Below are 56,159 nucleotides of genomic sequence, written 5' to 3' on the forward strand. Positions count from 1 at the left end.
TCAGGTACCATACCGACAATAACATGTATCGTACCGATAATCGGTGGAGCGGTGATGGTGAGCGGCACGAGCGAGGCGGCGTCGCGGACGGTGTCCGAGGCGGCGACGCCGGTGGCGTCCGAGGCGGCGTCCGGGGCCCTTGAGGGCTCGTCGGCGTCGGAAGCGCTTGGGATGCCGGTGGCGTCGGACGCGCTTGAGGTGATCGAGCGGCAGACTGCCGTCCTCGTGCGCAACTTCGAACTCCTGCACCGGCGCACCGACATCCACGACCGCCTCGACCGGGCCGGGTACCTGTTGCTGCGCACTCTGGCCGAGGGCGGCCCGATGGACATCAACACCCTCGCCGCCACCCTCGGCCTCGACCCCTCCACGGCCGGCCGCCAGGTCGCGGGCATGCGGGCGGCCGGACAGGTCGAGAGCGCGCCGGCCGCCGAGGACCGCAGGCGGTGCGTGGTCACGCCGACCGAGGAGGGGCTGCGGCAGATGGAGGCCGTGCGGCGGCGGCGCGCGCGGGACATCGGTGAGCTGCTCGCCGACTGGAGCGAGGACGAACTGCGCACGCTGGGCGCGGTGTTCGACAAGTACAACCGGGCGGTCGCCGCGCGCTACCTCACCGGCCCGGAAGCATCCGAGCCCCGGCGCCCCGCCTCGCGCCGCCGCTGAGCCGAATCATTTCCCCACGGACGTCTAACAGAATTCTGAGGTTCGCTGAGTACCCTCCGACACGTCATCTGGTCGGTGCCTGGCAGAGGAGGACTGTCGTGGTGGGGCGCGGGGCGTATGCGCTGGCTCGGGTCGCGGTGATGGTACGGACGGCCGCGCGGTGGCTGTGGTGGACCGGAGTGATCGCGGCGGTCGGCGGGGTCTTCGTGCCGGGGTTCACCGGGCGCCGGATCGGCCTGCTCGCCGGGGCGGCCGCCTTCCTGGTCGCCGCCGTCGTCGCGTTCGCCGTCCGCGCCCGGCGCTACACCGCGCTGGCCGACGCCTCCACCAAGGCCGCGAAGGCGGTCATCCTCCAGGACCGCAGGGTCACCGCGCGGGGCTGGATCCGGCGGTGGCGCTGGTGGCTGCTGCTCGCGCTGGTGCTGGCGGTCGGCTCGTCGGTGGCGCTGCCCGCCGCGGGCGGCCTGCTGATGGCCGGTGCGGGCGCCGGGCTGTGGGCGAAGTCGGTACGGATCGGCCGCTGGGAGCGGTCGCACGAGGCGCTGCTGTGGGTGCGCCCGGAGTGGACCCGGCGCGGGCCCGCCGGCAAGGCCGTCACCTCGTACCTGAGGACCGGGCCGGTGGCCGGGGACGCCCGCCCCGGCGGCGCCCGCCGCAGGCTCGCGCACGCCTGACCCGCGCTTCCCCGCAGGCGCTCACCGCAACGCGGCCAGCCCCTCGGCGTGGGCGGCGCCGCTCTCGGCCACGATCTCGGCGGCCGTCTGCCGTTCCCGCACGGTGACGAACCGCACCGAGCCGTCGTCCGCCACCAGGTAGCCGTGGACGGCCGGGCGGGGCAGCGCGTTGTAGTGGAAGTGCGTGGAGAAGTAGTACGCGCCGGTGTCGGGCAGCGCGACCAGGTCGCCCTCGTCGAGCGGCGGCAGCTCCCGCGCGCGGGCCAGCACGTCGCCCGCGAAGCAGCACGGTCCGGCCACGTCCTGCGGCACCGGATCGCCCTGTTTGGGCCGCCCTTCTGGACCGAGCGCCAGCACCCGCAGCGGCCAGGCGTCCGGCGCGAAGACGGTACGCGTCGCCACCTGCGCGCCCGCGTGCGTGACCGCGATCCGGCGTCCGCCCGCGCTCTTCGCGTACTCGACGCGGGCCAGGATCGTGCCGCTCTTGGCCAGCAGCGAGCGGCCGAACTCGGTGACGATGCCGTAGCGGCCGTCGAACAGCCCCGGGACCTCGCCGCGCAGCAGGTCCGCGTACTCCCGGTAGGTGGGCGCGACCTCGTCGGACGCGAAGTCGACCGGCAGGCCGCCGCCGATGTCGAGGGTGTCGACCTGGCGGCGGCCCACGGTCTCGTTGATCCGCTCCGCCAGCTCGTACGCCACCCGCACACCCTCGGCCATCAGCTTCAGCGGGCAGCCCTGCGAGCCGACGTGGGCGTGCAGCCGGGTCAGCCACGGCCGGGCGGCGAACGCGGCCACCACGCGCTCGGCGGCGCCCGGATCGCGCAGCGCCACGCCGAACTTGGAGGTGGCGGTCGCCGTGCTCATCGCGTCGATCGCGCCCGCGCCGACCTGCGGGTTGACGCGCAGCCCGACCGGGGAGGCGGACGGGCGCGAGGCTGGGGCGGAGGGGGACAGGTGCGGGGCCGGGGCGAAGCGGCGCTCGGCCATGAGGGCGTCCAGCCGGGTCAGCTCCTCCTCGTTGTCGGCGTTGACCGCGATGCCCAGCGCGAGCGCCTCGCGCAGTTCGGCGCGGGTCTTGGCGGGGGAGTCCAGCACGGTGCGCTCCGCGGGCACCCCGGCGGCGCGGGCCAGCGCGAGTTCGCCGGGGCTGGCGACCTCGCAGCCGATGCCCTCGTCGTCCAGCAGCCGCAGCACCGGCACCAGTGAGGCGGCCTTGACCGCGAAGGTGTGGGTCACCGGCACGCCGGGGGTGGCGAAGGCCTCGCGCAGCGCGCGGGCGCTGTCCCGGACACCGGTGACGTCGAGCAGTCCGGCCACCGGCTGCTCGTCGTCCAGCAACCCCGCCGCGACCGCGGCCCGCAGCGCGAGCGCCCGGCGCGCGGCGGCGTCGAGGCCAGCGGTGTCCGGGCCGCCCGGGCCGGTGCGGTGGCGCGGGGGCCCGGTGGCGTCGGCGGAGGCGTCGCAAGCCATGCGTCCACTTCACCACGCACCCGTGCGCCCGCGCATGCCGTGGCGGGGGCCCGCACCCTCGCCGCACCTGCGGCACCCTGGGGAAAACGGGACACATCGCGTCGAAAGGCGCGCGCCCGCGCGGCGGAACCGGCACGCGATCCGCCCGCCCACGCGGCGGAAACTGGCGCACACAACCTGTTGACTAACTCTATTCAGCCGGACAATATGTGAATGGCTCGATCCAAGCGGGGTCGGGCGACGACCCGCGAGGAGGCGACCCGCATGTCCGCATCGGCGGCGGCACGACCCGCAGCGCAGCCCGGTCCCCGCCCGGTCCGGGCACCCCGGGGCACCCGGCTGAGCGCGCCCGGCTGGCAGCAGGAGGCCGCGCTGCGGATGCTCCAGAACAACCTCGACCCCGAGGTCGCCGAGCACCCGGACAAGCTCGTCGTCTACGGCGGCACCGGCAAGGCCGCCCGCGACTGGCGCTCCTTCGAGGCGATGGTCCGCACGCTGGAGGGCCTCAAGCAGGACGAGACGATGCTCGTCCAGTCCGGCCGCCCGGTCGGCGTGATGCAGACCCACGAGTGGGCGCCGCGCGTGCTGATCGCCAACTCCAACCTGGTCGGCGACTGGGCCAACTGGGAGGAGTTCCGGCGCCTGGAGCAGCTCGGCCTGACCATGTACGGCCAGATGACCGCCGGTTCGTGGATCTACATCGGCACCCAGGGCATCCTCCAGGGCACCTACGAGACCTTCGCGGCCGTCGCCGCCAAGCGCTTCGGCGGCACGCTCGCCGGCACCATCACGCTCACCGCCGGCCTCGGCGGCATGGGCGGCGCCCAGCCGCTCGCCGTGACCATGAACGACGGCGTCGCCATCTGCGTCGACTGCGACCCGCGGGCCATCGACCGCCGCATCGAGCACCGCTACCTGGACGTCAAGGCGGACTCCCTCGACCACGCGCTGGAGCTGGCGGTGAAGGCCCGCGACGAGCGCAAGGCGCTGTCCATCGGCCTGCTCGGCAACGCCGCCGACCTGCTGCCGAAGATGCTCGCCATGGGCGCCCCCATCGACATCGTCACCGACCAGACCTCCGCCCACGACCCGCTGGCCTACCTGCCGACCGGTGTCGCGTTCGAGGACATGGCCGCGTACGCCAAGGACAAGCCCGCCGACTTCACCCAGCGGGCGCGCGAGTCGATGGCCCGCCACGTCGAGGCGATGGTCGGCTTCAAGGACGCGGGCGCCGAGGTCTTCGACTACGGCAACTCGATCCGCGGCGAGGCCCAACTCGCCGGGTACACCCGGGCCTTCGACTTCCCCGGCTTCGTGCCCGCCTACATCAGGCCGCTGTTCTGCGAGGGCAAGGGCCCGTTCCGCTGGGCGGCGCTGTCCGGCGACCCGAAGGACATCGCGGCCACCGACCGCGCGATCCTCGACCTGTTCCCGGAGAACGAGTCGCTGGCCCGCTGGATCAAGATGGCCGGTGAGCGCGTCCACTTCCAGGGCCTGCCCGCCCGCATCTGCTGGCTCGGCTACGGCGAGCGCGACAAGGCCGGCGAGCGTTTCAACGACATGGTCGCCTCCGGCGAGCTGTCCGCGCCGATCGTCATCGGCCGCGACCACCTCGACTGCGGCTCGGTCGCCTCGCCGTACCGGGAGACCGAGGCGATGCTCGACGGCTCCGACGCGATCGCCGACTGGCCGCTGCTGAACGCCATGGTCAACGTCGCCTCCGGCGCCTCCTGGGTCTCCATCCACCACGGCGGCGGCGTCGGCATGGGCCGCTCGATCCACGCCGGGCAGGTCACCGTCGCCGACGGCACGCCGCTGGCGGGCGAGAAGATCCGCCGGGTGCTCACCAACGACCCCGGCATGGGCGTCATCCGGCACGTGGACGCGGGCTACGACCGCGCCGACGAGGTCGCCGCCGAGCGCGGGGTGCGCGTCCCGATGCGCGAGGGTGGGACCGCGTGACCCACGACGCGGCCGGACGGACGGCGGCGCGCACCGCGCCGCCGTCCTCCGGGACCTTCCACGGCATGTGGAACGACCTGCTCCCGATAGGCCGGGACGCCGGCTCGCACGGCTACCGGCGCTACGCCTGGACCGGCGCCGACGCCGACTGCCGCGAGTGGTTCAAGGCGCAGGCCACCACGCGCGGGCTGTCCTACGAGGTCGACCGCAACGGCAACCAGTGGGCCTGGCTGGGCGACCCGGCCGCCGGTGACGCCGTGGTCACCGGGTCCCACCTCGACTCGGTCCCCGACGGCGGCGCCTTCGACGGGCCGCTGGGCGTGGTGTCCTCGTTCGCCGCCCTCGACGAACTGCGTGCCCGAGGGGCCGAGTTCACCCGGCCGCTGGCCATCGCCAACTTCGGCGACGAGGAGGGCGCCCGCTTCGGCCTGGCCTGCGTCGGCTCGCGGCTGACGGCGGGGCAGCTGACCGCCGCCAAGGCCCGCGAACTGCGCGACGCCGACGGCGTCACCCTCGCGCACGCCATGGAACGCGCCGGGTACGACCCGCAGGCCATCGGTCCCGACCCCGAACGCCTCGCCCGCATCGGCGCGTTCGTCGAACTCCACGTCGAACAGGGCCGCGCCCTGGACATCAGCGGCGACCCGGTCGGCGTCGCCTCCGCGATCTGGCCGCACGGCCGCTGGCGCTTCGACTTCCGCGGCGAGGCCAACCACGCGGGCACCACCCGCCTGGAGGACCGCCGCGACCCCATGATCGCCTACGCCGACACCGTGCTCGCCGCCCGCGAACAGGCCCGGCTGGCAGGCGCGTTGGCCACCTTCGGCAAGGTCGCCGTCGAGCCCAACGGCGTCAACGCCATCCCGTCGCTGGTGCGCGGCTGGCTGGACTCGCGCGCCGCCGACGAGGCCACCCTCGCCCGGGTCGTCGCCGGCGTCGAACGCGCCGCCCGCGACAGCGGCGAGCGCTCCGGCATCGGCATCGACGTCACCCGCGAGTCGTTCACGCCCGTCGTGGAGTTCGAACACGGGCTGCGCGACCGGCTCGCCGGGCTCCTCGCCGGCGACGACGGCCGCCCGGCGCCCGTCCTGCCGACCGGCGCGGGCCACGACGCGGGCATCCTGTCCGCCGCGATCCCGACCGCCATGCTGTTCGTGCGCAACCCCACCGGGATCTCGCACTCCCCGGCGGAGGCCGCGGACGAGGACGACTGCCTCGCCGGGGTCACCGCGCTCGCCGACGTACTGGAGGGCCTGGCGTGTCGCTGACGGCACCGACCTACTGGGCGCAGCACGCCTGGCTCGGCGACCGCGTCGAGCCGGGCACGCTGATCGAGACCGCCGCGGACGGCACGATCGCCGCCGTGCGCACCGGCGTCGCCGGCCCGCCGCCCGGCGCCGTCACCCTGCGCGGCCTGACCGTCCCCGGGCTCGCCAACGCCCATTCGCACGCCTTCCACCGGGCCCTGCGCGGCACCGTGCAGCGCGACCGCGGCACCTTCTGGACCTGGCGCGAGACGATGTACGAGGTGGCGGGCCGGCTCACCCCGGACAGCTACTTCGCCCTGGCCCGCGCCGTCTACGCCGAGATGGCGCTCGCCGGGATCACCTGCGTCGGCGAGTTCCACTACCTGCACCACCAGAGCGGCGGCACGCCCTACGCCGACCCCAACGCCATGGGGGAGGCGCTGATCGCCGCCGCGGCCGAAGCCGGCATCCGCATCACCCTCCTCGACACCGCCTACCTGCACGGCGGCCTGACCCGCGACGGCCACCGCCCGCTGGAGGGGCCGCAACTGCGCTTCGGCGACGGCACGGCCGGCGCCTGGTACGAGCGCTGGCGCGCGCTCAAGGGCGGCGGGCACGCCAGGATCGGCGCGGCGCTGCACTCGGTGCGCGCCTTCTCCGAGGCGGACGGCTACGGCGAGTTCGCCCGCTGGACCGAGGGCGTGCCCACCCACATCCACCTGTCCGAGCAGCCCGCCGAGAACGAGGCGTGCCTGGCCGTCCACGGGCGCACCCCGACCCGGCTGCTGGCCGACCACGGCTTCTGGCGGCCCACCACCTCCGCCGTGCACGCCACCCACCTCACGGACGAGGACATCGCGCTGCTGGGCGCGGCGTCCACGACGGTGTGCATGTGCCCCACCACCGAACGGGACCTGGCAGACGGCATCGGCCCCGCCGTCCAACTCGCCGAGGCGGGCTGCCCGTTGAGCCTGGGCAGCGACAGCCACGCGGTCATCGACCTGCTCGAGGAGGCCCGCGCGATGGAGCTGGACGAACGGCTGCGCACCCGGGTGCGGGGGCACTGGAGCGCCGCGCGGCTGCTCGACGCCGCGACCGGCGACGGTCACGCCTCGCTCGGCTGGCCCGAGGCGGGACGTCTCGCCCCCGGCGCGCTGGCCGACTTCAGCACCGTGGCGCTGGACACCGTGCGCACGGCGGGACCGCCCGCGCGACTGGCGGGCGAGACCGCGGTATTCGCGGCGACCGGGGCCGACATCCGGCACACCGTGGTGGCCGGCCGCCAGGTGGTGCGCGACGGGCAGCACCTGCTGGTGCCGGACGTGGCCGCCGCGCTGGCGGACTCCATCGGCGCGCTGCGCGACTGACGCCCGGCGGGAACGGCAAGCTGACGGCCATCAGGAACGGCAAGGAGAGCAGGACGATGACGCCCACGCCGAGGAGCGCGCCCACCGGCGCCACGACGACGGCCATCACCCACATCGGAAGCCTGGTCACCAACGATCCCTCCCTCGGTCAGGGGCCTCTCGGCCTGGTCCAGGACGCGGCAGTCGTGATCGAGGGCGACCGCGTCGTCTGGGTCGGCACTTCGAGTAAAGCACCGGCCACCGACAGTCACGTCGATGCCGAGGGCCGGGCGGTGATCCCCGGCTTCGTCGACTCCCACTCGCACCTGGTCTTCGCGGGCGACCGCACCGCCGAGTTCAACGCCCGCATGGAGGGCCGGGCCTACAGCGCGGGGGGCATCCGCACGACGGTCGCCGCCACCCGTGACGCCTCCGACGCCGAACTCGACGCCAACGTCGCCCGTTACGTCGCCGAGGCGCTGCGCCAGGGCACCACGACCATCGAGACCAAGTCCGGCTACGGGCTCACCACGGACGACGAGGAGCGCGCGCTGCGCGTCGCGGCCCGCCACACCGAGGAGGTCACCTTCCTCGGGGCGCACATCGTCGCGCCGGAGTACGCGGACGACCCGGCGAAGTACGTCGACCTGGTCACCGGCCCGATGCTGGACGCGTGCGCGCCGCACGCCCGCTGGGTCGACGTGTTCTGCGAACGCGGGGCGTTCGACGGCGACCAGGCCCGCGCGATCCTCACCGCCGGCGCGCGGCGCGGCCTGACCCCCCGCGTCCACGCCAACCAGCTGGGCCCGGGCCCCGGCGTCCAGCTCGCCGTGGAGCTCCAGGCGGCCTCCGCCGACCACTGCACCCACCTGACCGACGCCGACGTGGACGCGCTCGCGGCGAGCGGGGGCAGGACGGTGGCGACGCTGCTGCCCGGGGCGGAGTTCTCCACCCGGGCCACCTGGCCCGACGCCCGCCGCCTGCTGGACGCGGGCGTGGTCGTTGCGCTGTCCACCGACTGCAACCCCGGCTCGTCGTTCACCAGCTCCATGCCGTTCTGCGTGGCCCTGGCCGTACGGGACATGGGCATGACGCCGAACGAGGCCCTGTGGGCCGCCACGGCCGGCGGCGCGAGGGCGCTGCGCAGGTCGGACGTCGGCGGCATCGCGGTCGGCATGCGGGCGGACCTCGTCCTGCTGGACGCGCCCTCGCACGTGCACCTGGCGTACCGCCCGGGCGTCCCGCTGGTCAGGGCGGTCTGGCGCAAGGGCGCCCGCGCGCTCTAGGACGACCCTGGCGGCCCGCCGCCCCACGACGCTCACCCCGCCGCGCGCGGCTCGCGGAGCCCGGCGACCGCCCGGGCCCCGCCGCGGATCGCCTTCTGCGGCGGCTCGCTTCCTGAGCGGCGGCTTGTTCGAGCAGATCCTTGCCGGAGACAACGAGCTGACAAGCGTTCTCCGAACCGAGGTCCGGGCTGGGAGAGGACGGGGCGGACTGAGGCCTGGCCCGGCGCACGAGGCGGACCAGGGCCGGGTGCGGGCGCGGGTGCGGGCGGACCGAAAGGCTTCCAGGTCTGCCCCGCGGCTGGGTAACGGCCGAAGCCTCTGTGCCCACAGCCGGGAAACGGCCCCAGGACCTGGCCGGCCGGCGAGACGGCCGAGGCCCTGCCGTACCGCAGCCGCCGAGACGGCCGAAGGCCCTGCCGCACCGGCCACCGGGGTGCGCGTGCGGGAGGGCGCACACAGAGGCGGAGGGCGTCAGGGCCGCATCACCACCCCTGGCGTCCTCCGCCGTCACCGCGGCGCCGCCCCGCGAGGGGCGGGCCTCAGCTCTCCGTGAGCAGCCCCCTGCGCAGCCGCGTCAGCGTCCGCGACAGCAGGCGCGAGACGTGCATCTGGGAGATGCCCAGTTCCTCGCCGATCTCCGACTGGGTCAGGTTGCCCACGAACCGCAGCGAGAGGATCTTGCGGTCCCGCGCCGACAGGCTCGCGATCAGCGGCTTGAGGGACTCGACGTACTCGATGCCCTCGAGACCATGGTCCTCGTAGCCGATCCGGTCGGCGAGCGCGCCCTCGGAGTCGTCCTCCTCCGGCTGCGCGTCCAGCGAGCTGGCGGTGTAGGCGTTGCTGGCGGCCATGCCCTCGATGACCTCTTCGCGGGTCAGGTCGAGGCGGTCGGCGAGTTCGGCGACGGTCGGCGAGCGGTCCAGCTTCTGGGCCAGCTCGTCCCCGGCCTTGGCCAGGTCCAGCCGCAGTTCCTGAAGGCGGCGCGGCACCCGCACCGACCAGGAGGTGTCACGGAAGAAGCGCTTGATCTCGCCGATGATCGTCGGCATGGCGAACGTGGGGAACTCCACCCCGCGGCTCAGCTCGAACCGGTCGATCGCCTTGATCAGGCCGATCGTGCCGACCTGGATGATGTCCTCCATGGGTTCGCTGCGTGAGCGGAACCGGGAGGCCGCGAACTTCACCAGGGCGAGGTTCAGCTCGACCAGGGTGTTGCGCACGTAGGAGTACTCGTGCGTGCCCTCTTCGAGGGTCTCCAGGCGGCTGAAGAGCGTCTTGGACAGGGCCCTGGCGTCCACCGGTCCCACCTCGTCGAACGGTGGGATGTCCGGCAGGTCCGCCAGTCCCTCCAGATCCGCGAGGTCTTCCGTCTGCGCGTCGAGCCGGGGTGTCATGATCTCCTCCCTCGGGCTGACGTCGGGCACCACTGCCATCGTCCCACCATGGCAGTCGCCATCGCCGAACACATGATCACGCACTCTGCTGCGCGGCGCCTCCGGGCCAGCCGTTCACGGACATCTCCTGAACAGGCCTACCCGCTCTGACCCGCGGGCCGCAAGTTCGGGGTGAAGGAGTTGCGGAGGTCGTGACCGGCGTCACGTGCCGCCGGAGCCTGCTGAGGCCTTGCGGGACCGCGACTACCGCCAGGTCCGACGACGGCGTAGGGTTCAGTCGCGCAGCCGAACAACCAGGAGGAACGCGCATGGACCGCGGGATGGTCGGCACGACCGGCCGGGACCGTCTGACGGTGGCCGTGCGGCGAGAAGGCCGGTCCGCGATCTTCACGCCGGTTGGTGAGCTTGATCACCACACGGCGGAACTTCTGCGGGAGCCGATGGACAGCAGTGTGGAGGACGGGTACGCCAAGCTCGTCGTCGACTGCTCGCAGCTGGAGTTCTGTGACTCGACCGGGCTGAACGTGCTGCTCGGCGCCCGCCTGAAGGCGGAGGCCGAGGGTGGCGGGGTCCACCTCGTCGGGCTCCTGCCCACGGTCGCACGGGTGTTCGAGATCACGGGGGCTGAAGCGGTCTTCACCCTTCACGACACTCTGGCCGACGCGTTGAACGAGTGACGACGACCCGCCGGGGAGCGGGCCGCCGCGGGGCTGGCGACCGCCGGCCCGGCTCCCCTGACCGGCTCGCGGGAATCCATGGGTGTCGCCCGTGCTCCCCCGGGCAGGAGACTCCTCGAACTGTCGGACCATCGGTGAGGTGAAGCGCTGATGAGCACCACTCGGCCTGTCGTGCCGGGCGACCGTGGGCCGGACCACGGCGACCCCGGTGAACCGGCTGAGCCCGTGACCAGGCACCAGACGCGCCACCTCACGCTCAGCGACGCCAGCGGCGTCGTACCGCTCGCCCGTGACTTCACCCGGCAGGCGCTGTACGACTGGGGCTGGCTGCCCGCCTCCACAGCCGATCGCAAGGCGGCCGCCGAGGACATCCTGCTGGTCGTCTCCGAGCTGGTCACCAACGCCTGCCTGCACGGCGGCGGCCCGGACGAGCTGCGGTTGCACCGGGCCCCCCGGCTGCTGCGCCTGGAGGTGCTCGACGGCAGCGACGGTGATCCCGCGCCGCGCACCCCGCACCGCGCCGGGCGGCCCGGGGGGCACGGCATGTTCATCGTGCAGCGGCTCTGTCTGGACTGGGGGGTCGTACGGGCCTCCGACGGCCGGCAGGGCAAGACCGTGTGGGCGGAGCTGGCCTGGCCGGGCTGAGCCCGTTTTTCATCCGCGTGACACCGAGCCGCTTCCCGATCAGCGTGACACCGAGCCGCTTCCCGAAGGGGAGCGCAGCCGCGTGAGGCCGATCCGTGCCTGACGCGGCTTTTCGCCGTCCGGGCCCGCCTGCGGCCACGCGCGAGCGGCAACGCGAAGGGCCCGGGGCCGCCGAAGCGGCACCGGGCCCGGTCACGCGTGTCCACGCGGGTGCGTCAGTGGACGTCACCCATGAGGCTGATGACGCGCTTGCGGTAGAAGAGGAACGCGATGCCGGCCAGCGCCACCACGGCGCCCTGGATCGCGAAGCTCGCCTCCGACAGGAACGCGTTGCCCGCGACCAGCTGGATGATCGCCGCGGTGCAGTCGCCCGCGGTGACCGCGAGGAACCACAGACCCATCATCTGGCCCGCGTACTTCTCCGGCGCCAGCTTGGTGGTGACCGACAGGCCGACCGGCGACAGGCTCAGCTCGGCGACGGTCTGGATCAGGTAGACCACGGCCAGCCACAGCGGGGTGACCTTGGTGTCACCGCTCGCGGCGGCCTGCGCCAGCATCATCACGCCGAAGGACAGGCCGATGCCGATCAGGCCGTAGGCGAACTTCACGGTGGTGCTCGGGTTGCGGTCCTTCAGCTTCACCCACAGCATCGCGACGAAGGGGGCCAGCGCCATGATGTAGAGCGGGTTGAGCGACTGGAACCAGCTGCTCGGGAAGCCGAAGCCCCACAGCGTGCCCGCGGTGTTGTTCTGGGCGAAGACCGTCAGGGTGGAGCCGGACTGGTCGTAGATCATCCAGAACACCGCGGCCGCGATGAAGAACCAGATGTAGCCGGTGACCTTGGACTTCTCGTCCGCGGTGATGTCCCGGTCGCGGCGGATCTTCACGAAGTAGTACGCGGGCAGCGCCAGGCCGGCCAGCGACAGCGGCCACAGGGCCCAGTTGATCGTGAAGTGGCCGGTGGCGGTCACGACGCCGTAGAAGGCGACGGCGAGGACCAGCCAGAACATGGCCTTCTTCATGAGCTTGGCGCGCTCGGCGGCACCCAGCGGGGTCGGGACCTCGTTGCTCTTGGGCGCGAGGTGGCGGGTGCCCAGCAGGTACTGGGCCAGGCCCAGCGCCATGCCGACGCCGGCGAGGGCGAAGCCGAGGTGCCAGTTGACCTTCTGGCCGACCGTACCGATGACCAGCGGGGCGGCGAAGGCACCGAGGTTGATGCCCATGTAGAAGATCGTGAACGCGCCGTCCCGGCGGGAGTCGTTGCGGTCCGGGTACAGGTGGCCGACCATCGTGGAGATGTTGGCCTTCAGCAGACCCGAGCCGACCGCGATGAAGACCAGGCCGACGAAGAACGAGGCCTCGAACGGCACGGCCAGCAGGAAGTGGCCGGTCATGATGATCGCGCCGGCCACGGCCACCGTCTTGCGGGGGCCCCACAGCCGGTCGGCGATCCAGCCGCCGGGCATGGCCAGCAGGTAGACCGTCGCGTTGTAGACCGAGTAGATGGCCGCGCCGGTGGCCGCCTTGAAGGCGAGACCGCCCTGGGCGGTCGGGGCGACCAGGTAGAGCACGAGCAGGGCGCGCATGCCGTAGAAGCTGAAGCGCTCCCACATCTCGGTCATGAAGAGGGTGGCCAGTCCGCGGGGGTGGCCGAAGAAGGTCTTGCCGCCGGAAACAGGTGTCACCTGCTGGGCGGCGTCCTTCGTCAGGCTGGACGCCATGGTCGATCCTTGCGTTCCTGGGACGCGCGAAGAGCGGCGCGCGCCCGGGGTGAGGGGTCGGCCCCCGCGCGTCATCACGCGTGGGCTCGGCCGGAAGCACTTCCCGCGCCGGAAGAGGTCGTGCCAGCTTTCCGGCTACAGAAAGACCCTCGGCACCTCGTGTTCGGCCAAGGGTCACATTGGTCGTGCTACGGACGTCTGCTCACGGTAGGGCACAACTCGCGAAGATCGCACCGATTTGAGATGCACGTCACAGGGAGTGTTCGCAGGCCTATGGTGCCACCTCCAGCGACACACTCTGTCACCGTGATCCTTTGAGCCCCTGCCCACGGCCCCCTGGGCCATGTCGTGCGGACTACCATCAGCCCATGACCCGAGTACTGCTCGCCGAGGACGACGCCTCCATCTCGGAACCGCTGGCCCGCGCACTGCGCCGCGAAGGGTACGAGGTCGAGGTGCGCGAGGACGGCCCCACGGCGCTGGAGGCCGGCCTGCAGGGCGCGGTGGACCTGCTGGTGCTCGACCTCGGCCTGCCCGGCATGGACGGTCTCGAGGTGTGCCGCAGGCTGCGCACGGAGGGCCACGGTTTCCCGGTGCTCGTGCTCACCGCCCGCGCCGACGAGGTGGACACCGTGGTCGGTCTCGACGCCGGCGCCGACGACTACGTGACCAAGCCGTTCCGGCTCGCCGAACTGCTGGCCCGGGTGCGGGCGCTGCTGCGGCGCGGCAGCACCGAGGCGCAGCCCGCCACCCAGGGGGTGCGGATCGACGTCGAGTCGCACCGGGCCTGGATCGGCGACGACGAACTCTCCCTCACCGCCAAGGAGTTCGACCTGCTGCGGGTGCTGGTACGGGACGCCGGCCGGGTCGTCACGCGTGACCAGCTGATGCGCGAGGTGTGGGACACCACGTGGTGGTCGTCCACCAAGACGCTCGACATGCACATCTCCTGGCTGCGCAAGAAGCTCGGCGACGACGCCGCCAACCCCCGCTACATCTCCACCGTCCGAGGCGTGGGTTTCCGCTTCGAGAAGAACTGAGCCGCTGACCCGCGATGCGCCGCCGACTGATCAACTCCACGCTCGCCGTGGTGCTCGTGGTGATCGCCGTGTTCGGCGTCTCCCTGGTCATCGTGGAGAGCCGGACGATCGAGAGCAGCGCCAGGGAGTCGGTCCAGTCGGACGCGGTCCAGCTGGTCGGTGTGGTGGAGAACCGCATCGCGGCGGGCGAGAAGGTCTCCTCCGCCGCCCTGGCCCGGCAGATCGACCCCGATCGGTACGCGGTCGTCCGGGTCCCGGGGCAGGCGCCGATCACCCTGGGCCACCCGCCCAAGGGGGAGGTCATCCAGGCCCGGGACAGCGGGGCGCACGGCGAGAGCGCGGTCGTCGAGGAGTCACGCTCCGTGGTCAGCCGCGAGGTCGGCCGGACACTCCTGGTGATCCTGGCCGTCGCGCTGCTGGCCGTCGCCGCCGCCGTGGTGCTGGCGGTGCAGCAGGCGCGGCGGCTGGCGGCGCCGCTGATCGACCTCGCGGAGACCGCCGAGCGGCTGGGCTCCGGCGACCCCAGGCCCCGGCACCGCCGCTACGGGGTGCCCGAGCTGGACCGGGTCGCGGACGTGCTGGACTCCAGCGCCGAGCGCATCGCCAAGATGCTCACCGCGGAACGCAGACTGGCCGCCGACGCCTCCCACCAGCTGCGCACGCCGCTGACCGCGCTGTCGATGCGGCTGGAGGAGATCGTCGCCACCGACGACCACCGCACGGTCAAGGAGGAGGCGACCATCGCGCTGGGCCAGGTCGAGCGGCTCACGGACGTCGTGCAGCGGCTGCTGACCAACTCGCGCGATCCGAGGTCGGGGTCCGCGGTCGCCTTCGACCTGGACGAGGTCATCAAGCAGCAGATGGAGGAATGGCGGCCCGCCTACCGGGGCGAGGGGCGGCTGCTGTCGCGCTCGGGCACCCGCGGCCTGCGCGCGGTCGGCACCCCGGGCGCGGTCGCCCAGGTCCTGGCCACCCTCATCGAGAACGCGCTGATGCACGGCTCGGGCGCGGTCAGCATCCACACGAGGGTCACCGGCAACCAGGCGGTCGCCGAGGTGACCGACGAGGGCCAGGGCGTCCCGCCCGATCTCGGCTCCCGGGTCTTCGAGCGCACCGTCAGCGGGCGCAACTCCACCGGCCTCGGCCTCGCGGTCGCCCGCGACCTGGCCGAGGCGGACGGCGGCCGCCTGGAGCTGCTCCAGCAGCGTCCGCCGGTCTTCGCGCTGTTCCTGGCCCGGGAGGGCGCCGAGCGGGCCCAGGACGGCCGCAGGGGCCCCGATGACGACGGGACCCCTCCGGTGCGCTGACGGGCGCTGCCGCGGGCCGGCCTGGGCCGACCGGCGTCGACCGGCGTCGACGTGCGGCCGGCCCGCGCTGACGACCGCCGCCCGCGCCGGATGAGCCGGTACGGGCGGCGGAACGTGTTCAGTACTTGCGGGTGGCGTTGGCCCGGGCCGCGTGCTCCGCGTCGGTCAGCAGGATCGCCTCGGCCTGCTCGACCGCCTTGGCGGGCAGCGAGCGGAAGACCCAGGTGCGGTAGGACCAGAAGCGGAAGAGCGTCGCGACGCCGATGCCGAGGAACTTGAAGAAGTTGTTGGCGAGCGGGCCGTCCCAGCCCATGCCGTAGGTGGCCAGGAACAGCACGCCGTTCTCGATCAGCGCGCCGATCGCGCTGAAGAAGACGAACAGGCCGATCTCACGGCCCCGGCCGCTGCGGTCGGCGTCCCGGTAGGTGAAGTACCGGAAGCCGACGTAGTTGAAGGCGATGGAGACCGTGGTGGCGATGATGCTCGCGCGGACGGTCTGGAGGTGTGTCGTTTCGCGCAGCAGGTTGAACACGACGAGGTTGACGCCGATGCCGGCGATGCCCACGACACCGAACTTGGCGATCTCGCGGTAGAGGAGCCTCAGTCGAGTGTTCAGCGCGCTCAGTCGACTCATGATGTCGCTAGACCCTGTCTGTCGGTGGTCCGTGTCGGTGTCCGATCGAGTGCGATCGGCTCGATGTCTGATCGGTTCGGTGCCGACCGGTCGATCCGTCGACCGGTGGGCGACCGGTGGCATCCGATCGCTCCGCCGACGACTCGGCGCTCATGTCCCGCCTGCCCACTGCGGGCTGTTCGACCGCATCCCCGGTCCTCATGCTAACGGTCGGTGCTGAACGGCCGCCTGCCGAAGGGTGGCGAACCGGCCGGAACACGCGCCGGGAGGGGACGGCAGTCCCCTCCACCACATAGGACGATCGCGCCCCGGACGCGGTTCTGCGCCCCAACCTTAAATTCCGCTTACATTCCTGTGGGCGTTTCCGTGACTTCTGTGGCTTCCGACAATCAACGTCGCTCGTTGTCGTATTTTCATACGAAGATCATCCGGGTGGGGTGTCGATCGGCCGATACCCTTGCAGGGTGACATTCCCCGTAGTCGGCATGGTCGGGGGCGGCCAGCTCGCCCGTATGACGCACGAAGCGGGCATCCCGCTCGGCGTCCGTTTCAAACTGCTCAGCGACGGTCCGCAGGACTCCGCGGCCCAGGTCGTCGGGGACGTCGTGGTCGGCGACTACCGCGACCTGGAGACGCTGCGCGCCTTCGCCCGCGGCTGCGACGTGGTCACCTTCGACCACGAGCACGTCCCCACCGAGCACCTGCGCGCGCTCCAGGCCGAGGGCGTGGTCGTACGGCCGGGGCCCGACGCGCTCGTGCACGCCCAGGACAAGGGCGTCATGCGCGAGCGGCTGACGGCGATCGGGGTGCCCTGCCCGCGGCACCGCATCGTGAAGGACCCGCAGGACGTGGCCGCTTTCGCGGCGGAGGGAATCGGCCCTGCGGCGCGGAGCGCCTCCGTCGAGAGTGGTGGCGGGTTCCCCGTCGTCCTCAAGACCGTGCGCGGCGGGTACGACGGCAAGGGCGTGTGGGTGGTGCGTGACGTCGAGGGCGCCGCCGAGCCGTTCCGGGCGGGTGTGCCCGTGCTGGCCGAGGAGAAGGTCGACTTCGTCCGGGAACTGGCCGCCAACGTCGTGCGCTCCCCGCACGGCCAGGCCGTCGCCTACCCGGTGGTGGAGTCGGTCCAGGTGGACGGCGTGTGCGACACGGTGATCGCGCCCGCTCCGGAGCTGTCGGACGAACTCGCCGCGCACGCCCAGCAGCTGGCGCTCACCATCGCCAAGGAACTCGACGTCGTCGGCCATCTCGCCGTCGAGCTGTTCGAGACCGCCGACGGCCGGGTGCTGGTCAACGAACTGGCGATGCGCCCGCACAACAGCGGTCACTGGACCCAGGACGGCGCCGCCACCTCGCAGTTCGAGAACCACCTGCGCGCCGTGCTCGACCTGCCGCTCGGCGACCCGCGCCCGCGCGCCCGCTGGACGGTGATGTCCAACGTCCTGGGCGGCGACTACACCGACATGTACTTCGCGTACCTGCACTGCATGGCGCGCGACCCCGCCCTGCGCATCCACATGTACGGGAAGGACGTGAAGCCGGGCCGTAAGGTCGGACACGTCAACACCTACGGCGACGACCTGGCCGACGTGCGCGAGCGGGCCCGGCACGCCGCCGACTACCTGCGAGGGACGATCCAAGAGTGACCGAAGCACACCGCGACGGGCGGTCCGCGCCGCTCGTCGGCATCGTCATGGGCTCCGACTCCGACTGGCCGGTCATGGAGGCCGCCGCGAAGGCGCTGGAGGAGTTCGAGGTCCCCTACGAGGTCGACGTCGTCTCGGCGCACCGCATGCCGCGCGAGATGATCGCGTACGGCGAGCAGGCCGCCGGGCGCGGGCTGAAGGCGGTCATCGCGGGCGCGGGCGGGGCGGCCCACCTGCCCGGCATGCTCGCCTCGGTCACCACGCTGCCGGTCATCGGGGTGCCGGTGCCGCTGAAGTACCTCGACGGGATGGACTCGCTGCTGTCCATCGTGCAGATGCCGGCCGGGGTGCCGGTCGCCACCGTCTCGGTCGCCGGGGCGCGCAACGCGGGACTGCTCGCGGTGCGGATGCTCGGCGCCTACGATCCCGAACTCGCCACGCGCATGCGGCACTTCCAGGAGGACCTCAACGCGCAGGCCACCGAGAAGGGGCGGCGGCTGCGCGCCAGGACGGGCGGCGCGGGAGAGGGGTTCGGGTTCGGTGGCTGAGACGACGGCGTCGGCGACGTGGGACGAGCGGGTGGCGCGGGCGCGTGAGCTGCTAGCCGCGCACCCGGTGGTGGACGGGCACAACGACCTGCCGTGGGCACTGCGCGAGCAGGTGCGCTACGACCTCGACAAGCTGGACGTGGGCCGCGACCAGAGCGCGTCGCTGCACACCGACATCCCCAGGATGCGGGCGGGCGGGCTCGGCGCGCAGTTCTGGTCGGTGTACGTGCGCACCGACCTCGCCGGGGACGACGCGGTCAGCGCGACCCTCGAACAGATCGACGTCGTACGGCAGTTGACCGAGCGGTACCCGGAAGACCTGCGTCTCGCGCTGACCGCGGACGACATGGAGACCGCGCGGGCCGAGGGGCGGATCGCCTCCCTGATGGGCGCCGAGGGCGGGCACTCCATCAACTGCTCGCTCGCCACGCTGCGCGCCTTCCACGCGCTCGGCGTGCGCTACATGACGCTCACGCACAACGACAACACCCCGTGGGCGGACTCCGCGACCGACGAGCCGAAGGCGAACGGGCTGACGCGCTTCGGCGAGGAGGTCGTGCGCGAGATGAACCGGCTGGGCATGCTGGTGGACCTCAGCCACGTCTCCGCCGACACCATGCGCGACGCGCTGCGGGTCACCGAGGCGCCGGTGCTCTTCTCGCACTCCTCCTCGCGGGCCGTCTGCGACCACCCGCGCAACGTCCCGGACGACGTGCTGGAGAGGCTGCCGGGCAACGGCGGCGTGGCGATGGCGACGTTCGTGCCGAAGTTCATCCTGCCCGCCGCCATCGAGTGGACGAAGGCGGCGGACGAGAACATGCGGGAGCACGGCCTGCACCCGCTGGACACCACGGCGGCGGGGATGGCGGTGCAGCGGGAGTTCGAACGGGCCAGGCCCCGGCCGGTCGCGACCGCCGCGACGGTCGCCGACCACCTCGACCACATGCGCGAGGTCGCCGGGATCGACCACGTCGGCATCGGCGGCGACTTCGACGGCACGGCGTTCACCCCGGCCGGGCTGGACGACGTCTCGGGCTATCCGAACCTGATCGCGGAACTGCTGGGCCGCGGCTGGTCGGACGCGGACCTGGCGAAGCTGACGTGGCGCAACGCGGTACGGGTTCTTCGGGACGCGGAGGACGCTGCTGCGGGGATTCGTTCCTCGCGGGGGCCCTCCAACGCGACGCTTTCGTCCCTGGACGCGTAAGTCCTTTTCCCCCGCCCACCCATTTGCCGTCATACGGACCTTCCCCAACGGGTGGGCGGGGCCCGTCGTCCTACCGCTCCCCGTCCACCGGAAGCGTCGACGTGTCGATCGTGAAGGGCAGGTCCCCCGGGACGTCCGCCTTCTCCCCGTACGGCACCATCTGCCGGTACGCGTACTGCCCGTCGATCGGCCTGTGGTGCACGACGAGCCGGGCGTCGTAAGGGTCGGCGATCACGTAGAGCGGAATGCCCGCCCGCGCGTAGGCGCCGACCTTGAGCCCGTAGTCGCGTTCACGCGTGGTGGGCGAGACGACCTCGAAGGCGGCGTGAATGCCCTCGACGGGGTAGACCGCGAGGTTCTTCGCGCATGCCTTTTTGTCCAGGAGCACGATGTCCGGGCACAATTCGGAATCCTCGCGCGGGAAGGGCGTGATGGTGTCGCCCGTGTAGTCGATGTCGCTGGGAAGCTGCGGAGCGAGCTACATGCACAGCTGGACGATCGTCTTGAGGTGAAAGGCGCGCAACGGCGACGAGATGATCTCCCCATGAACGATCTCGGCCTTCATGCCCTCCGGGGCTTCGAAAAGCTCCAGAGAGCTGTGTACGCGTTCGAGCTCGATGGGCACACCGCCCTCCTCGGAGCTGTGGTCGCTCTGCGTGTAATCAGGCTAGCCGATGGTAAGGAGTGCCGAATCGTTCAGCTGTCGCCTCAACCCTACGCGTTCGGCCTGCCCATCGCCCTGAACGTCCAGCCCGCCTCGCGCCACCGTTCCGGGTCCAGCGTGTTGCGGCCGTCCAGGACGACCCGCTCCGCGGCCACCCGCGCCAGCTGAGCGGGATCGAGTTCGCGGAACTGCTTCCACTCCGTCAGGTGCAGCACCGCGTGCGCGCCGCGGACCGCGTCCAGCGCGGTGGGGGCGTAGGCCAGCGTCGGGAAGAGCCTGGCCGCGTTCTCCATGCCCTTCGGGTCGAAGACGGTGACCTGCGCGCCCTGGAGGTGTATCTGGCCCGCGACGTTCAGCGCGGGCGAGTCGCGTACGTCGTCGGAGTCGGGCTTGAACGTCGCGCCCAGCACCGCGACCCGCTTGCCGAGGAACGCGCCGCCGCACGCCTCCCGGGTCAGCTCGACCATGTGCGACCTGCGGCGCATGTTGATCGAGTCGACCTCGCGCAGGAAGGTCAGCGCCTGGTCCGCGCCCAGCTCGCCCGCGCGGGCCATGAAGGCGCGGATGTCCTTGGGCAGGCAGCCGCCGCCGAAGCCGATCCCGGCGCGCAGGAACTTGCGGCCGATGCGGTCGTCGTGGCCGATCGCCTCGGCGAGCTTCACCACGTCGCCGCCGGCCGCCTCGCAGACCTCGGCCATCGCGTTGATGAACGAGATCTTGGTGGACAGGAAGGAGTTCGCCGCGTTCTTCACCAGTTCGGCGGTGGCGTAGTCGGCGACGACGAACGGCGTGCCGTCGCCCACCGGCTTGGCGTAGACCTCGCGCAGCACCTTCTCCGCCGTACCGCCGCGCACGCCCACCACGATGCGGTCCGGGCGCAGGGTGTCCTCCACGGCGAAGCCCTCGCGCAGGAACTCCGGGTTCCACGCCAGCTCGACCGCGTCCCCGGCCGGGGCCAGTTCGGCGACGCGCGCCGCGAGCCGGGCCGCGGAGCCGACCGGGACGGTGGACTTGCCGACGACCAGCGCGGGGCGGGTCAGCAGCGGCGCCAGCGTGTCGATCGCGCTGTCGACGTAGCTCATGTCGCAGGCATACTCGCCGTGCTTCTGGGGGGTGTTGACGCAGACGAAGTGCACGTCGCCGAAGCCGGCCACCTCCTGCCAGGAGGTGGTGAAGCGCAGCCGCCCGGTCGAGCCCTCGATGCCCTCGACGTGCCGGGCCAGCAGCTCGTCGAGCCCGGGCTCGTACATCGGCACCCGTCCGGCCCGCAGCGTCTCGATCTTGGCGGGGTCGACGTCCAGACCCAGCACCTCGAAGCCCAGCTCCGCCATCGCGGCGGCGTGCGTCGCGCCGAGGTAGCCGGTGCCGATCACGGTGAGCTTCAGCGTCACGGAGTTCTCGCCCTTCGCAGTGCGCCGTCGAATGCGTCAGCCGAGCATAGTCGGGGTGAATGAGGGGTGCCGAGCACGCCGGGGCGCGCCTGGGCGGCGACCGGGGCGCGCCTGGGCCCCTGAAACCCGGGGCGCTGTCGGCAAACTCACGTATCGCGGCTCAGGGCGGCGGCCGTAGAATTAGGTTACTTAACGGTAGTTAGCAGAGCTTGGGAGTGAGAGACCTTGGCGGGTTCGACTGATTTCGACCTCTACCGGCCCTCCGAGGAGCACGACATGCTCCGTGAGACGGTGCGCTCTCTCGCCGAGGCGAAGATCGCGCCGTTCGCCGCCGAGGTGGACGAGCAGGGCCGCTTCCCGCAGGAGGCCCTCGACGCGCTGGTCGCCGCCGACCTCCAGGCCGTCCACGTCCCCGAGTCCTACGGCGGCGCCGGCGCCGACGCGCTCGCCACCGTGATCGTCATCGAGGAGGTGGCCCGCGTCTGCGCGTCCTCCTCCCTGATCCCGGCCGTCAACAAGCTGGGCTCGCTGCCGGTGGTCCTGTCCGGCTCGGAGGAGCTGAAGAAGAAGTACCTGGGCCCGCTCGCCAAGGGCGACGCGATGTTCTCGTACTGCCTGTCGGAGCCGGACGCCGGTTCGGACGCCGCGGGCATGAAGACCCGCGCGGTGCGCGACGGCGACTCCTACGTCCTCAACGGCGTCAAGCGCTGGATCACCAACGCGGGCGTCTCCGAGTACTACACGGTGATGGCCGTGACCGACCCGGAGAAGCGCTCCAAGGGCATCAGCGCGTTCGTGGTCGAGAAGTCCGACGAGGGCGTGTCGTTCGGCGCCCCGGAGAGGAAGCTCGGTATCAAGGGCTCGCCGACCCGCGAGGTCTACCTCGACAACGTGCGCATCCCCGCCGACCGCATGATCGGCGCCGAGGGCACCGGCTTCGCCACCGCGATGAAGACCCTCGACCACACCCGCATCACCATCGCCGCCCAGGCGCTCGGCATCGCGCAGGGCGCGCTGGACTACGCCAAGGGCTACGTCCAGGAGCGCAAGCAGTTCGGCAAGCCGATCGGCGACTTCCAGGGCGTGCAGTTCATGCTGGCCGACATGGCGATGAAGCTGGAGGCGGCCCGCCAGCTGACGTACTCCGCCGCGGCCCGCTCCGAGCGGGTCTCGCTGGGCGCGGACGGCCGCGCCGAGGACCTCACGTTCTTCGGCGCCGCCGCCAAGTGCTTCGCCTCCGACGCCGCGATGGAGATCACCACCGACGCGGTCCAGCTCCTCGGCGGCTACGGCTACACCCGTGACTACCCGCTTGAGCGCATGATGCGCGACGCGAAGATCACCCAGATCTACGAGGGCACGAACCAGGTCCAGCGCATCGTGATGGCGCGTAACCTGCCCTAGTTCTCCGGCAGTTCGACCGTTTTCGACGGCCCCCGGCGCACCGCGCCGGGGGCCGTCTCTGTGTCCCCGCGAGCAGGTCGCTGTGTGAAGCGGCTCGTCAGCGGTGTTGGTGACAACGTTGGCCCGGGTTTCTTGGTTCTTCCTTTGCCGTTCACTCCTTGTTGACGCATGAACATCAACAGTAGTTTTCCAGCCAGCCACCACTGCCTGTGGTGGCAGTCGCGAGACGGTGTCCCTGCACCTTCCGCCGCGCCGCGACGCACCCGCACCGCAGTTCTGTAACTCCCGGTTCATCCAGCCTCAGGAGGCAGTACGTTGCGCACCCCCATATCGGCGTCCCCCCTCGCCACGCCCTCGCGCCGCATCGCCTGGTCCGTGGTCGCGTCCGCCGCTCTCGCCGTGTCCGGCCTGGCCGCCGCCGCGCCCGCCGGAGCCGCCGCCGCGACGCACGCGGGCCCGTCGTGGACCCGGTCCTGCGCCGCCCCCAGCAGAGCGGGCGTCATGGCCTGCAACGCCCTGCGCGTCACCAGCGTCAAGGAGCACGTCAGCGCAGACGGCGTCAGCCCGGACGCCACCCCGTCCGGCTACGGCCCGAGCGACCTGCGCAGCGCCTACAACCTGCCCGCGAACGGCGGCTCCGGCCAGACCGTCGCGATCGTCGACGCCTACGACGACCCCAACGCCGCCTCGGACCTGGCGACTTACCGCAGCCAGTACGGCCTGCCCGCCTGCACCACGTCCAACGGCTGCTTCGAGAAGGTCAGCCAGACCGGCAGCACCACCAGCCTGCCGAGCGCGGACAGCGGCTGGGCCGGTGAGATCTCCCTCGACCTCGACATGGTCTCGGCGATCGCCCCGAACGCCCACATCATCCTGGTCGAGGCCAAGTCGGCGACCACCGCCAACCTCGGCACCGCCGTCAACGAGGCCGTGAAGCTGGGCGCGAAGTTCGTCTCCAACAGCTACGGCGGTTCCGAGTCCTCCTCGGACTCCACCTACGACAGCGAGTACTACAACCACCCCGGCGTCGCCATCACCGCCTCCTCCGGTGACGACGGCTACGGCGTGGAGTACCCGGCCGCCTCCAAGTACGTCACCGCGGTCGGCGGCACCTCGCTGGCGAAGGCCTCCAACTCCCGTGGCTGGAGCGAGAGCGTGTGGTCGACCTCGTCCAGCGAGGGCGCGGGCTCCGGCTGCTCCAAGGACGACGCCAAGCCGACCTGGCAGAAGGACACCGGCTGCTCCAAGCGCACCGTCGCCGACGTCTCGGCGGTCGCCGACCCGGCCACCGGTGTCGCGGTCTACCAGACCTACGGCGCCTCGGGATGGTCGGTCTACGGCGGCACCTCGGTCGCCTCGCCGATCATCGCCGCCGTCTACGCGGACGCCGGCGCCCCGTCCTCCGGCTCGACCCCGGCCTCCTTCCCGTACGCGCACACCTCGTCGCTCAACGACGTGACCAGCGGCAAGACCGCGTCGTGCTCGCCGGCGTACCTGTGCACCGCGGAGACCGGCTACGACGGCCCGACGGGCCTCGGCACCCCGAACGGCCTGACCGCCTTCACCGGCTGACACCTCGCGGTGAGGCCGAGGGCCACCACGGCGGTGCCCGGCCCACGCCCGGCCCGGCACCGCGCACCGGCCGGCTGACCCCCGGTCACGACACGACGTACGGCGTGAGCCATCCCCTCACGGGAGGCTCACGCCGTACGCGTGTGTCACCGGACGCGGTGCGGGTCAGCCCGCCGAGCCGGACGCCGTGGCGCCCGCCGTCACCGGTTCGTCGTTCTGGATCTGGCTGAACAGCTGCTTGGCCTTCGTCATGTCCCACTGCACCGCGTCGCCGTCGCTGGGGGTCTGGAGGTTCGCGTTGCCGATCGGGACGGTGATGGACTTGCCCTTGCCGCTGGAGACGTCCTTCATGTCGAAGAACATCTCGCCCAGGTCGAACAGGCTCATGCCCTTGTCGACGTTGAGCGTCTCCAGGCCCGCGCCGAGCACCGGGTAGAGCTTGAACGGGTTGAGCACGGTCGAGGGGGACGCGGCCTGGTGGGCCAGGGTCGAGAGGAACTTCTGCTGGTTGCGCATGCGGCCCAGGTCCTCGTCGGCCTCCGCGTGCCGCTCGCGCACGAACTCCAGCGACTGCGCGCCGTTGAACTTCTGGCAGCCGGCCTTGAAGTCGGCGCCCGAGTCCTTGTCCACGATCGGCTTGTCGAGGCACATGTTGACGCCGCCGAGCGCGTTGACCAGGTTGACGAAGCCGGTGAAGCCGATCTCCGCGTAGTGGTCGATGTGGATGCCGGTGTTGTACTCGACGGTCTGGATCAGCAGGGCCGGGCCGCCCCAGGAGTACGAGGTGTTGAGCTTGTGCGTGGTCGCCGGGTACTTCTTGCCGGAGGCGCCGGTGAACGCCGGGATCGTGACGTAGGAGTCACGCGGCAGGCTCATCAGGGTGTCGCCGTTGCTGCCGGTGTGCAGGATCATCATCGAGTCCGTGCGCCCGCCGTCGGCGGCACCGGTGTGCAGCTGCTCCTCCTCCTGCTTGCTCATGCCCTCGCGGCTGTCCGAGCCGACGATCAGGTAGTTGGTGCCCTTGCCGGTCGCCGGCTGGTTCGGTACCGCGCTCAGGTCCACCGTGCGCGACAGCTTGCCGTCCGCCCAGAAATACGTGCCGACGCTCGCCGCGATCAGCACGACGACCAGCGTGAGCACGCCGTACGTGATGCGCTTGCGCCAGTTCTTCGGGCGCCCGGCGCCGCCGCCCCCGGCCCGGTAGACGCGGCCCGCGCCGCCGCCCCCGTCCGGCTGCCGTGGCACCCGTCCCCCGGAGCCGCCGCCCCTGCGCGGGGACAGCTCCGGGGGCAGCGGCGGCTCGGCGTGCGAACCGTAGGCACCTCGCGCCTGCGGCGGCGGGCCGTACTGCTGATGCTGTACGTGTCCGTCACGTCGCTGTACGTGCGGCATCACGCGAGCGCCGTCCTGCTCGCCGTCGTCGGTCCAACCCTCGGGCCATCCGTTCATGCTCAGCAGTGTGCCCGCTGAACCTGGGCGCCAGGGAGCCGGAGACGGTTCTGTAGCAGAGCTGATGGATTGGTCACACGACTTTCATGATCATCGGGTGGTGTGTGCCACGGGAGGGGGTGGTGTGGCGGGTGGGGTAGGCGCTGGGCAGGCGACTAAGGTGCGGAACGTGTCCGGTGGGAGCGATCTGCGGGAACTGCTGGCCGGGATGCGTCCCGAGCTGAACGCGGGCTGTTACGTCTTCAGCACGGTCGATGACGGTGTCGTACCGGGGGGCGTGACCCCTGTGGTCGTCGTCGCCGAACGCGAGGGGCTGACGCTGGTCGTACCCCAGCGGGAGGCGGACGCGGCGGGGCTGGAATACACATACGTGGCGGGCTGGATCACGCTGCGCATCCACTCGGCACTGTACGCGGTCGGGCTCACCGCCGCCGTGGCACGGGAACTCGCCGACGCGGGCCTGAGCTGCAACGTCGTTGCGGGATTCCATCACGACCACCTGTTCGTGCCGTACGAGCGAGCCGCTCAGGCGGTCGCCCTGCTGGAGGATCTCGCGCGGCGCTCCGCCTGAGACGGCGGCGGGTCAGATCGAAGGCGCCAACGAGCCCAATTACGTGGGGAGTTCGCCCCATCGGGGCGTCGTCGGCTCACCTTTCCCGCGCGTCGCTGCCCCGTATCGCCGTCGTGCCCATCCGCATGTCGCACTTGAGCAGGTACGCGGCGATCTCCTCCGGCTGGGCGCAGCGGGGGAGCGGGTCGAGGCCGACCAGGACCGCCACCGGCCCGCCGTCCGCCACGAAGCGCGCCCACTGGTCGCCGACGGTCAGCCGCACGTCGTGCGACCAGCCGTCCACCCGCAGCCGCGCACCCCGCGCGTCCAGCGTCACCCGCTCCCCGATGTACGGGATGCTGCGCGACGGCTCCGCCAGCCCCAGCGCGTCCGCGAAGTCCCTCGCCTCGCACGCGCCCTCCGGATGCGCCGCCAGCAGGAACGCGACCTGCCCGATCGCGGTCCTCTCCAGCCACGACCACGTGGCCAGCGCGTGGATGTCCTCCGGCGTCACCCGTCCACCTCGGACTTCAGCACGAACCACACCTCTTTGCCCGGCGCCCCGTCCGCCGCGGGAATCGCACCCCAGGCGTGCGCCGTCTTGCTCAGCAGAAACATCCCCCGCCCACTCTCCGAGAGGAAGTCCGGCTCGCGCACGACCGGCAGCTCCGGCTCCTTGTCGCTCACCGAAACCCGGACCCCACCCGCGATCCTACGCAGCGTCAGCACGCATTCCGGCGAGTTCGCATGTTTGTGGACGTTGCTGAGGAGTTCCGTCACGCCCATCGCGGCCGGGCGTGCGAGGTCCTCGACCTCCCACGCCCGCAACTGCGCGCGGACGATCCGGCGGACGACGGCAAGGGCGTGCGGGGCGGCGGCCAGGGACAACCGGCAGTGTGAGGTGCTCAGTTGGACGGGAGCGTCGATCGGGGGAACTTCGGCGTTCATGTACTCAAGTAACCTCACGGCGCGTTACCGTGACCAGTGTCTGACCCGGTACGCACGGTGACGTACGGCTGCCTGTCGGCGCGTACCGGTTGCCAATGGCATGCGCTGGGAGGTGGGTCGCGGTGGGGAAGGAAGAAACCGCGCAGATGCTGCGGTACTTCGGCAGTCAGGTCAAGCACTTCAGGGGTCTGAAGGGCATGACCCAGGAGGAGCTGGGCAAGGCGGTCGGCTACTCTCTGGACACGATCGCGTCGATCGAACAGGGCCGCCGTCCCCCGCCGTTGAAGTTCTTCGACCCGGCGGACTGCGTGCTGTGCGCGGGCGGGATCATCGCGAACGCGAAGAGGTTCTTGGAGTTCCCCCGGTATCCCGCGTTCTTCGCTGAGTTCGCTGACGCCGAAGCGAAGGCGATCAGCGTCAGCTACTACGAGTGCATGGCCATTCCAGGACCGTTGCAGACCGAGCCTTACGCGCGGGCGGCGATCAGTGCTTACTGCCCGCCCTACAGCCCGGAGCAGGTGGACCAGTACGTCGCCGCCCGGCTTGAGCGCAAGGCTCTGCTTACGCGCAAGCCGCCTGCCATCCTCGGATTCGTGATCGAGCACGCCGTGTTGAGGAGGCCGATCGGAGGCCGCGAGGCATTCAAGAAGCAGCTTCTGCACGTAGCCGAAGCTGCTCGCCGCAACAACGTGACGCTCCAGGTGATGCCGGATGGCTGCGAGGAACACGCCGGGCTAGAGGGCCCGATGACGCTCCTGGAGACGGAGGACCGGCGGATGGTCGGCTACGTCGAGTACCAGGGCGGCAGTGAGTGGGTCTCGAAACCGGAAGACGTCAGCGTCCTCCACCAGCGCTATGGGATCATCCGAGCGCAGGCCCTGACAACCAGGGACTCGCTGGCGTTGATCGAAAGTCTGGCAGGAGAGCTATGAGCGATCTCAAGTGGGTCAAGAGCAGCTACAGCGGCAATGCTGGAGGCAACTGCGTTGAGGTTGCGGCCTGTCCGGAAGCCATCCACGTCCGCGACAGCAAGGACCCCAACGGGCCCGCGTTGACGTTCGAGCCCCGGCAGTGGGACGCCTTCGTGCGGTTCGCTGCGCAGCACGACTGACCGACGTCTACGGCGACGAGGGAGCACCATGAGCGATCTCGTTTGGCGCAAGTCCAGCTACAGCGGCAGCAACGGCGACCAGTGCGTTGAAGTCGCCCTGGAATGGCGGAAGTCGAAGTACAGCGGCAACCAACGCGGCGAGTGCGTCGAGGTCGCCGTCTGCCCCTCCGCCGTCCACGTCCGCGACAGCAAAGACCCCGACGGTCCCGCCCTCACGTTCGACCCCGTGCGATGGTCCGCCTTCGTGCGGTTCGCCGCTCGGCGGGACTGAGAGCGGCCTCCGTCGCGGAACCATCGGGGGAGCGGTCCAGGACCGCTCCCCCGATGGTTCCGGCCCGCCGGGAAAAACCCCGTTGCGAGCCACCCGCGCCGGATGGCTGACTGGTCGGCCACCGACCAGGGAGCGAACATGACGGCGCCGCTGCCGACCCCCTCGTTGCACACCGCTCGTCTTCGGCTGCGCGCCTTCGAGGACGCGGATGCGGACGACCTCTTCGCGTTGCAGAGCAACGCCCACGTCCTGCGGTACTGGGACTCGCCACCGTGGACCGAGCGCTCGCGCGCCGAGCAGTTCCTCGCCTCCTGCCGGCGGATGGAACAGGAGGGCACCGGGACACGGTTGGCCGTGGACCGTCTCTCCGACGGGGCGTTCATCGGCTGGTGCACTCTGAACAGCTGGAATCCGGAGTTCCGCAGCGCGTCGCTCGGTTACTGCTTCGGCGAGGCGGCGTGGGGCCAGGGCTACGCGACCGAAGCGGCACGCGCCCTGCTGGGATGGGCGTTCGACACGCTGGACCTGAACCGCGTCCAGGCCGAGGCCGACACCCGCAACGTGGCCTCCGCCCGCGTGCTGGAGAAGCTGGGCTTCGTGCGCGAGGGGACGTTGCGGGAGGACTGTGTTGTCAACGGCGACGTCTCCGACTCGTGGGTCTACGGGCTGCTCAGGCGCGAGTGGCAGCCGTCCGAGCCGGTGACCGCCCGCTGAGTCCCGCCGCTCGGCGCCTGGTCAGCGTGACGGATCGACGCCGGTCAGGGCGTGGCTCGCGTCCCACAGCCGCTTCGCGGCCGGGGCGTCGGCGAGGTGGTCCCACAGCGCCTCACGGCGGGGCTCGCCGCGCAGGCCGAAGACGCGCGGCCCCCACAACTCGCCCCCGCGCACGGCCGGATCGAGCACCGCGCGGACCGCGGGCCACGCGCCCGCGTGCTTGCCCTGGAGGAGGAGGCCCGCGGGCGCCGCGCCCAGCCGTGCGCCGGTGGTCCGCACGTGGACCGGGGGACGGGAGGGCGTGAGGGAGTCGAGCGCGCCGCCGGGATGGACGACCACGCTCACCACCGTGCTGCCCGCCGCGCGCAGGCGGCGGTCGAGTTCGACGCCGAAGGCCATCTGTGCCAACTTCGAGCGTCCGTAGGCGCGTTTGGGCCGGTAGTCCTCGCGGGACTGGAGGTCGCCGAAGTCGAGCCGCTCCGACTTCGCCGCGAAGCTGCCCATCGTCACGACCCGGGCAGCCGGAGCGGCCGACAGCAGCGGCATCAGCCAGTGGGTCAACGCGAAGTGCCCGAGGTGGTTCGTGCCGAACATCAACTCGTGACCGTCCCCCGTCTCCTGGCGTGGCGGGTCGTCCAGCGCGACACCGGCGTTGTGGACGACCGCGTCGAGGCGCTCCACGTCCAGCGATTCCGCGACCGCCCGCAGCGACGAGAGCTCCGCGAGGTCGAGCCGTACGGACCGCACCCGCGCGTCGGCGACCCGCGCGCGGATCGACGCCATGGCGGCCTCGGCCCTCGCGGGCTTGCGGCTGCCGAGGACGACGGTCGCCCCGGTCGTCGCCAACTGCTCCGCCACGAAGTACCCGATGCCCGCGTTGCCTCCGGTGACGAGGAAGACGCGGCCGTCGGCACGCGGCAGCCGCCGGACGTTCCAGGGCGGGACGGGGGCGGATGAGGATGACATGGCGGCGGACTCCCTCGCTGGTGCGGACGGCCGCGGCTGCTCACCGGGCGGCTGTGGCACCCACGGTGTCAGCGGTCACCGACATTCCGCCCACAGACCGCTGAGACCCCGGCCGCACGGCCGACATCCCGCCCACACCGCACCGGTGCCGCTGAAACGGGCGGCGGCCCGGCACGCGCACCTTTCGGTGGCGTGCCGGGCCGCTCGGGTTCGGGACGGGGTCTGTCACAGACCGCCCGCGGAGGCGCACTGCCAGGCGCCCGCGCCCTGCATGCCGTACAGGGTGTTGGCGACGGCGATCTGCTCCGCCTTGGTCGCCTGGTCCGCGCGCGGCGCGTACTTCAGGCCGCCGGCGGCCGCCCAGGAGGACGGGGAGAACTGCAGGCCGCCGTAGTGGCCGTTGCCGCCGGAGTCGTGGTTCTGCCAGTTGCCGCTGGACTCGCACTGCGCGACGGCGGTCCACTGCGCGTCGGTCGGGTGGGAGGCGGCGGAAGCGGTGGTGGCGCTCAGGACCGGCACGGCTATCGCGGTGCTCGCGACGGCGGCGAGAGCGGTCATGCGGACGGACTTCGAGACACGGTTGAGCTTGAACATGGGGAGTTGATCCTCACCGGCGCCTACGAGGTCAGCTGTCGGGTTCGGGCTGGTGAGTGCCCGGCCGTGTGCCGTGAGGCGCACAGCTTCACCCCTAGCCGGGGCCCGGTTCCGGGTGGTTCCGGGTCCCGGCGGAAGACCTTGGGTCCCCCGCTCCTGCCGTACGGCGCTTCCGCGTCGACTGTTCCCGTCGGCCGGCGGCAGGATTAGGCGTCCTGGCCGACGAGGTCCGCAACTGCGAACGAGATCGACCAAAACACGCGCTCCCGGCGGGAGGCAAGAGTCGGTATCTATGGGGGCCATTAGTAGGTAAGCGGTAGAAATACCCATACGGGCTGGTCAAGGGGGAGTAAAGGTACTATCTGAGGCCCTTATGGGCGATATGTCCCATGAGGTACATCACAGTGAACGCCCTGATCCGGGCGGGTGATTGTGGCCTGGGCCACGCGACAGGCGGCGTCCCGGGGCCTATCGCGACCCCGCTCGGGCGGGGGACGGACCGCCCCGCCCCCGCCCCGCGTGCCCGCTCCGGCCCGCGCCGCGCGCCGCCGCCTCCACGACCGCTGCGGCCAGGCTCCAGAACGGGCCGACAGGGTGGACGCGAAGCTGCCGAGCCGCGGGCCAGGAGGACGAGATGAGACCAGCCGGACCTGACGAGGGACTGGCGCGAGGGCCCGTGGTGGTGCTGGGGGGCACCGGATGGATCGGCCGCTGGGTGTGTGCCGCCTTCGCGGCGACGGGGCGCCCCGTGCTGGCCGTGGCCCGCGAACTGCGACCGCTGCCGCGTAACGTGCGGCTCTTCCGGCTGGACGCGGCCGGTCTCGACACCGCGGGCCTGGCCTGTCTGCTGGCCGCCGAGCGCCCCGCGATCGTGGTGAACGCGGCGGGCGGCTACTGGACCGGCAGCCTCGCGCACATGGAGCACTCGTTCATCGAGGTCACCCGCCGCCTGATGGGCGCGATCGACCGGCTCCCCGAGCGGCCCCGCGTCGTCCACCTCGGCACCGTGCTGGAGTACGCGCCGCCCGCCTACGGCGTGCCGCTGACCGAGGACGCGCCGACCGCGCCCGACACCGACTACGGCCGGATCAAGCTGGCCAGCACCCGGATGGTCACCGACGCCGTGCGCGCCGGCCGCGCCGACGCGGTCGTGCTGCGGCTGGCCAACGTCTGCGGCATCGGCGCCCCCGTGCAGAGCCTGCCCGGCCGGGTCGCGGCCGAGCTGGCCGAGGCGGCGCTGCTCGGGCGGCCCGCCCGCCTGGAGTTCACCGGCCTGACCGGCCACCGCGACTACGTGGACGTACGCGACGTGGCCCGGGCGATCGTCGCCGCGGCCACCGCCCCGGACCCCGGACGCCGCCTGTTCAACATCGGCGTCGGCGTCCCCGTCCCCGTGCGCGAGGTGGTCGACGGGCTGATCGCGGCGAGCGGCGTCCCGTCCGACCTGACCGTGCACCCCGTACAGCCCGGTCCGGCGGCCGGCGGGCTGTGGTCGGCGGTCGACCCGGGGGCGGCGGCCCAGGCTCTGGGATGGCGGGCGGAGATCACCTTCGCGGAGTCGCTGGCCGCGCACTGGGCCGACGTGAGCACCGCCACCCGGGCGGCGGCCGAACCGGACTGGTCGGCCGCTTAGGGTTGATCACATGAACGAGGTACCGCTCCCGCCGAAGCCCACGTCGGCCTCCCGCATCACGCTGTCGCACATCATGTCCGCGCACGACACCAACCTGCTCGGTACCGTGCACGGCGGCGTGGTGATGAAGCTGGTGGACGACGCGGCGGGCGCGGTGGCCGGACGCCACTCCGAGGGCCCGGCGGTGACCGGGGCGATGGACGAGATGGCGTTCCTCGAACCGGTCAGGGTCGGCGACCTGCTGCACGTGAAGGCGCAGGTCAACTGGACCGGCCGCAGCTCGATGGAGGTCGGCGTCCGGGTGATGGCCGAGCGCTGGAACGAGTCCGGCGTCGCCCAGCACGTGGCCAGCGCCTACCTGGTCTTCGTCGCGGTGGACGCGAACGGCATGCCGCGCGCGGTGCCCCGGGTCCAGCCGGAGACCGAGCGCGACGAGCGGCGCTACCAGGAGGCGCAGATCCGCCGCACCCACCGGCTGGCCCGCCGCCGGGCGATCATGGAACTGCGGGACAAGCGAGCCGCCGAGGGCATCGACGACTGAGCCGGGGCCGTGAACGCCGGACGCGACGGTATCGACGACTGAGCGGACCGGGCGGGCGGTGCGGTTCGGCCAAACCGGCTAACAATCTGATAATCCGGATTACTTGGGCCTTCCTCGACATATGCCTAAACGGCGACCGGGCGTGTCTGTTCTACGCGCCCCGACGAGAGGAAAGTCATGCAACGCACCACCGCCGCGTTCGCCGTTCTGGCCGCCGTGGGTCTGGGCATCGCTCTCCCGGCCACCGCTCAGGCCGCCACCCCGCACAGCGCCAACTGCCCGAACGGCTTCAAGCCCGGTTTCGCCCTGAGCAACAAGGGCCTGTTCCAGGCGTGTGTGGTGGCGGACGAGACGGCCAACCCGGCCCTCACCGACACCCAGCTGGTCCCGGCGAAGCCCGCCAAGCCGGCCCGCCACCAGACCCCGGCCCAGCACCAGGTCCCGAACAAGCCGGCCCGCCACCAGACCCCGGCCAAGCCCGCCCGGCCGGCGAAGCCCGCCAAGCCCGCCAAGCCCGCGATGCCGGCCAAGCACCAGACCCCGGCCAAGCCGCAGGCCCCGATGTCCCCGCAGCAGGACGAGCAGCCGGTCGGCTGACCCGCCCCCCGGTGAAGGACGGGCCGCTCCAACCGGCCCGTCCTTCGCACGTCCGCACCGGTGGGCGCGGCGGGACCGCCCGGGAGCCGTGAGCCACGGACACGTGGCTCACGGCCACAGCGGGGTCCGGGTCCAGCCCTCCCCGGCACGTTCGCAGGTGAGCCGGACGTGTCCGCGGTCCTTCGCCCCCCTGCCGGAACCCCACCTCGCGCGGACGCAGCGCGTACAGCGTCCAGCCCCGGTCCGCCAGGTCCGGCTCGCGTTCCAGCCGGGCCGGCGACCCCTCCGCCGCGATGCCCCTGAGCGGTTGGCGCAGGCCGGTCACGCGGCCCTAGTCCCCGTCGCACAGCTCCTGCTGGCCGTTGAGCGCGGTCACGCCGGTCGCGGGGTCGGCGGGCGGGGGCGGCGGCGCGCCCTCCACCGGGGTCACCGTCTTGAAGTCGGGCCCGAGCAGCACCCGGAAGACCGGCCCCTGGTGCCGTACCGGACGCAGCACCGCACCGGGCAGCGCGGTGGCCAGCGAACGCACCGACAGGTTCCAGCGCGGGTCGTACTCGATGACCGTACGAGGCACCGACCGCAGGCGTTCGCGCGGTGCCGGGTCGACGACGAAGCCGGTGGCCCGCAGCTGGTCGGCCGCCCGCTGCGCGCCGGGACCGCCCAGCACCGCGACGCGCACGCTGCCCGGCGGGACCTCCACCCGCTGCCGCACCGGGCCGGTGGGCGACGGCGCGGGGGCGGGGGCCGCGGGCGTTCCCGGCGAGGAGGCGGACGGCGACGGCGCAGGGGAAGCGTGGGTGTCCGTCAGCGGGTGGTCGGCCCGGATAGCGGCGAAGAGCTTGTCCGCCTTGGGCTGGTCCCAGGTGACCGTCGCGCCGATGCCCGGCACCGGGTAGTCGAGGTTGGCGACCGGCACCGAGGTGAACTCCGCCGACGCGGGCGAGAAGTGCCGCATCGCCTCCGCGAGATCCACCAGGTCGGCGGGCTTGAGCCCCGGGTCTGCGCGTACCGAGCCCAGGGCGTCGCCCAGGGTGGAGCCCAGCTTCACCGGGTCGAGCAGCAGTCCGCTCGCGGTCGCCTTGTGGATCAGCTCGGCGACGAATCGCTGCTGGCGGCGCATCCGGCCCAGGTCCGCCGACCCGTCCACGTACCGTGCCCGCACGTACTGCAACGCCTGGCCGCCGTTGAGGACCGTGGTCCCGACCGGCAGGTTCAGGCCCGACTTCGGGTCGTGCAGCGGGCGTTCGGTGCACACCGGGACGCCGCCGAGCGCGTCCACCGTCTTCATGAAGCTGACGAAGTCGACTTCCAGGTAGTGGTCGATGTGGACGCCGGTCATCCGCTCCACCGTGCTGACGGTGAGCGCGGGACCGCCGATCGAGTACGCCGCGTTGATCTTCTCCGGCCGGGAGGTCCTGCCGTCCGCGTCCGGCAGCCGTACGTAGGTGTCGCGCGGGATGCTGATCACGCTCAGCCGGGAGCGGTCGGCGGAGACGTGCGCCAGCATGATCGTGTCCGTGCAGTGGCAGGGCGCGCCGCCCAGGTCGTACTGCTGTTTCTCCCGCGCGCTGATGCGGTCCCGGCCGTCCGTGCCGACCAGCAGGAAGTTCTCCCCGGCGCCCGCGGCCGGGCGGTGGGCGAGGCCCTGGAAGACGTTGACCCGGCCGATGTCGCCGCCGACGCTGCCCATCGCCACGTTGGCCAGCCCCGAGGTGGTCAGCACGGTCAGCGAGAGCGCCCCCGCGATCCGCATCAGCCTGCGCTTGCGCAGCCTGCGGTGACGGCCGCCGGAGCGCTGCGGCACAGGGCGGGCGGTGGGCCGTGCGGTACGGGCCGCGGGACGTGCGGCGCGGGAGGCGCGGACGGGGCGGGCCGGTCGCTGGCCGGGGACGGCGCGGGGGTGAGGGGGGCGGCCTGGCACGGGCGGACCTCCGGGGTGGGGCGGCACGGCGTACGGACGAATCGGCATACAAGACGCAGATAAGACGTTCACGCTAGGGCGGTACAGGGACCGGGCCGCGCCCCCACGCCGACTGCCCCGCGCCGCCTCACCCGACCGGCCCCGCACTCAGCCGTTGGGGGTAGCCTGTGCGCCGATGAACGCCGTGAACGCCACGAGTGGCCAGCCCCTCCCCGCCGTCTCCGTGATCATGCCGGTGCTCAACGAGGAGCGGCATCTGCGCGAGGCGGTGACCCACATCCTCCAGCAGGAGTACGCGGGGGAGATGGAGGTGGTGATCGCCCTCGGGCCCTCCACCGACCGCACCGACGAGATCGCCGCGGGCCTGGTCGCCGAGGACCCCCGGGTGCACACCGTGCCCAACCCGACCGGCCGTACCCCGGCGGGTCTGAACGCCGCGATCAAGGCCTCCCGGCACCCGGTCGTCGTCCGCGTCGACGGGCACGGCATGCTCTCGCCCGACTACATCGCGACGGCGGTGCGGCTGCTGGAGGAGACCGGCGCGGCCAACGTCGGCGGCATCATGCACGCCGAGGGCGAGAACGCCTGGGAGCGCGCGGTTGCCGCCGCGATGACCTCGAAGATCGGCGTGGGCAACGCGGTCTTCCACACCGGGGGCGAGGCGGGCCCCACCGAGACGGTCTACCTCGGCGTCTTCCGGCGCGAGGTGCTGGAGCGGCAGGGCGGCTACAACGAGGAGTTCGTCCGCGCCCAGGACTGGGAGCTGAACTACCGCATCCGCGAGGCGGGCGGCCTGATCTGGTTCTCGCCCGAACTGCGGGTCTCGTACCGGCCCCGGCCGAGCGTGCGCAAGCTCGCCCGGCAGTACCACGACTACGGCCGCTGGCGGCACGTCGTCGCCCGCTACCACTCGGGATCGATCAACCTGCGCTACCTCGCGCCGCCCGCCGCCGTCGTCGCCATCGCGGCCGGCGCGGTCGTCGGCGCGCTGGTGCACCCGGTCGGCTGGGTCGTCCCCGGCGGCTACGCGGCCGCGATCGCGCTGGGCTCGCTGCCCGCGGGCAAGGGTCTCGACGCGGGGGCCCGGGCGCGGATCCCGGTGGCGCTGGCCACGATGCACATGTCCTGGGGCTGGGGCTTCCTGACCAGCCCGAAGAAGCTGGCCCGCAAGGTCATCGCCAGCCGCCGCCCGGCGGTCCGCGAGGGCGCGCCCGCCTGAGCGGGCGCGCCGCCGGGGTCAGTGGCGGCCCGTCACCAGCTGTACCCGCCGCTGACGTTGACCTTCATGCAGGCGTCCGTACCGGCGTTGAGGGCGGCGGCGGTGTCCGGCAGCTTCGTGGGATCGGAGCTCGCCGACTTCGGGTACGACTCGCCCGTACGCCAGTCGGAGCCGACGACCAGGGTGATGCCGCTGACGGCGGCGGACTTGCGCACCGCGCTCGCCGGGATCCCCAGCGCCCTGGCGACGGCCTGGGCGTCCGCCTGGAGGTCGTTGCTCGGATAGGTGATCGTGGTGTCGGCCTGCGACTGGAGGGTGTCGTCGGTGCCCGCGCGGGTGAAGCCGAGGGCGGCCAGCCGCTCGGTGACGGCGCCCGCCCGGCCGGGGACCGGCGCGAGGGAGATGGTCCCGGTGCCGTTGCGCACGGTCACCGCGATCCGGCTCTTGGGCGCGGCGGTGTCGGAGGGCGACGGCGAGGCCGGGGCGGACGCGCTCGGCTTGGCGCCGGGGGCGCCGCCCTTGCCGTCCACGGGGATGTCGCCGCGGACCATGGCGAACAGCTTCTGGGCGTCCGAGGTCGGCACCACGTGCGCGTCGGGGTCCTGCGGGTCGGGCGCCCACGGCATCGTGGTCATGGTGATCCGGTCGGTCGGCACCTTCTGCAACTGCCCGGCCAGGTCGTAGAGCTTCTTGACGGTGCCAAGGCCCTGGTCCACGGTGAGCGCCCGGGTCGCGCTCTCGGCGAGGTTCATCAGCTCGCCGGGGTCGGTGAGCTTCGCGGAGGACTTCAGCTGACGCACCATCGCGCTCATGTACATGTGCTGCGCGTGGGTGCGGCCGATGTCGCTGCCGTCCTCGAAGCCGTGCCGGGTGCGCAGCCACTGGAGGGCCTGCTGCCCCTGGATGACGTGGGTGCCCTTGGTGAGCCTCAGGCCCGAGTCCTTGTCGTAGACGTTGTTGTCGACGCAGACCGGGACGCCGCCGACCGCGTCTGCCATCTTCACCACGCCCGCGAAGTCGACCATCATGAAGTGGTCGATGGGTATGCCGGTCAGCTCCTCCCAGGTGGCCACGGTGCAGCCGGGACCGCCGTGCGAGAGGCTGTCGGTGATGATGTCGTTGGCCGGCGCGTACTTCTTGCCGGTCGTCGGGTCGGTGCACTCGGGGATGTCCACCCGGGTGTCGCGCGGCACGCTGATGACCGTCATGTTGCTGCGGTCAGCCGAGACGTGCAGCAGCATCTCGACGTCGGCGTGCGGCGGGCCGCCGATGTCGTAGGTGGCGCCGCCCAGCTCGACGTCCTCGCTGGTGTTCCGGCTGTCGGAGCCGAGGAGCAGGATGTTCAGCGGGGTCTGGCCGGCGGCGTTCGGCACGGCGGGGGCCAGGTGCTTGGCCCCCAGGTCGAGGTCGGCCTTCTTCAGGTTGCCGTTGAGGTGCTGGTAGTACGCGTACGCGGCGCCACCGGTGCCCAGCACGATGAGCGTGGTGCCGATCGCCACCCACTTCAGGGCCCGGCGTCCACGGCGGCGGCGGACGTCGTCGGTACCGCCGTCACCGGTGTCGCCGCCCCGCCGGTGCCCACCGCTGGAACGCTGCGCGGGCACCCGGACGGTGTCGTCGGCGAGGGGCCGGGTCGGCTCTGCTGCGGTGCCGTCGCGCATCAATCCTCCTGGGTGTCAACCCAGTAGGACAAGCAACCCCCTTTCGTGGTTGCATCGTTCCGCTTACGTTACTTTTCGCGCTGAAGTAATCACCCAGCGCAGAGCTCACGCCAACGCCATGGAACCGCTGCCGCGCTCACATCACGGTGTGCGTCACCCGTTCCGCCTCGCGGCGGCGCTCCAGTGCCTCGGGGGACAGCTCGCCTACGTGCCGGCACAGCACCACGGAGCCACCGGCCGCCAGTGGTGCCAGCAGCCCGGCGGCCAGCCCGTCCCAGGTGTCGTACGGCAGCGCCGACAGCATCCGCGACCCCGCCGTCAGCCCCGAGTCCCGCGCGCTCTCCAGTGCCCGCGCGGTCACCTCGGCGCCGGTCAGCTCGGTGCCGTCGGGCAGCGCGAGGGCGGGGGCGTGCGGATCGACCGGCGCGTACGGCACGAAGCGGTCGCCCTGGCTCGGCACCTCGACCGCGTAGTCGGCGAAGCCCCGCGGCGGTTGCGGGAAGCGCGCGCCCAGCGGCTTGAGCGCCAGCGCCATCCGCTCCCCGGAGCAGGCCAGCGCCCGTTCAAGGGTGTCGGGGCCGCTGACCACCACGTCGGCCGCCGCCGCCTCCCCTCCCGGTGCCGCGACCACGCCGGCCGAGAAGCAGGCCAGCAGCCAGGCCGCGGTCTGCCAGTGCGCGGGCAGCAGCAGCGCGACCCGGTCGCCGGGCTGCGCGGACAACTCGTCCTGGAGCAGATTGGCGGTCTTCGCCACCCAGTTGGCGAGGGTGGCCACCGACAGTTCGACGCGCTCGCCGGTGGCGTCGTCGTAGAACGTCAGCAGCGGGCGCGCGGGGTCCGTGGCCAGCGCGGATCGCAGGAGATCGGCGGGCGTGCGGTCGGAAGCGTTCACGCGGCAAGAGTACGGGGCTGACCCGGACGGCCCGTGCGCCGATCGGACGGTCCGTCAGCTGACGACTCGCACGATTTGCCGTTTATGACACCATTTCAGTCATGCGTGCATTCATCGCTTCCACGGTCGGGGCCGCCTGCGCGTGCACGGCCGCTTTCGCCCTCCCGCTGATCACGTCGGCCGGAGCCTCCGCCCACGGCAGCCGTGGCACCGCGTCCCCGGTCCGACTCGCCGACGCCTCCGACGCGGCCGGCAGTACCCGGTACCAGCCGCTGGTCCGGCTCGGACCCCCCGCCGCCACCGGCTCCGGCGCCGCCCGGGCCCGCGCCGCGGCCGGGGTCCAGGGGCTGCGGACCGAGGCGGTCCGGCCCTTCTCGCTCATCGGCGTCACCTGGAACGACGGCACCACGGAGCTGAACGGCACGGTGCGGGTGCGCACCCGGTCGGTCGCCACCGGCGCCTGGTCCGGCTGGCAGACGCTGGAGAACAGCGACGACGTGCCCGACTACGACTCGCCGGAACGCGCCTCGGGCCACGTGCGCGGGGCCACCGCACCGCTGTGGGTCGGCGACTCCGACGGCGTCCAGGTCCAGGTCACCCCCGCGGCCCCGGCGAGCGGCCGGGCGGCGGCGCCCGCGCTGCCGAAGGGCCTGCGGGTGGACATGGTCGACCCGGGCGGCCCCTCGGTACGGGCCGCGGCGCCCTCGGCGGCACCGCTGGACTCGCAGTCGGCCGCCGCGCAGCCGTCCGCCCCGGCGGCGCGGCAGGCCCCGCCCGTCGCCCCGTCCGCCTCCGCCGCGCCCGCCTCTCCGTCCGCCTCCGCCGTGCCGTCCGCGAGCCGGCAGCCCGACTACCGGGCCGAGGGCGACGAGACCGACCACGCCGCCAGGCCCAGGATCGTCACCCGGGCGGGCTGGGGCGCCGACGAGGGCATCCGCGAGCGGGCCTTCGAGTACACCCACACCGTCAAGGCCGCCTTCGTCCACCACACCGCCACCGGCAACGACTACAGCTGCTCGCAGGCGCCCGCCATCATCCGCGGCATCTACCGCTACCACGTCAAGAGCGAGGGCTGGCGGGACATCGGCTACAACTTCCTGATCGACAAGTGCGGCACGATCTACGAGGGCCGGGCGGGCGGCGTCACCCGCGCCGTGCAGGGCGCCCACACCCTCGGCTTCAACACCGACACCACCGGCATCGCCGTCATCGGCACGTTCTCCACGGTCAGGCCCAGCGCGGCAGCCGTCAGCGCCCTGGAGCACCTGACGGCCTGGAAGCTCGGCCTGACCGGGGTGAACGCGGACGCCAGGACGACACTGGTCTCCGGCGGCAGCAACAAGTACCGCAGGGGCGCACGGGTGTCGTTCTGGACGATCTCCGGCCACCGCGACGGCTTCGCCACCGAGTGCCCCGGCGCCAAGCTGTACGACGAACTGCCCGCGATCCGCAGGGCCGCGGCGAAGCTCCAGGGCAGATAGCCCCACGGCTCCCGCGTCCCGTACGCCCGCTCCCAGCTCCCCGGGAGCGGGCGCACGGGCGTACGGGCGGGTGCCCGGGGGAGCCCGTTACCCTCGGTGCGGTGTACACCTCCTCCGTCTCCCGCCGCGCCGGGGCCGCCGGCAGCGTGCTGGACCTCGGGCTCACGCTCGGGGTGCTGGCACGCGGACCGGGCGACCCGTCGTTCCGGATGACCGCGGACGGCACCGTCTGGCGGGCCTGCCGCACGCCGCAGGGCCCGGGCACGCTGCGGGTGGCCCCGGCGGGGGACGGCCGGGTGGGCGCTCAGGCCTGGGGGCCCGGCGCCGACTGGCTGATGGACGCGCTGCCCGGGCTGCTGGGCGAGGAGGACGACGCCTCCGGCTTCGTGCCGCGCCACCGCGTCGTCCACGAGGCGCACCGCCGCCACCCCGGCATGCGGCTGACCCGTACCGGGCTGGTCCTCGAATCGCTGATCCCGTCCGTGCTGGAGCAGAAGGTCACCTCCGACGAGGCGTACCGCGCCTGGCGGCTGCTGCTCCAACGGCACGGCGAACCCGCCCCTGGCCCCTTCCCCGGCCTGCGGGTGATGCCCGACGCCCGGGGCTGGGCGCTGATCCCGTCCTGGGAATGGCACCGGGCGGGCGTGGACGGCAAGCGCTCCGGGACCATCGTGCGGGCGGCGCGGGTGGCGCGTCGGCTGGAGGAGGCGACCGCGCTGCCGCCCGCCGAAGCCGCCGCCCGGCTCCAGCTCGTCCCCGGCATCGGCCCGTGGACCGCCGCCGAGACCGTCCAGCGCTCGCACGGCGCCCCGGACGCGGTCACCGTGGGGGACCTGCACCTGCCGAACCTCGTCGGCTACGCGCTGACCGGGGCGCGGAACACCGACGACGCGGCAATGCTGGAGCTGCTCGCGCCGTACGAGGGGCACCGGCACCGCGCCGCGCGGCTGATCCTGCTGGGCGGACCCAGGCGCCCGCGCCGCGGACCGCGCTTCTCGCCCAACGACATCCGGCTGATCTGACCGCGCGGGAGGCCCCCGAAGCCCGGCTACCTGACCGTGACGAACGCGTCCGCCTCCCGGTCCGGGCGCGGTGCCGGCTCGGCCGCCGGGCGGCCCACCGCGACCGCGCCCATCGGGTCCCAGTCGCCGGGCAGGTCCAGCGCCTTGCGCACGACGTCGCGGCAGAACATGCTGGACGACACCCACGCCGAGCCCAGCCGCTCACCGGCCAGCGCCACCAGCAGGTTCTGCACCGCGGCACCCGCCGCGACCACGAACATCTCCCGCTCGGCCGCGCCCCGGCGCGCGTCGGGGTAGGTGTGCGAGCCGTCCATCACGAGGCACGGCACCACCAGGTACGGTGCCCGCCGCAGCACCTCTCCGCGCCGCAGGCGCCGGGCCACCGACTCCTCGGAGAAGCCGTCCGCGCGCAGGTCCGCGATCCACGCCTCCCGCATCGCGTCCAGCAGCCGCGTGCGCGACCGCTCGGACTCCAGCAGCACGAAGCGCCAGGGCGTCGTGTGGTGCGGCGCGGGCGCGGTCACCGCCGCCGCCACCGCCCGCCGCACCGCCGCCGGGTCGACCGGGTCGTCGGTGAACTCCCGTACCGTGCGCCGCATCGTCACCGCCTGCCGCAGCGCCTCGGAGGTGCCCAGCCGGAACATGTCGTCGGCCGCCCCGCGCGCCAGCGCCCGCGCCCCGGGGCCGTCGCCCGTGGGCAGCACGTACCGGCCGAGGCCGCGCACCACCGCCACCGGGACGCCGGACGCCTTGCCCTTGACCAGGTCGCCCGCCGCCGCCAGCTCGTCGGCCACGGCGACCACGGTGGCGTTCAGCTCGTTGCCCTGCGCGTCGGTTCCGCCGCGCAGGTCGTCCAGCACGCGCAGGCCCGCGGCGCCGATGGCGACGTCGGTCAGGCCGTTGCGCCAGGGCCGGCCGAAGGTGTCGGTGACGACGACCGCGACGTTCACCCCGAGCGCCTCGCGCAGCGCCGCCCGCAGCCGGGCCGCCGACGCGTCGGGGTCCTCGGGCAGCAGCAGGACGGTGCCCGGTTCGGTGTTGGACGCGTCCACCCCGGCCGCGGCCATCACCAGGCCCTGCCGGTTCTCCACGATGCGCAGGGTGCCGCGCCGGGCGACCAGCCGGACCGTCTCGGCGTCGATCGCCGCCTCCCGGTCGTCGGCCCGCACCACGCGGCCCTCCGCCTTGCTGACGATCTTGGAGGTGACCAACAGCACGTCACCGTCCGCCAGTTGACCGCCTCCCGCGGCCGAGGTGATCAGCGCCGCCAGGTCGTCGCCCGGCCGCACCTCGGGGATGCCGACGACGCCCCGGACCTCGAACGAGGGGACGGACAGGACGCCGGTGCCGGGAGTCCGGTGCGAGGGGACGCCGGTGCGCGGTGCCGGGGTGCCGGGTGCCGGGGCGCTCATGCCCTCGCCTGCCCGCGTACCTCTTCCGCCAGCCGCAGCGCCTCGCGAGCCATCCGGGCCGCCGCGTCCACGTCCGTCATCATCAACGGCACCGCGCGGCAGCGGATGCCGGCCGCCTCGACCGCCTCGGTGGCGCCCGCGTCCACGGTGTCGACCAGCCAGCCGTCCAGCAGCCCGGAACCGTAGTGCTCGGCCACGGCCGCCGCCGTCGACTCCACGCCGACCGCCGCCAGCACCTTGTCCGCCATGCCGCGCACCGGCGCGTCACCGACGATCGGGGAGAGCCCGACCACCGGCACGCCCGCCTCGGCGATCGCCTCGCGGATGCCGGGGACGGCGAGGATCGTGCCGATGCTGACGACCGGGTTGGACGGCGGGAAGAGGATCACGTCGGCCTCGGCGATCGCCTCCAGCACGCCGGGCGCGGGCTTGGACTGCTCGGCGCCGACCGGCAGGATCGCCCGGGCGGGCACCGAGGCGTGCATCCGCACCCAGTACTCCTGGAAGTGCACCGCCTTGCGGCCGTCCTCGGGGGTGTCGACCACCACGTGCGTCTCGACCCGGTCGTCGGTCATCGGGATCAGCCGCACACCCGGCTGCCAGCGCGCGCACAGCGCCTCGGTCACCGCGCTGAGCGGATAGCCCGCGCCGAGCATCTGGGTGCGCACGATGTGGGTGGCGAAGTCGCGGTCGCCGAGCCCGAACCACTCGGGGCCGACCCCGTACGCGGCCAGCTCCGTCTTGACGGCGAACGTCTCGCCGGCCCGCCCCCAGCCCTGCTCCTCGTGGATGCCACCGCCGAGGGTGTACATCACGGTGTCGAGATCGGGACAGACCTTCAGCCCGAACAGATGGATGTCGTCGCCGGTGTTGCCGATGACGGTGATGTCGGCGTCCCCGGCGTCGTCCGCGACGGCTGCCTTGAGGCCGCGCAGGAACCGGGCGCCCCCGATACCTCCGGCCAGAACCACGATGCGCATGACGCACAGTCTGTCAGGGCCGCCTCGTCAGCCCGCCACGCGCTCCTGCCCGGCCTCCCGCGCCGCCGCGCCCGCCGCGTCGGCCAGGCCGGCCCGCGCGACGTGCCCGTACGGGGTCATCTCGGTCAGGCCGGGGAAGTAGACGTGCAGGCTGACCGCGGGCTCCAGCGAGTCGTTGACCACCTCGTGCACGTGTCCGGGCGCCGCCACCCGCACCGCGCCCGGCCGCAGCGTGTCCCGGCGCTCCCCGCGCGGCGTGAGCGAGCGCTCCGTCAACTCGCCCTCCAGCACGGTCAGTACGCCGGTGGAGTCCCCGTGGTCGTGCGGCCCGGTGCCCTGGCCCGGCACCCAGCTCAGCAGCCACACCTCGTAGCCGGGTCCGGTGGCCAGGCGGGCGTACCAGCGGGTGGTGGCGTCGTAGCGCACCAGCGGCGCCCAGCGCTCCCGGTCGGCCGCGACGCTGCGGGCGAGGCCCGCGAACTCGGCGACGGTGGCCGGGTGGCGCGGGGCCGGCGGCAGCAGGTGGGGGAGCGCGAGCGGGTCGCCCGCGATGGAGATGTCGGAGGGGCGGGGGGCGTCCATGGCCGGGACGGCGGCGAGGGGGGCGCGATACACGGTGGTCCTTGCGGGGAGGAGCTTCGGTGGGCGGCGTGAAGCGGGCTGCGGGTGACCCAGGGAAGGGCCCTGCGGCGGAGTGCGGGACGAGGCCCGGCAGGTTCGGCGGTGGACCGCCGCCTCGGCGGCCGGGGTACCGGCGGCGGGCAGGGCGGTCAGAGAGCGCGCGACAGCGACAGCGTCAGCGACAACAGCCGCGACAACAGCGGCGGAGGAAGAGGTCGTGAACCGGCACGGCGGCGGCACGGGTCGCGCTGAGGCGGGTCCCGGTGGGCGCGTGGGTCACGGACATGGGATCAAGGAGACCGGTCGAGCGGTCCGTCTGTCAACTTGATGTCGGGTTTGCCGCGAATCTTTCACCTGATCCGGTTCATCGCCCTGATGAAAGGTTTGCCGGGACCGCGGATACGTCCCGCACCATCCGTACGTGGTCCGTACGCGGAGACGCGGTCGTGCTTCCGTGACCGGACTGTGATCCTTCCCGCTCCGCCACCCTCCGGGGAACGACGGGCGCGTCCGCCGCGTCCTTGAGGGCGGACGGCGGTCAAGTGCCGCGCATGCCGAGGACGTTCGGGGGCATGCGCGGTGCGAGGGAGATCGCAAACGCGTGCTGTCATGATTTGGGCCGATTTGAACACTTTCTGCTCACCCTTGGTTCCGCGGAGTGAATAAGGGGCCCAATAGCAGATCTCGGCTTGACTGGCCCGGATCAGCACACTTGTAATTTCACTCGTGTCGTTTAAGGCCCAACCAGCCGATGACGGCGTTTACGGGGAAACGACGGACGGACGAGGGGCGCGCGCATGACCGAGCAGTTCCAGCTGCTGCTGGCCGAGGAGGCGGACGAGGAGCTCGGATGGCAGGAGCGCGCGCTGTGCGCGCAGACCGACCCCGAGTCCTTCTTTCCCGAGAAGGGCGGCTCCACCCGCGAGGCGAAGAAGGTCTGCCTCGCGTGCGAGGTCCGCTCCGAGTGCCTGGAGTACGCCCTCGCCCACGACGAGCGGTTCGGCATCTGGGGCGGGCTGTCGGAGCGGGAACGCCGCCGCCTGAAGAAGGCCGCGATCTGACCGCGGGACCACGGCCCGGCCCGGCCCGGCCCGGCGCTGAGGCGCCGCAACCAGGCGAATTCCCGCGCGGCCGGGCGGAATGCAGACCGGGCCAATCACGGTGAACACCGGACGAAACCGCGGGCGCGTCCGGTGCGGGCACCGGACGCCGGGCGGACCCGGGCCCACGATGAGCCGTTAGTGTGGGTGGCCGTCCGAGACACGTGACAGGCCGAGCAGGCCGCGCGCGTCCACCGCAGTCCAGCGAACCGGGGCCCGCACCTCGATGTCCGTGCACAGCCACCAGGGGGGACACCCCGCCCAAGAGGCGGCCCACGCCCCCGTCCAGCCACCGGCGTTCCCGCGTCACATCGTCACCGCCGTGCTCGTCGCGCACGACGGAGCCCGCTGGCTCCCCGACGCCCTGTCCGGGCTGCTCGGCCAGGAACGCCCGGTGCAGGACGTCGTCGCCGCCGACACCGGAAGCGCCGACGACACCGCCCGGCTGCTCACCGAATCGCTCGGCGCGGACCGCGTGCTGCACCTGGCCCGCCGCACCGGATTCGGCACCGCCGTCGCCGAGGCGCTGCGCGCCACGCCGCCGGTCACCCCGGACCAACTCCCGTACCTGACCGACGCGAACGGCTGGAACCGGGCCGCCGGGGCCTGGGACGACGACGCGCGCGACGGCGACCCCGTGCAGTGGCTGTGGCTGCTGCACGACGACTGCGAGCCCGCCCCCGACGCACTCGCCCAGTTGCTGAGGGTCGCCGACTCCACGCCGTCCGCCGTCATCGTCGGTCCCAAGCTGCGCAGTTGGTACGACCGCAGGGCGCTGCTGGAGGTCGGCGTCAGCATCGCCCGCTCCGGACGCCGCTGGACCGGCCTGGAGCGCCGCGAGCAGGACCAGGGCCAGCACGACCAGGTGCGCCAGGTGCTGTCGGTCTCCTCCGCGGGCATGCTGGTCCGCCGCGACGTGTGGGAACGGCTCGGCGGCTTCGACCGGCGCCTGCCGCTGATGCGCGACGACGTCGACTTCTGCTGGCGCGCCCAGGCCGCGGGCCACACCGTGCTGGTCGCCCCCGACGCCGTCCTGCGGCACGCGGAGGCCGCCTCCCGCGAGCGCCGCGCCGTCGACTGCGCGGGCCGCACCCCGCACAACCCGCACCGCGTCGACAAGGCCGGCGCCGTCTACACGCTGCTCGCCAACACCCGCGGCGCCCTGCTGCCGTACGTAGCCGCGCGCATCGTCATCGGCACCCTGCTGCGCACCGTCGGCTACCTCGTCGGCAAGGTCCCGGGACAGGCGCTGGACGAGGTCACCGGTCTGCTCGGGGTGCTGCTGCGGCCCGGCCGGATCCTCGGCGCCCGCCGCGACCGCGGCAAACCCGCCGTGGCGCCCGCCGAACTGCGCCCGCTCTTCCCGCCGCCCGGCGCCACCGTCCGGGTCACCGTCGAGCAGGTCTACAGCAACGTCTCCGGCCGCGCCGAGGCCGACTCCTCCTCCGCCGGACGGCACGGCGGCGCGATCGAGTCCGGGCCGGGCGACGACGACGCCGACTTCCTGGAGGTCGAGCAGTTCGCCCGGCTGCGCAGGATCGCCCACAAGCCCGGGCCGATGCTGTTCGTGGTGCTGCTGCTGGTCTCGCTCATCGCCTGCCGCGACCTGCTCGGCGGCGGCTCCCTCGCCGGCGGCGCCCTGCTGCCCGCCCCCTCCGGCGCCTCCGACCTGTGGGGCGCGTTCACCGGGGCGTGGCACGCGGTCGGCACCGGCGACACCCAGGCCGCGCCGCCCTACCTCGCGCTGCTCGCCATCGCCTCCTCCGTCCTGTTCGGCAGCACCGGGCTCGCCCTGACCCTGCTCCTGGTCTGCTCGGTCCCGCTCGCCGGGGTCACCGCCTACTTCGCCTCCCGGCCGCTGGTGGAGTCCCGGCTGCTGCGCGCCTGGGGCTCGATCGCCTACGCCTTCCTGCCCGCCGCCACCGGCGCGCTCGCGGGCGGCCGCCTCGGCACCGCGGTCCTCGCCGTCCTGCTACCGCTGATGGCCCGCGCCGCCATCGCCGCCAGCGGCCTGACCGGCGCCCCCGGCTCCCGCCCGAGCTGGCGCTCCGCCTGGGCGTACGGACTGCTGCTGACCGTCACGACCGCGTTCACCCCGATCGTGTGGCCGCTGGCCGTGGGCCTGGCGGTCGCCGCGCTGGCGCTGCGGGCGCTGCGCGGGCAGGGCGGGCTGCTGGTACCGCAGGCGCTGCGCCTGCTCGCCGCGCTCGCCACGCCCGTCGTCGTGCTGGCGCCCTGGTCGCTGACGCTACTGGCGCACCCCTCGTTCTTCCTGCGCGAGGCCGGACTGACCTACCGCGGCGGCACCGCCTCCGCGCTCGACCTGGCCGTGCTCAGCCCCGGCGGCCCCAAGGCGACCGCGGGACTGCTGCTGATCGGGCTGGTGCTCGCCGGGTTCGCGGCGCTGCTGCGCGGCGACCGCAGGCTCGCCGTCCTGGCCGCCTGGACGGTGGCGCTCGCCGGACTGCTGGCCGCCGCCGCGCAGAACCACTACGACTGGGCGGGCTCCCCGACCCTCGTCTACGGCTTCGCGCTGATCGCCGCCGCCGTCGTCGGCGCCGAGGGCGCCCGCGAGCGGATCTCCGCCTCGGGCTTCGGCTGGCGCCAGCCGGTCGCCGCGCTGATCGCGCTGGCCGCCGCCGTCGCCCCGCTGATCGCGGCCGCCGACTGGATGTACAACGGCGCCGCCGGACCGCTCCAGCGCACGAGCACCACCCAGGTGCCCGCGTTCGTCGCCGAGGAGGCCTCCACCAGCGACCAGCCGCGCACCCTCGTGCTCGACGGCGACCCCGGCCACGTCAGGTACTCCCTGGTGCGCGGCGCGGGCGCGCAGATCGGCGACGGCGAACTCACCGCCGAGGCCGGCCGCGACACCGGACTCGACGCGGTCGTCGGCAACCTCGTGGCGGGCTCCGGCGCCGACGAGACCAGCGCGCTGGGCGACTACGCCATCGGGTACGTGCTTCTCCAGCCCGGCGCGCCCGCCGACATGAGCCGCATCCTCGACGGCACCCCGGGCCTGAACCGGCTCAGCCAGGCGGGCGGCACCGCGCTGTGGCGGGTCTCCCAGGACGTCGCCCGGGTCACCATCACTACCCCGAAGGGCGCCACCGGCCCCGCCACGGCCCCCGTCCTGGTCTCCTCCGGCAAGGTCGAGGCGCACACCACGATCCCGTCCGGCGCGGACGGCCGGGTGCTGCGCGTCGCCGACACCGCCGCGCCCGGCTGGCACGCCACGCTGGACGGCAAGCCGCTGACCCCGACCACCGTGGACGGCTGGGCCCAGGGCTTCCAGCTCCCGGCCCAGGGCGGCCACCTCGACCTGACCTACGACGCGCCCTTCACGCACACCGCGTGGCTGGCGGTACAGGGCCTGCTGGCGCTGGTCGTGATCGTGCTGGCGCTGCCCGGCCGCCGCCGCGAGATCGACGACGACCTGCCCGAGGAGGCGCTCGCCGCGGCGGCCGCCGCCGTGCCCGCCCAGCCGGTCGAGGGCGAGGGCCGCCGGGCCCGCCGCCTGCGCGCCCAGGCGGAGGCCGCCGCGGCCCCGGAGGCGGGCGCCGCCTCCGCACCGCCGTCCGAGCCGGACGCGTTCACCCCGCCGCCCCCGGACCCGTACGACCCGACGCAGCCCCAGCCCGAGGCCTACGACCCGGAGCAGCAGCCCGAGCAGGCCCCGTACGCCGACATCCCCGCGCAGCCGACCGGCTACGACGAGTGGAACGCGTACACCTACCAGCAGCAGGGCGGCGAGTACACCACCTACGCGGAGGGCCAGTACGCCGAGGGCGGCTACCCGGCCGCGCCCTACCCCGACGCGCCGTACCAGGACACCCCCTACCAGGACGCCGGGGGGCAGCCGGGCTACCAGGGCGACCCGTACCAGCAGGGCTACGACACCGGCCAGTACCCGCCGTACCAGGACCCGGTCCAGGGCCCGCCGCAGGACCAGGGCGGCGAGTACCACCCGTACGGCTATCCGCCGCCGCCCCGCGCCCCGCACTACGACCCCGCCTACGACCCGGCCCACGGTGACGGGAGCGAGCAGCAGTGAACCGCACGACCTACTGGCCGGCCGGCGTGGTCGCCGCCTTCGCCGCTGTCTTCGCGATCGCCACGGTGCTCGCCCCGGCCCCCGGCTCCGACCAGCCGAAGGTCTCGACGACCGCGGCGCGCAAGCCCGTCCAGCGCTCCACGCTGGTGTGCCCCGGCGTCACCGGCTCCGACTACGCCGCGACCACCTACACCGCCTACACCCCGCCCGGCACCGTCTCCGGCTCCGGCGGCACCGCCCAGCTCCAGGTCGGCCAGACCGCCGACGGTGCGGGCAACACCACGAGCGGCGCGGGCGACGGCAAGCCGGTCGCCCCGCTGGCCGCCCCGGGCAAGCCGGTCACCGCCGACGCAGCCAAGACCGCGAGCCCCCTCATCGGCACCGCCGACGGCGCCTTCGCCCCCGGCTGGACCGTGCAGGAGACCACCACCGTCCAGGCGGGCGCCGGGCACGGACTGCTCGGTACCTCCTGCGGCACGCCCGGCGCCGACTTCTGGATTCCCGGCGCCAGCACCGCGAGCAGCCGTCAGGACTACGTGCAGCTGACCAACCCCGACTCCACGGCCGCCGTCGCCGACATCGAGCTGTACGACGCCAACGGCGCGGTCAACGCCCCCGGCGGCGAGGGCATCACCGTCCCCGGCGACTCATCGGTCCCGGTGCTGCTGTCCACCCTCACCGGCGAGAACAGCAGCGACCTGACCGTCCACGTCGAGGCGCGCACCGGCCGGGTCGGCGCCGCCGTGCAGGCGATGGACTCCAGCGCGGGCGGCGACTGGCTCGACCCCTCGGCCACCCCCGCCACCAGCGCCGTGCTGCCCGGCATCCCCGCCGACGCCTCCGACGTGCGGCTGGTGGCCTACGCCACCGGCTCCGACGACGCGAACCTGAAGGTCCAGCTGCTCACCCCGACCGGCGCGATCACCCCGGCCGGGCACGAGACGCTGGACCTCAAGAGCGGCATGACCACGGCCGTCGACCTCGGCGCCCTCACCAAGGGGCAGGCCGGCTCCCTGCGGCTCACCCCGACCGACCCCTCCCAGGCCGCCCCGTTCGTCGCCGCCCTGAAGGTGGTCCGAGGCAGGAACGGCAACGACGAGACCGCGTTCATCCCCGCCACGGCCGCCGTGGGCCAGCGCGCCACCGTCGCCGACAACCGCTCCGGAGGCACCACCCTCTCGCTGGCCGCCACCGACGCCGCCGCGACCGTGCGGATCACCTCCTCGGCCGGATCCGGCGGCGGGACCCCCGCCACCAAGACCGTCACGATCCAGCCCGGCACCACGGTCTCCCTGACGCCCCCGGCGCCGCAGGGCGGCAAGGGCACGTTCGCGGTCACCGTCGAGCCGCTGTCCGGCGGGCCGGTCTACGCCTCCAGGGAGCTGGCGGTCGCGCAGGACAGCCTGCCCGCGTTCACCATCCAGACGATGCCCGACGACGGCGGCACGGTGGCGGTGCCCACGGCCGGCCAGGACCTGACGATCCTGCAACGCTGAGGGGCGCCCGCCCGAAGCCCCCGGGAGCCTTCGGGCTCCTCAGTCCTCGCCGTAGCGGGGGTCGACGTTCTCCGGGGACAGCCCCAGCAGCTCCGCGACCTGCTCGACCACGACCTCGTGGACCAGCAGCGCCCGCTCGTCACGGGTCTTCGCGCGGATCTCCACCGGGCGCCGGTAGATCACGATGCGGTTGGACGAGCCCTGGCCCGCCTCGCCCGCGGACACCAGCCTCCCCAGCGGCACCACGTCGTCGTCCTGCTCGCCGGGCACCGCGGGCGGCACGTCCTGCACCGCGAACTCGACCTCCGTCAGCTGCGGCCAGCGCCGCTCCAGCCGGTCGGCCGCGTCCCGTACCAGGTCGTCGAAGGCCTCCGAGCGGCTCACCGACAGCGGCACCTGCGGCGGCGCGATCGGGCCGCGCATGCCCCGGCCGTGGCGGTCCCTGCGGCGCGGCATCCGGCCGGGTGCCGCGCCGGACGCGGCAGCCGGACCGGGGCCGGGAGCCGGGGCCGGCGTCTGGCCCGGCGACTGGCCCGGAGGCTGCGGGCCCGGGGTCTGACCGGGCGCGTGCGGCGGAACGGGTGTCTCCATCACGTGCAGCGTAGCCGCCGGGTACGGCACCGCGCCCACCCCGCCGCGCGGCGCCGCCTCCTGTACCCCGTACAACTCCCGTGATGTCACGCAATGCGCGTTCGCCGTACAAACCGGACCGATCGCCTCCGCCCCGGTGAACACTCCGCGTGCCACATCTGGCGCTCTTCGTGGCCATCGCCGACCGTCTCGCCCCGGCCGCTTCCCAACGGCACCGGCGTCCCCGCAGGTCGCGACAGTGGTCACGGGATCGGGCGATCCCGGCACGCCGGGACGACACGAGAGGGTGAGGTGCGGGAGAGTCGTCGCGGCCCGCTCAAGAGTGCGGTACCGTCCAACGTCGTGAGCCCTGTACGTCGTTGTTCGCGCACCGCGTGCGGTCGTCCCGCCGTCGCGACGCTGACGTACGTCTACGCGGACTCCACCGCCGTCCTCGGTCCGCTCGCCACCTACGCCGAGCCCCACTGCTACGACCTGTGCTCCGAGCACTCCGCCCGGCTGACCGCGCCGCGCGGCTGGGAGGTCGTCCGGCTCGCCGTCGACACCGGCCCGACCCGGCCCACCGGCGACGATCTCGAAGCCCTCGCCAACGCCGTGCGCGAGGCCGCCCGCCCGCAGGACCGTCCGGGCGCGCATCCCGGCCGCGACGGCGATCCGGTCGAGGTCGCCCGCCGCGGCCATCTGCGGGTGCTGCGCTCGCCCGAGTCGTAGCCGACGACCTCACCGGGCCGCCACCCGGGCGTGCGCGAGCTGCCGCGCGGCCCGTGCTCCACGAGGACTCCGCCGGGGCGGGTAGGTTGGTGCCAGTTGTCCGTCCTGCCGCGCTTCACCGGCGCGTGTTCCCCCAGGAGTTGCAGTGCCCGACCTGACGCAGATCGTGAAGGCGTACGACGTCCGCGGCGTCGTCCCCGACCAGTGGGACGAGACCCTCGCCGAACTGTTCGGCGCCGCCTTCGCCACGGTCACGGGCGCGCGGCAGATCGTCGTCGGCCACGACATGCGCCCGTCCTCGCCCGGACTGTCGCACGCCTTCGCCACCGGCGCCGCCTCACGCGGCACGGACGTGATCGAGATCGGCCTGTGCTCGACCGACCAGCTCTACTTCGCCTCCGGCAAGTTCGACATGCCCGGCGCCATGTTCACCGCAAGCCACAACCCGGCGCAGTACAACGGCATCAAGATGTGCCGCGCGGGCGCCGCCCCCGTCGGCCAGGACACCGGACTGAACGAGATCCGCCAACTCGCCGAGGACTGGGCCGAGTCGGGCCTGCCCGCCACCGACGCCACCCCCGGCACGGTGACCGCGCGCGACACCCTCGGCGACTACGCGGCCTACCTGCGCGACCTGGTCGACCTCACCGCCATCCGCCGGCTCAAGGTCGTCGTCGACGCGGGCAACGGCATGGGCGGCCACACCGTCCCCACCGTCTTCGAGGGCCTGCCCCTCGAACTGGTCCCGATGTACTTCGAGCTGGACGGCACCTTCCCCAACCACGAGGCCAACCCGCTCGACCCGAAGAACCTGGTCGACCTCCAGGCCAAGGTCCGCGAGACCGGCGCCGACATCGGCCTGGCCTTCGACGGCGACGCCGACCGCTGCTTCGTCATCGACGAGCGCGGCGAGCCGGTGTCCCCGTCCGCCATCACCGCCCTGGTCGCCGCCCGCGAACTCGCCAAGCACCCCGGCGAGACGGTCATCCACAACCTGATCACCTCCTGGTCGGTGCCCGAGGTCGTCAAGGAGTGCGGCGGCACGCCGGTGCGCACCCGCGTCGGCCACTCGTTCATCAAGCAGGAGATGGCCCGCACCGGCGCCATCTTCGGCGGCGAGCACTCCGCGCACTACTACTTCCGGGACTTCTGGAAGGCCGACACCGGCATGCTCGCCGCACTGCACGTGCTGGCCGCGCTCGGCGAGCAGGACGGCCCGCTGTCCGGGCTGGTCGCCCAGTACGACCGGTACGCCGCCTCCGGTGAGATCAACTCCACCGTCGACGACCAGGCCGGCCGCACCGCCGCCGTCCGCGAGGCCTTCACCGGCCGCGAGGGCGTCGACTTCGACGAACTGGACGGCCTGACGGTCACCGCCGCCGACTGGTGGTTCAACCTGCGCCCGTCCAACACCGAGCCGCTGCTGCGCCTCAACGTCGAGGCCCGCGACAAGGCCACCGTCGAGCGGGTCCGCGACGAGGTGCTGGCGATCGTCCGCGGCTGACGGTCCACGACGCGCGGCGGGGCCCCGGGGGAAGCTTCCCCGGGGCCCCGCCGCCCGCCGTGCGGCGGTAGGCTGGCCTGGCCTCACGACATTCATCATGACGACCGCCGAAGAGGGACCCATGCCGCTCGAAGCCAGCCTCCTGGAGATCCTCGCCTGCCCGTCGTGCCACGCCCCGCTGCGCGAGAGCGACCAGGACGCCGAGGCGGCCGAACTGGTCTGCACCGGCGCCGGTTGCGGCCTGGCCTACCCGGTGCGCGACGGCATCCCGGTGCTCCTCGTCGACGAGGCCCGCCGCCCCGCGTAAGCGCACCCGACAGGCGACGGCACGAGGCCTAAGGACGACGACGATGTTCGACGAGTCCCAGCTCGACCACCCCGACGCCCTCGCCCGCGCCGACACCGGCGGGCTGCTGCTCGGCGTGGCCGCCGCGGGCGCCCGGGTGCGCACCGCCGCCCGGCACGCCGCCGAAGCGGGCATCGCCGACCTGAAACCGGACGGCCGCCCCCGCACCGTGCTGATCGCGGGCCCCGGCGCCGCCCCCCGCCACCTCGCCGACCTCCTCGGCGCCCTCGCGGGCTGCCCGGTGCTCCCCGTGCCGGCCACCGGCGCCACCCCCGCCCCGCCGGAGCTGCGGTGGGCGCTGCCCGGCTGGGCCGGCCCCCTCGACCTGCTGCTGCTCGCCACCTACGACGGCACGGAACCGGGCCTCGCCCTCCTCGTCGAACAGGCCTACCGGCACGGCTGCACCGTCGCCGCGGTCGCCCCCGGCGGCTCACCGCTGACCGGCGCCGTCCAGCAGGCGCACGGCCTCGCGTTGCCGTTCGCCCCGCCGCCCTTCCACGAGGGCACCCACGGCCGGGCGGGCGCCGAGGAAGCCGACCCCGGCGCCCTGTGGGCCCTGCTGACCCCGCTGCTCGCGCTCGTCGACCGCGTCGGACTGGCCGCCACGGGACCCGGCACCGTACAGGCCGTGGCCGACCGCCTCGATCTGGCCGCCGACCGCTTCGGCCCGGTCGCCGACACCTACCGCAACCCCGCCAAGACGCTCGCCGCCGAACTCGACGGCTCCCTCCCGCTGGTGTGGAGCGAAGGCCCGCTGACCGCGCCCGTGGCCCGCCGCTTCGCCGCCGCGCTCGCCGTCCGCGCCGGACGCCCCGCGCTCGCCGCCACGCTCCCGCAGGCCCTCGCCGACCACGCCGCCCTGCTCGCCGGGTCCGGCGCCTTCGGCGACGACCTGGACGACTTCTTCCGCGACCGCGTCGAGGAATCCGCGTCCCTGCGCCCGCGCATCGTCCTGCTGCGCGAACCGGGCGGCCCGCCCAGCGCCGCGGTCACCGAGGCAGCGCACCGCGACGGCACCCCGCTCAGCGTGATCGACGCCCCCTCCGGCAGCCCCGCGGAAGCCCTCGCCGAACTGACCGCCCTCACCGACTTCGCCGCCGTCTACCTGGCCCTCGCCTCCACCGCCCCCGGCGGGGACACCGCCGCGTAGCCGCGACCCGACCGCGCGACACGGGAACGCGACCCCGGCCCGCGACGTCCCGACCGACGACGCCCGGCGGCCCCACGCCCGCCGCGCCCCGATCGATCCTCCGCCCTCCGCACGACGAAGGAACACCGC

51 protein-coding genes, 1 pseudogene and 1 riboswitch are annotated in these 56,159 nt (G+C 73.1%); of the genes and pseudogenes, 33 read left to right on the forward strand and 19 right to left on the reverse strand.

All coding sequences use genetic code 11. The features are described 5' to 3' along the window. The first annotated feature begins 54 nt into the window (after window positions 1-54). Both CK485_RS02760 and CK485_RS02765 read left to right on the forward strand, forming a co-directional pair. Window positions 55-663, forward strand: coding sequence for a MarR family winged helix-turn-helix transcriptional regulator (locus CK485_RS02760; RefSeq protein WP_241968077.1), 609 nt, complete (start codon window positions 55-57; stop codon window positions 661-663). 101 nt (window positions 664-764) lie between these two features. Next, window positions 765-1,337: a hypothetical protein gene (locus tag CK485_RS02765; protein WP_109446614.1), complete on the forward strand. Its 573-nt coding sequence runs from the start codon at window positions 765-767 to the stop codon at window positions 1,335-1,337. A 21-nt stretch (window positions 1,338-1,358) separates the two neighbouring features. On the opposite strand, the gene CK485_RS02770 is transcribed toward CK485_RS02765, so the two are convergent. Beyond that, window positions 1,359-2,807, reverse strand: coding sequence for a diaminopimelate decarboxylase (locus tag CK485_RS02770; protein WP_109446402.1), 1,449 nt, complete (start codon window positions 2,805-2,807; stop codon window positions 1,359-1,361). 264 nt (window positions 2,808-3,071) lie between these two features. On the opposite strand from CK485_RS02770, the gene hutU reads away from it, so the two are divergent. The 4 genes from hutU to hutI all read left to right on the forward strand — a co-directional run bounded on the left by hutU (window position 3,072) and on the right by hutI (window position 8,648). Continuing rightward, window positions 3,072-4,769, forward strand: a complete 1,698-nt coding sequence (gene hutU, locus CK485_RS02775; protein WP_109446404.1) for a urocanate hydratase — start codon at window positions 3,072-3,074, stop codon at window positions 4,767-4,769. Window positions 4,770-4,834: 65 nt separating this feature from the next. After that, on the forward strand, window positions 4,835-6,037 hold the full coding sequence (locus CK485_RS02780; protein ID WP_109446615.1) for an allantoate amidohydrolase: 1,203 nt from the start codon (window positions 4,835-4,837) through the stop codon (window positions 6,035-6,037). Then, a complete protein-coding gene (locus tag CK485_RS02785; protein WP_109446617.1) occupies window positions 6,034-7,383 on the forward strand; it encodes a formimidoylglutamate deiminase in 1,350 nt (449 codons plus the stop codon). Before CK485_RS02780 ends, CK485_RS02785 begins: the two co-directional genes overlap by 4 nt. A 56-nt stretch (window positions 7,384-7,439) precedes the next feature. Then, window positions 7,440-8,648 (forward strand): imidazolonepropionase, encoded by a 1,209-nt coding sequence (gene hutI / locus CK485_RS02790; RefSeq protein WP_109446406.1) that lies wholly within the window; start codon window positions 7,440-7,442, stop codon window positions 8,646-8,648. A 539-nt stretch (window positions 8,649-9,187) separates the two neighbouring features. Here the strand turns inward: hutI and CK485_RS02795 are convergent. Continuing rightward, complete coding sequence (locus tag CK485_RS02795) at window positions 9,188-10,042, reverse strand: RNA polymerase sigma factor SigF (protein WP_109446619.1); 855 nt, start codon at window positions 10,040-10,042, stop codon at window positions 9,188-9,190. A gap of 308 nt (window positions 10,043-10,350) precedes the next feature. Between CK485_RS02795 and CK485_RS02800 the strand changes: the two genes are divergently transcribed. Together CK485_RS02800 and CK485_RS02805 are read left to right on the forward strand one after the other, a co-directional pair. Then, window positions 10,351-10,719, forward strand: a complete 369-nt coding sequence (locus CK485_RS02800) for an STAS domain-containing protein (protein WP_109446408.1) — start codon at window positions 10,351-10,353, stop codon at window positions 10,717-10,719. 150 nt (window positions 10,720-10,869) lie between these two features. Beyond that, on the forward strand, window positions 10,870-11,364 hold the full coding sequence (locus CK485_RS02805) for an ATP-binding protein (RefSeq protein WP_109446410.1): 495 nt from the start codon (window positions 10,870-10,872) through the stop codon (window positions 11,362-11,364). Between the two features lie 215 nt (window positions 11,365-11,579). Here CK485_RS02805 and CK485_RS02810 read toward each other — a convergent pair whose 3' ends face one another. Next, on the reverse strand, window positions 11,580-13,085 hold the full coding sequence (locus CK485_RS02810; RefSeq protein WP_109446413.1) for an oligopeptide:H+ symporter: 1,506 nt from the start codon (window positions 13,083-13,085) through the stop codon (window positions 11,580-11,582). 368 nt (window positions 13,086-13,453) lie between these two features. On the opposite strand from CK485_RS02810, the gene CK485_RS02815 reads away from it, so the two are divergent. Both CK485_RS02815 and CK485_RS02820 read left to right on the forward strand, forming a co-directional pair. Further along, a complete protein-coding gene (locus tag CK485_RS02815; RefSeq protein ID WP_109446415.1) occupies window positions 13,454-14,125 on the forward strand; it encodes a response regulator transcription factor in 672 nt (223 codons plus the stop codon). 14 nt (window positions 14,126-14,139) lie between these two features. Next, window positions 14,140-15,432 (forward strand): ATP-binding protein, encoded by a 1,293-nt coding sequence (locus tag CK485_RS02820; protein ID WP_109446417.1) that lies wholly within the window; start codon window positions 14,140-14,142, stop codon window positions 15,430-15,432. Window positions 15,433-15,550: 118 nt separating this feature from the next. Here CK485_RS02820 and CK485_RS02825 read toward each other — a convergent pair whose 3' ends face one another. Next, window positions 15,551-16,066 carry a GtrA family protein gene (locus CK485_RS02825; RefSeq protein ID WP_109446419.1) on the reverse strand — a complete coding sequence of 172 codons (516 nt, stop codon included), beginning with the start codon at window positions 16,064-16,066 and terminating at the stop codon, window positions 15,551-15,553. Window positions 16,067-16,530: 464 nt separating this feature from the next. Between CK485_RS02825 and CK485_RS02830 the strand changes: the two genes are divergently transcribed. From CK485_RS02830 to CK485_RS02840, 3 genes are read left to right on the forward strand one after another with little or no spacing between them, the layout of a single operon-like run. After that, on the forward strand, window positions 16,531-17,709 hold the full coding sequence (locus CK485_RS02830; protein WP_109446421.1) for a 5-(carboxyamino)imidazole ribonucleotide synthase: 1,179 nt from the start codon (window positions 16,531-16,533) through the stop codon (window positions 17,707-17,709). 47 nt (window positions 17,710-17,756) lie between these two features. Beyond that, window positions 17,757-18,257 carry a 5-(carboxyamino)imidazole ribonucleotide mutase gene (purE, locus tag CK485_RS02835; protein ID WP_109446621.1) on the forward strand — a complete coding sequence of 167 codons (501 nt, stop codon included), beginning with the start codon at window positions 17,757-17,759 and terminating at the stop codon, window positions 18,255-18,257. Next, window positions 18,250-19,464, forward strand: coding sequence for a dipeptidase (locus CK485_RS02840; RefSeq protein ID WP_199239203.1), 1,215 nt, complete (start codon window positions 18,250-18,252; stop codon window positions 19,462-19,464). The genes purE and CK485_RS02840 overlap by 8 nt, the downstream gene beginning before the upstream one ends. Before the next feature lie 70 nt (window positions 19,465-19,534). Here CK485_RS02840 and CK485_RS02845 read toward each other — a convergent pair whose 3' ends face one another. From CK485_RS02845 to CK485_RS02850, 3 genes are all read right to left on the reverse strand, one after another. Beyond that, entirely contained in the window at window positions 19,535-19,918 is a 384-nt protein-coding gene (locus tag CK485_RS02845) for a Uma2 family endonuclease (protein WP_109446423.1), read from the reverse strand. Window positions 19,919-19,942: 24 nt separating this feature from the next. Further along, window positions 19,943-20,089 (reverse strand): hypothetical protein, encoded by a 147-nt coding sequence (locus CK485_RS28650; RefSeq protein WP_158288148.1) that lies wholly within the window; start codon window positions 20,087-20,089, stop codon window positions 19,943-19,945. Between the two features lie 89 nt (window positions 20,090-20,178). Next, window positions 20,179-21,519 carry a UDP-glucose/GDP-mannose dehydrogenase family protein gene (locus tag CK485_RS02850; RefSeq protein WP_109446425.1) on the reverse strand — a complete coding sequence of 447 codons (1,341 nt, stop codon included), beginning with the start codon at window positions 21,517-21,519 and terminating at the stop codon, window positions 20,179-20,181. Between the two features lie 225 nt (window positions 21,520-21,744). Here CK485_RS02850 and CK485_RS02855 point away from each other — a divergent pair, with 225 nt between their 5' ends. Next, on the forward strand, window positions 21,745-22,923 hold the full coding sequence (locus CK485_RS02855; RefSeq protein ID WP_109446427.1) for an acyl-CoA dehydrogenase family protein: 1,179 nt from the start codon (window positions 21,745-21,747) through the stop codon (window positions 22,921-22,923). A 327-nt stretch (window positions 22,924-23,250) separates the two neighbouring features. Then, window positions 23,251-24,495: a S53 family peptidase gene (locus CK485_RS02860; RefSeq protein ID WP_109446625.1), complete on the forward strand. Its 1,245-nt coding sequence runs from the start codon at window positions 23,251-23,253 to the stop codon at window positions 24,493-24,495. Window positions 24,496-24,660: 165 nt separating this feature from the next. Here the strand turns inward: CK485_RS02860 and CK485_RS02865 are convergent, their stop codons facing one another. Then, the gene (locus CK485_RS02865; RefSeq protein ID WP_109446429.1) at window positions 24,661-25,944 is read right to left on the reverse strand and encodes an LCP family protein; all 1,284 of its coding nucleotides are present in this window, start codon (window positions 25,942-25,944) and stop codon (window positions 24,661-24,663) included. Between the two features lie 169 nt (window positions 25,945-26,113). Between CK485_RS02865 and CK485_RS02870 the strand changes: the two genes are divergently transcribed. Then, window positions 26,114-26,515, forward strand: a complete 402-nt coding sequence (locus tag CK485_RS02870) for an ACT domain-containing protein (protein ID WP_109446431.1) — start codon at window positions 26,114-26,116, stop codon at window positions 26,513-26,515. A gap of 76 nt (window positions 26,516-26,591) precedes the next feature. Here the strand turns inward: CK485_RS02870 and CK485_RS02875 are convergent, their stop codons facing one another. Continuing rightward, on the reverse strand, window positions 26,592-27,008 hold the full coding sequence (locus CK485_RS02875) for a hypothetical protein (RefSeq protein WP_109446433.1): 417 nt from the start codon (window positions 27,006-27,008) through the stop codon (window positions 26,592-26,594). Beyond that, on the reverse strand, window positions 27,005-27,382 hold the full coding sequence (locus CK485_RS02880) for an ATP-binding protein (RefSeq protein ID WP_199239214.1): 378 nt from the start codon (window positions 27,380-27,382) through the stop codon (window positions 27,005-27,007). The genes CK485_RS02875 and CK485_RS02880 overlap by 4 nt, the downstream gene beginning before the upstream one ends. Window positions 27,383-27,564: 182 nt before the next feature. On the opposite strand from CK485_RS02880, the gene CK485_RS02885 reads away from it, so the two are divergent. The 4 genes from CK485_RS02885 to CK485_RS02900 all read left to right on the forward strand — a co-directional run bounded on the left by CK485_RS02885 (window position 27,565) and on the right by CK485_RS02900 (window position 29,538). Further along, complete coding sequence (locus tag CK485_RS02885) at window positions 27,565-28,374, forward strand: helix-turn-helix transcriptional regulator (protein WP_158288149.1); 810 nt, start codon at window positions 27,565-27,567, stop codon at window positions 28,372-28,374. Beyond that, window positions 28,371-28,553, forward strand: coding sequence for a DUF397 domain-containing protein (locus tag CK485_RS02890; protein ID WP_109446437.1), 183 nt, complete (start codon window positions 28,371-28,373; stop codon window positions 28,551-28,553). Before CK485_RS02885 ends, CK485_RS02890 begins: the two co-directional genes overlap by 4 nt. Window positions 28,554-28,581: 28 nt before the next feature. After that, on the forward strand, window positions 28,582-28,824 hold the full coding sequence (locus CK485_RS02895; RefSeq protein ID WP_109446439.1) for a DUF397 domain-containing protein: 243 nt from the start codon (window positions 28,582-28,584) through the stop codon (window positions 28,822-28,824). Window positions 28,825-28,962: 138 nt separating this feature from the next. Continuing rightward, window positions 28,963-29,538, forward strand: a complete 576-nt coding sequence (locus tag CK485_RS02900; RefSeq protein WP_109446629.1) for a GNAT family protein — start codon at window positions 28,963-28,965, stop codon at window positions 29,536-29,538. Window positions 29,539-29,559: 21 nt separating this feature from the next. Here the strand turns inward: CK485_RS02900 and CK485_RS02905 are convergent, their stop codons facing one another. After that, a complete protein-coding gene (locus CK485_RS02905) occupies window positions 29,560-30,504 on the reverse strand; it encodes an SDR family NAD(P)-dependent oxidoreductase (protein WP_109446441.1) in 945 nt (314 codons plus the stop codon). Window positions 30,505-30,732: 228 nt separating this feature from the next. Next, window positions 30,733-31,098, reverse strand: a pseudogene (locus CK485_RS02910) (transglycosylase family protein); the annotation flags it as partial. A 7-nt stretch (window positions 31,099-31,105) separates the two neighbouring features. Further along, a riboswitch (cyclic di-AMP (ydaO/yuaA leader) is annotated at window positions 31,106-31,277 on the reverse strand. A 455-nt stretch (window positions 31,278-31,732) separates the two neighbouring features. Here CK485_RS02910 and CK485_RS02915 point away from each other — a divergent pair. The 3 genes from CK485_RS02915 (at window position 31,733) to CK485_RS30015 (ending at window position 33,869) form a co-directional block, all read left to right on the forward strand. Further along, window positions 31,733-32,731: an NAD(P)-dependent oxidoreductase gene (locus CK485_RS02915; protein WP_109446445.1), complete on the forward strand. Its 999-nt coding sequence runs from the start codon at window positions 31,733-31,735 to the stop codon at window positions 32,729-32,731. 10 nt (window positions 32,732-32,741) lie between these two features. Continuing rightward, window positions 32,742-33,272, forward strand: coding sequence for an acyl-CoA thioesterase (locus tag CK485_RS02920; RefSeq protein ID WP_109446447.1), 531 nt, complete (start codon window positions 32,742-32,744; stop codon window positions 33,270-33,272). Window positions 33,273-33,449: 177 nt separating this feature from the next. After that, the gene (locus CK485_RS30015; RefSeq protein WP_109446448.1) at window positions 33,450-33,869 is read left to right on the forward strand and encodes a hypothetical protein; all 420 of its coding nucleotides are present in this window, start codon (window positions 33,450-33,452) and stop codon (window positions 33,867-33,869) included. 331 nt (window positions 33,870-34,200) lie between these two features. Here the strand turns inward: CK485_RS30015 and CK485_RS02930 are convergent, their stop codons facing one another. Then, complete coding sequence (locus CK485_RS02930) at window positions 34,201-35,673, reverse strand: LCP family protein (protein ID WP_241968079.1); 1,473 nt, start codon at window positions 35,671-35,673, stop codon at window positions 34,201-34,203. A gap of 292 nt (window positions 35,674-35,965) precedes the next feature. Here CK485_RS02930 and CK485_RS02940 point away from each other — a divergent pair, with 292 nt between their 5' ends. After that, a complete protein-coding gene (locus CK485_RS02940; protein WP_109446450.1) occupies window positions 35,966-37,009 on the forward strand; it encodes a glycosyltransferase family 2 protein in 1,044 nt (347 codons plus the stop codon). A gap of 32 nt (window positions 37,010-37,041) precedes the next feature. On the opposite strand, the gene CK485_RS02945 is transcribed toward CK485_RS02940, so the two are convergent. Further along, complete coding sequence (locus tag CK485_RS02945) at window positions 37,042-38,670, reverse strand: LCP family protein (protein WP_109446452.1); 1,629 nt, start codon at window positions 38,668-38,670, stop codon at window positions 37,042-37,044. 136 nt (window positions 38,671-38,806) lie between these two features. Further along, on the reverse strand, window positions 38,807-39,562 hold the full coding sequence (locus CK485_RS02950; RefSeq protein ID WP_109446454.1) for a TIGR03089 family protein: 756 nt from the start codon (window positions 39,560-39,562) through the stop codon (window positions 38,807-38,809). Between the two features lie 101 nt (window positions 39,563-39,663). On the opposite strand from CK485_RS02950, the gene CK485_RS02955 reads away from it, so the two are divergent. Both CK485_RS02955 and CK485_RS02960 read left to right on the forward strand, forming a co-directional pair. Continuing rightward, on the forward strand, window positions 39,664-41,043 hold the full coding sequence (locus CK485_RS02955; protein ID WP_109446456.1) for a peptidoglycan recognition protein: 1,380 nt from the start codon (window positions 39,664-39,666) through the stop codon (window positions 41,041-41,043). 101 nt (window positions 41,044-41,144) lie between these two features. Continuing rightward, window positions 41,145-42,065, forward strand: coding sequence for a DNA-3-methyladenine glycosylase 2 family protein (locus CK485_RS02960; RefSeq protein ID WP_241968080.1), 921 nt, complete (start codon window positions 41,145-41,147; stop codon window positions 42,063-42,065). A gap of 26 nt (window positions 42,066-42,091) precedes the next feature. On the opposite strand, the gene CK485_RS02965 is transcribed toward CK485_RS02960, so the two are convergent. From CK485_RS02965 to CK485_RS02975, 3 genes are read right to left on the reverse strand one after another with little or no spacing between them, the layout of a single operon-like run. Beyond that, window positions 42,092-43,477: a coenzyme F420-0:L-glutamate ligase gene (locus tag CK485_RS02965; protein ID WP_199239204.1), complete on the reverse strand. Its 1,386-nt coding sequence runs from the start codon at window positions 43,475-43,477 to the stop codon at window positions 42,092-42,094. After that, window positions 43,474-44,457, reverse strand: a complete 984-nt coding sequence (gene cofD / locus CK485_RS02970) for a 2-phospho-L-lactate transferase (protein WP_109446458.1) — start codon at window positions 44,455-44,457, stop codon at window positions 43,474-43,476. The genes CK485_RS02965 and cofD overlap by 4 nt, the downstream gene beginning before the upstream one ends. A gap of 27 nt (window positions 44,458-44,484) precedes the next feature. Next, complete coding sequence (locus CK485_RS02975; protein ID WP_109446637.1) at window positions 44,485-45,039, reverse strand: cysteine dioxygenase family protein; 555 nt, start codon at window positions 45,037-45,039, stop codon at window positions 44,485-44,487. Window positions 45,040-45,875: 836 nt separating this feature from the next. Between CK485_RS02975 and CK485_RS02985 the strand changes: the two genes are divergently transcribed. From CK485_RS02985 to CK485_RS02995, 3 genes are all read left to right on the forward strand, one after another. Continuing rightward, on the forward strand, window positions 45,876-46,139 hold the full coding sequence (locus CK485_RS02985) for a WhiB family transcriptional regulator (RefSeq protein WP_109446459.1): 264 nt from the start codon (window positions 45,876-45,878) through the stop codon (window positions 46,137-46,139). A gap of 265 nt (window positions 46,140-46,404) precedes the next feature. Next, on the forward strand, window positions 46,405-50,232 hold the full coding sequence (locus CK485_RS02990) for a glycosyltransferase family 2 protein (RefSeq protein WP_109446461.1): 3,828 nt from the start codon (window positions 46,405-46,407) through the stop codon (window positions 50,230-50,232). Further along, window positions 50,229-51,728, forward strand: a complete 1,500-nt coding sequence (locus CK485_RS02995) for a DUF5719 family protein (RefSeq protein WP_109446463.1) — start codon at window positions 50,229-50,231, stop codon at window positions 51,726-51,728. The genes CK485_RS02990 and CK485_RS02995 overlap by 4 nt, the downstream gene beginning before the upstream one ends. Before the next feature lie 39 nt (window positions 51,729-51,767). On the opposite strand, the gene CK485_RS03000 is transcribed toward CK485_RS02995, so the two are convergent. Next, the gene (locus CK485_RS03000) at window positions 51,768-52,184 is read right to left on the reverse strand and encodes a metallopeptidase family protein (protein WP_109446639.1); all 417 of its coding nucleotides are present in this window, start codon (window positions 52,182-52,184) and stop codon (window positions 51,768-51,770) included. A gap of 426 nt (window positions 52,185-52,610) precedes the next feature. Here CK485_RS03000 and CK485_RS03005 point away from each other — a divergent pair, with 426 nt between their 5' ends. The 4 genes from CK485_RS03005 to CK485_RS03020 all read left to right on the forward strand — a co-directional run bounded on the left by CK485_RS03005 (window position 52,611) and on the right by CK485_RS03020 (window position 56,030). Then, window positions 52,611-53,030 carry a DUF3499 domain-containing protein gene (locus tag CK485_RS03005; protein ID WP_109446465.1) on the forward strand — a complete coding sequence of 140 codons (420 nt, stop codon included), beginning with the start codon at window positions 52,611-52,613 and terminating at the stop codon, window positions 53,028-53,030. A 145-nt stretch (window positions 53,031-53,175) separates the two neighbouring features. Further along, window positions 53,176-54,534, forward strand: coding sequence for a phosphomannomutase/phosphoglucomutase (locus tag CK485_RS03010; protein WP_109446467.1), 1,359 nt, complete (start codon window positions 53,176-53,178; stop codon window positions 54,532-54,534). A gap of 121 nt (window positions 54,535-54,655) precedes the next feature. Further along, the gene (locus CK485_RS03015; protein ID WP_109446641.1) at window positions 54,656-54,841 is read left to right on the forward strand and encodes a Trm112 family protein; all 186 of its coding nucleotides are present in this window, start codon (window positions 54,656-54,658) and stop codon (window positions 54,839-54,841) included. Between the two features lie 43 nt (window positions 54,842-54,884). Further along, on the forward strand, window positions 54,885-56,030 hold the full coding sequence (locus CK485_RS03020; protein WP_109446469.1) for an SIS domain-containing protein: 1,146 nt from the start codon (window positions 54,885-54,887) through the stop codon (window positions 56,028-56,030). The last annotated feature ends 129 nt before the right edge of the window (window positions 56,031-56,159 follow it).

It is taken from the genome of Streptomyces sp. ICBB 8177 (genome assembly GCF_003144095.1).
In the GTDB taxonomy this organism is placed as follows: Bacteria; Actinomycetota; Actinomycetes; order Streptomycetales; family Streptomycetaceae; genus Streptantibioticus_D.

What these genes read in the sequence shown, in the direction of transcription:
- CK485_RS30015 (WP_109446448.1), top strand. Translation starts at nt 33,450, where the DNA reads ATGCAACGCACCACCGCCGCGTTCGCCGTTCTGGCCGCCGTGGGTCTG.
- CK485_RS02945 (WP_109446452.1), bottom strand. Translation starts at nt 38,670, where the DNA reads ATGCGCGACGGCACCGCAGCAGAGCCGACCCGGCCCCTCGCCGACGAC.
- CK485_RS02890 (WP_109446437.1), top strand. Translation starts at nt 28,371, where the DNA reads ATGAGCGATCTCAAGTGGGTCAAGAGCAGCTACAGCGGCAATGCTGGA.
- purE (WP_109446621.1), top strand. Translation starts at nt 17,757, where the DNA reads ATGGGCTCCGACTCCGACTGGCCGGTCATGGAGGCCGCCGCGAAGGCG.
- CK485_RS02780 (WP_109446615.1), top strand. Translation starts at nt 4,835, where the DNA reads ATGTGGAACGACCTGCTCCCGATAGGCCGGGACGCCGGCTCGCACGGC.
- CK485_RS02920 (WP_109446447.1), top strand. Translation starts at nt 32,742, where the DNA reads ATGAACGAGGTACCGCTCCCGCCGAAGCCCACGTCGGCCTCCCGCATC.
- CK485_RS02810 (WP_109446413.1), bottom strand. Translation starts at nt 13,085, where the DNA reads ATGGCGTCCAGCCTGACGAAGGACGCCGCCCAGCAGGTGACACCTGTT.
- CK485_RS02955 (WP_109446456.1), top strand. Translation starts at nt 39,664, where the DNA reads ATGCGTGCATTCATCGCTTCCACGGTCGGGGCCGCCTGCGCGTGCACG.
- CK485_RS02820 (WP_109446417.1), top strand. Translation starts at nt 14,140, where the DNA reads ATGCGCCGCCGACTGATCAACTCCACGCTCGCCGTGGTGCTCGTGGTG.
- CK485_RS02800 (WP_109446408.1), top strand. Translation starts at nt 10,351, where the DNA reads ATGGACCGCGGGATGGTCGGCACGACCGGCCGGGACCGTCTGACGGTG.
- CK485_RS02815 (WP_109446415.1), top strand. Translation starts at nt 13,454, where the DNA reads ATGACCCGAGTACTGCTCGCCGAGGACGACGCCTCCATCTCGGAACCG.
- CK485_RS02940 (WP_109446450.1), top strand. Translation starts at nt 35,966, where the DNA reads ATGAACGCCGTGAACGCCACGAGTGGCCAGCCCCTCCCCGCCGTCTCC.
- CK485_RS02915 (WP_109446445.1), top strand. Translation starts at nt 31,733, where the DNA reads ATGAGACCAGCCGGACCTGACGAGGGACTGGCGCGAGGGCCCGTGGTG.
- CK485_RS02975 (WP_109446637.1), bottom strand. Translation starts at nt 45,039, where the DNA reads ATGGACGCCCCCCGCCCCTCCGACATCTCCATCGCGGGCGACCCGCTC.
- hutU (WP_109446404.1), top strand. Translation starts at nt 3,072, where the DNA reads ATGTCCGCATCGGCGGCGGCACGACCCGCAGCGCAGCCCGGTCCCCGC.
- CK485_RS02805 (WP_109446410.1), top strand. Translation starts at nt 10,870, where the DNA reads ATGAGCACCACTCGGCCTGTCGTGCCGGGCGACCGTGGGCCGGACCAC.
- CK485_RS02865 (WP_109446429.1), bottom strand. Translation starts at nt 25,944, where the DNA reads ATGAACGGATGGCCCGAGGGTTGGACCGACGACGGCGAGCAGGACGGC.
- CK485_RS03020 (WP_109446469.1), top strand. Translation starts at nt 54,885, where the DNA reads ATGTTCGACGAGTCCCAGCTCGACCACCCCGACGCCCTCGCCCGCGCC.
- CK485_RS02895 (WP_109446439.1), top strand. Translation starts at nt 28,582, where the DNA reads ATGAGCGATCTCGTTTGGCGCAAGTCCAGCTACAGCGGCAGCAACGGC.
- CK485_RS02825 (WP_109446419.1), bottom strand. Translation starts at nt 16,066, where the DNA reads ATGAGTCGACTGAGCGCGCTGAACACTCGACTGAGGCTCCTCTACCGC.
- hutI (WP_109446406.1), top strand. Translation starts at nt 7,440, where the DNA reads ATGACGCCCACGCCGAGGAGCGCGCCCACCGGCGCCACGACGACGGCC.
- CK485_RS02770 (WP_109446402.1), bottom strand. Translation starts at nt 2,807, where the DNA reads ATGGCTTGCGACGCCTCCGCCGACGCCACCGGGCCCCCGCGCCACCGC.
- cofD (WP_109446458.1), bottom strand. Translation starts at nt 44,457, where the DNA reads ATGCGCATCGTGGTTCTGGCCGGAGGTATCGGGGGCGCCCGGTTCCTG.
- CK485_RS03015 (WP_109446641.1), top strand. Translation starts at nt 54,656, where the DNA reads ATGCCGCTCGAAGCCAGCCTCCTGGAGATCCTCGCCTGCCCGTCGTGC.
- CK485_RS03000 (WP_109446639.1), bottom strand. Translation starts at nt 52,184, where the DNA reads ATGCCGCGCCGCAGGGACCGCCACGGCCGGGGCATGCGCGGCCCGATC.
- CK485_RS02900 (WP_109446629.1), top strand. Translation starts at nt 28,963, where the DNA reads ATGACGGCGCCGCTGCCGACCCCCTCGTTGCACACCGCTCGTCTTCGG.
- CK485_RS02760 (WP_241968077.1), top strand. Translation starts at nt 55, where the DNA reads ATGGTGAGCGGCACGAGCGAGGCGGCGTCGCGGACGGTGTCCGAGGCG.
- CK485_RS02905 (WP_109446441.1), bottom strand. Translation starts at nt 30,504, where the DNA reads ATGTCATCCTCATCCGCCCCCGTCCCGCCCTGGAACGTCCGGCGGCTG.
- CK485_RS02985 (WP_109446459.1), top strand. Translation starts at nt 45,876, where the DNA reads ATGACCGAGCAGTTCCAGCTGCTGCTGGCCGAGGAGGCGGACGAGGAG.
- CK485_RS02965 (WP_199239204.1), bottom strand. Translation starts at nt 43,477, where the DNA reads ATGAGCGCCCCGGCACCCGGCACCCCGGCACCGCGCACCGGCGTCCCC.
- CK485_RS02990 (WP_109446461.1), top strand. Translation starts at nt 46,405, where the DNA reads ATGTCCGTGCACAGCCACCAGGGGGGACACCCCGCCCAAGAGGCGGCC.
- CK485_RS02795 (WP_109446619.1), bottom strand. Translation starts at nt 10,042, where the DNA reads ATGACACCCCGGCTCGACGCGCAGACGGAAGACCTCGCGGATCTGGAG.